This window comes from Kribbella sp. NPDC049584, from assembly GCF_040675555.1.
In the GTDB taxonomy this organism is placed as follows: Bacteria; Actinomycetota; Actinomycetes; order Propionibacteriales; family Kribbellaceae; genus Kribbella.
The window spans coordinates 54476-110703 of record NZ_JBFAPF010000009.1; the positions used below are offsets into that span (position 1 = coordinate 54476).

Annotated in this window: 56 protein-coding genes (2 of these 56 running past the window's edge); 27 read left to right on the forward strand and 29 right to left on the reverse strand. The window is 69.2% G+C overall.

Features of this window, described 5'->3' with window-relative positions; all coding sequences use genetic code 11:
- The 5 genes in view from AB0J62_RS27675 to AB0J62_RS27695 are tightly spaced (at most 15 nt apart) and all read right to left on the reverse strand, a layout consistent with a single transcriptional unit that may run on beyond the window.
- Positions 1-295 carry the 5' portion of an NAD(P)H-binding protein gene (locus tag AB0J62_RS27675; protein ID WP_363877160.1) on the reverse strand. 452 nt of this gene lie to the left of the window's left edge, so only the first 295 of its 747 coding nucleotides appear in the window; it begins with the start codon at positions 293-295; its stop codon lies off the left edge, out of view.
- Between the two features lie 15 nt (positions 296-310).
- Complete coding sequence (locus tag AB0J62_RS27680; protein ID WP_363877162.1) at positions 311-1210, reverse strand: RNA polymerase sigma-70 factor; 900 nt, start codon at positions 1208-1210, stop codon at positions 311-313.
- On the reverse strand, positions 1203-1760 hold the full coding sequence (locus AB0J62_RS27685) for a DinB family protein (protein WP_363877164.1): 558 nt from the start codon (positions 1758-1760) through the stop codon (positions 1203-1205). The genes AB0J62_RS27680 and AB0J62_RS27685 overlap by 8 nt, the downstream gene beginning before the upstream one ends.
- Complete coding sequence (locus tag AB0J62_RS27690; RefSeq protein ID WP_363877166.1) at positions 1757-3208, reverse strand: cobyric acid synthase; 1452 nt, start codon at positions 3206-3208, stop codon at positions 1757-1759. The genes AB0J62_RS27685 and AB0J62_RS27690 overlap by 4 nt, the downstream gene beginning before the upstream one ends.
- 9 nt (positions 3209-3217) lie before the next feature.
- Entirely contained in the window at positions 3218-4744 is a 1527-nt protein-coding gene (locus AB0J62_RS27695) for an MFS transporter (RefSeq protein ID WP_363877168.1), read from the reverse strand.
- 111 nt (positions 4745-4855) lie between these two features.
- Here AB0J62_RS27695 and AB0J62_RS27700 point away from each other — a divergent pair, with 111 nt between their 5' ends.
- The 5 genes from AB0J62_RS27700 (at position 4856) to AB0J62_RS27720 (ending at position 9359) form a co-directional block, all read left to right on the forward strand.
- Positions 4856-5158 (forward strand): GNAT family N-acetyltransferase, encoded by a 303-nt coding sequence (locus AB0J62_RS27700; protein ID WP_134099039.1) that lies wholly within the window; start codon positions 4856-4858, stop codon positions 5156-5158.
- Complete coding sequence (locus AB0J62_RS27705; protein WP_363877171.1) at positions 5155-5685, forward strand: YbaK/EbsC family protein; 531 nt, start codon at positions 5155-5157, stop codon at positions 5683-5685. Before AB0J62_RS27700 ends, AB0J62_RS27705 begins: the two co-directional genes overlap by 4 nt.
- A 9-nt stretch (positions 5686-5694) precedes the next feature.
- Positions 5695-7248 (forward strand): LuxR C-terminal-related transcriptional regulator, encoded by a 1554-nt coding sequence (locus AB0J62_RS27710; protein WP_363877173.1) that lies wholly within the window; start codon positions 5695-5697, stop codon positions 7246-7248.
- A 77-nt stretch (positions 7249-7325) separates the two neighbouring features.
- Positions 7326-8435 carry an NAD(P)/FAD-dependent oxidoreductase gene (locus AB0J62_RS27715; protein ID WP_363877175.1) on the forward strand — a complete coding sequence of 370 codons (1110 nt, stop codon included), beginning with the start codon at positions 7326-7328 and terminating at the stop codon, positions 8433-8435.
- 99 nt (positions 8436-8534) lie between these two features.
- On the forward strand, positions 8535-9359 hold the full coding sequence (locus AB0J62_RS27720) for a helix-turn-helix transcriptional regulator (RefSeq protein ID WP_134103981.1): 825 nt from the start codon (positions 8535-8537) through the stop codon (positions 9357-9359).
- 13 nt (positions 9360-9372) lie between these two features.
- On the opposite strand, the gene AB0J62_RS27725 is transcribed toward AB0J62_RS27720, so the two are convergent.
- Positions 9373-9804: an organic hydroperoxide resistance protein gene (locus tag AB0J62_RS27725; protein WP_363877177.1), complete on the reverse strand. Its 432-nt coding sequence runs from the start codon at positions 9802-9804 to the stop codon at positions 9373-9375.
- A 26-nt stretch (positions 9805-9830) separates the two neighbouring features.
- Positions 9831-10784, reverse strand: coding sequence for an NADPH:quinone oxidoreductase family protein (locus AB0J62_RS27730; protein WP_363877179.1), 954 nt, complete (start codon positions 10782-10784; stop codon positions 9831-9833).
- Positions 10785-10834: 50 nt separating this feature from the next.
- Here AB0J62_RS27730 and AB0J62_RS27735 point away from each other — a divergent pair, with 50 nt between their 5' ends.
- A complete protein-coding gene (locus tag AB0J62_RS27735) occupies positions 10835-11485 on the forward strand; it encodes a TetR/AcrR family transcriptional regulator (RefSeq protein WP_363877182.1) in 651 nt (216 codons plus the stop codon).
- Between the two features lie 34 nt (positions 11486-11519).
- On the opposite strand, the gene AB0J62_RS27740 is transcribed toward AB0J62_RS27735, so the two are convergent.
- From AB0J62_RS27740 to AB0J62_RS27755, 4 genes are all read right to left on the reverse strand, one after another.
- Positions 11520-12266, reverse strand: coding sequence for a sulfite exporter TauE/SafE family protein (locus AB0J62_RS27740; protein ID WP_363877183.1), 747 nt, complete (start codon positions 12264-12266; stop codon positions 11520-11522).
- A 157-nt stretch (positions 12267-12423) separates the two neighbouring features.
- Positions 12424-13575: an SPFH domain-containing protein gene (locus AB0J62_RS27745; protein ID WP_363877186.1), complete on the reverse strand. Its 1152-nt coding sequence runs from the start codon at positions 13573-13575 to the stop codon at positions 12424-12426.
- 158 nt (positions 13576-13733) lie between these two features.
- On the reverse strand, positions 13734-14261 hold the full coding sequence (locus AB0J62_RS27750) for an NfeD family protein (RefSeq protein ID WP_363877188.1): 528 nt from the start codon (positions 14259-14261) through the stop codon (positions 13734-13736).
- A 282-nt stretch (positions 14262-14543) separates the two neighbouring features.
- Complete coding sequence (locus AB0J62_RS27755) at positions 14544-15326, reverse strand: ABC transporter ATP-binding protein (protein WP_363877190.1); 783 nt, start codon at positions 15324-15326, stop codon at positions 14544-14546.
- A 61-nt stretch (positions 15327-15387) separates the two neighbouring features.
- Between AB0J62_RS27755 and AB0J62_RS27760 the strand changes: the two genes are divergently transcribed.
- From AB0J62_RS27760 to AB0J62_RS27795, 8 genes are read left to right on the forward strand one after another with little or no spacing between them, the layout of a single operon-like run.
- A complete protein-coding gene (locus tag AB0J62_RS27760) occupies positions 15388-16122 on the forward strand; it encodes a hypothetical protein (RefSeq protein ID WP_363877192.1) in 735 nt (244 codons plus the stop codon).
- 53 nt (positions 16123-16175) lie between these two features.
- On the forward strand, positions 16176-17399 hold the full coding sequence (gene serB / locus AB0J62_RS27765) for a phosphoserine phosphatase SerB (RefSeq protein ID WP_363877194.1): 1224 nt from the start codon (positions 16176-16178) through the stop codon (positions 17397-17399).
- Between the two features lie 57 nt (positions 17400-17456).
- Positions 17457-18329 carry a GNAT family N-acetyltransferase gene (locus AB0J62_RS27770; RefSeq protein ID WP_363877196.1) on the forward strand — a complete coding sequence of 291 codons (873 nt, stop codon included), beginning with the start codon at positions 17457-17459 and terminating at the stop codon, positions 18327-18329.
- Positions 18330-18371: 42 nt separating this feature from the next.
- Positions 18372-19733 carry a glycoside hydrolase family 16 protein gene (locus tag AB0J62_RS27775; protein WP_363877198.1) on the forward strand — a complete coding sequence of 454 codons (1362 nt, stop codon included), beginning with the start codon at positions 18372-18374 and terminating at the stop codon, positions 19731-19733.
- Positions 19734-19758: 25 nt separating this feature from the next.
- Positions 19759-20826 (forward strand): cyanophycinase, encoded by a 1068-nt coding sequence (locus tag AB0J62_RS27780; RefSeq protein WP_363877200.1) that lies wholly within the window; start codon positions 19759-19761, stop codon positions 20824-20826.
- A gap of 8 nt (positions 20827-20834) precedes the next feature.
- Positions 20835-23636: a cyanophycin synthetase gene (cphA, locus tag AB0J62_RS27785; RefSeq protein WP_363877202.1), complete on the forward strand. Its 2802-nt coding sequence runs from the start codon at positions 20835-20837 to the stop codon at positions 23634-23636.
- A 45-nt stretch (positions 23637-23681) separates the two neighbouring features.
- Entirely contained in the window at positions 23682-24200 is a 519-nt protein-coding gene (locus AB0J62_RS27790; RefSeq protein ID WP_363877204.1) for a SigE family RNA polymerase sigma factor, read from the forward strand.
- Positions 24200-24952, forward strand: coding sequence for a hypothetical protein (locus AB0J62_RS27795; RefSeq protein WP_363877206.1), 753 nt, complete (start codon positions 24200-24202; stop codon positions 24950-24952). Before AB0J62_RS27790 ends, AB0J62_RS27795 begins: the two co-directional genes overlap by 1 nt.
- Here the strand turns inward: AB0J62_RS27795 and AB0J62_RS27800 are convergent.
- From AB0J62_RS27800 to AB0J62_RS27820, 5 genes are all read right to left on the reverse strand, one after another.
- Positions 24949-25800, reverse strand: a complete 852-nt coding sequence (locus AB0J62_RS27800; RefSeq protein ID WP_363877208.1) for a hypothetical protein — start codon at positions 25798-25800, stop codon at positions 24949-24951. The two genes, AB0J62_RS27795 and AB0J62_RS27800, sit on opposite strands and share 4 nt — an antisense overlap.
- A 51-nt stretch (positions 25801-25851) precedes the next feature.
- On the reverse strand, positions 25852-27546 hold the full coding sequence (locus AB0J62_RS27805; RefSeq protein ID WP_363877210.1) for a Mur ligase family protein: 1695 nt from the start codon (positions 27544-27546) through the stop codon (positions 25852-25854).
- A 3-nt stretch (positions 27547-27549) separates the two neighbouring features.
- Positions 27550-28326, reverse strand: coding sequence for an enoyl-ACP reductase FabI (gene fabI / locus AB0J62_RS27810; protein ID WP_350863735.1), 777 nt, complete (start codon positions 28324-28326; stop codon positions 27550-27552).
- 41 nt (positions 28327-28367) lie between these two features.
- A complete protein-coding gene (gene fabG, locus AB0J62_RS27815; RefSeq protein WP_130450391.1) occupies positions 28368-29072 on the reverse strand; it encodes a 3-oxoacyl-[acyl-carrier-protein] reductase in 705 nt (234 codons plus the stop codon).
- A gap of 105 nt (positions 29073-29177) precedes the next feature.
- Positions 29178-29390, reverse strand: a complete 213-nt coding sequence (locus AB0J62_RS27820) for a dodecin (RefSeq protein WP_130450393.1) — start codon at positions 29388-29390, stop codon at positions 29178-29180.
- Positions 29391-29464: 74 nt separating this feature from the next.
- On the opposite strand from AB0J62_RS27820, the gene AB0J62_RS27825 reads away from it, so the two are divergent.
- Entirely contained in the window at positions 29465-29836 is a 372-nt protein-coding gene (locus AB0J62_RS27825) for a DUF3099 domain-containing protein (protein ID WP_363877213.1), read from the forward strand.
- A gap of 190 nt (positions 29837-30026) precedes the next feature.
- Positions 30027-30230, forward strand: coding sequence for a hypothetical protein (locus tag AB0J62_RS27830; RefSeq protein ID WP_363877215.1), 204 nt, complete (start codon positions 30027-30029; stop codon positions 30228-30230).
- Positions 30231-30278: 48 nt separating this feature from the next.
- Here AB0J62_RS27830 and moaA read toward each other — a convergent pair whose 3' ends face one another.
- On the reverse strand, positions 30279-31298 hold the full coding sequence (gene moaA / locus AB0J62_RS27835) for a GTP 3',8-cyclase MoaA (protein WP_363877217.1): 1020 nt from the start codon (positions 31296-31298) through the stop codon (positions 30279-30281).
- A 57-nt stretch (positions 31299-31355) separates the two neighbouring features.
- Between moaA and AB0J62_RS27840 the strand changes: the two genes are divergently transcribed.
- The 3 genes from AB0J62_RS27840 (at position 31356) to AB0J62_RS27850 (ending at position 34750) form a co-directional block, all read left to right on the forward strand.
- Positions 31356-32147, forward strand: a complete 792-nt coding sequence (locus AB0J62_RS27840; protein ID WP_363877220.1) for an SURF1 family protein — start codon at positions 31356-31358, stop codon at positions 32145-32147.
- Positions 32074-33918 (forward strand): glycoside hydrolase family 15 protein, encoded by a 1845-nt coding sequence (locus tag AB0J62_RS27845; RefSeq protein ID WP_363877222.1) that lies wholly within the window; start codon positions 32074-32076, stop codon positions 33916-33918. The genes AB0J62_RS27840 and AB0J62_RS27845 overlap by 74 nt, the downstream gene beginning before the upstream one ends.
- Positions 33919-33994: 76 nt before the next feature.
- Complete coding sequence (locus AB0J62_RS27850; RefSeq protein ID WP_363877224.1) at positions 33995-34750, forward strand: SDR family oxidoreductase; 756 nt, start codon at positions 33995-33997, stop codon at positions 34748-34750.
- Between the two features lie 3 nt (positions 34751-34753).
- On the opposite strand, the gene AB0J62_RS27855 is transcribed toward AB0J62_RS27850, so the two are convergent.
- Positions 34754-35227, reverse strand: coding sequence for a carboxymuconolactone decarboxylase family protein (locus tag AB0J62_RS27855; protein WP_363877226.1), 474 nt, complete (start codon positions 35225-35227; stop codon positions 34754-34756).
- Between the two features lie 65 nt (positions 35228-35292).
- Positions 35293-36384 carry a DNA primase small subunit domain-containing protein gene (locus tag AB0J62_RS27860; protein WP_363877228.1) on the reverse strand — a complete coding sequence of 364 codons (1092 nt, stop codon included), beginning with the start codon at positions 36382-36384 and terminating at the stop codon, positions 35293-35295.
- 191 nt (positions 36385-36575) lie between these two features.
- Between AB0J62_RS27860 and AB0J62_RS27865 the strand changes: the two genes are divergently transcribed.
- The 6 genes from AB0J62_RS27865 (at position 36576) to AB0J62_RS27890 (ending at position 46449) form a co-directional block, all read left to right on the forward strand.
- The gene (locus AB0J62_RS27865; RefSeq protein WP_363877230.1) at positions 36576-38171 is read left to right on the forward strand and encodes a M4 family metallopeptidase; all 1596 of its coding nucleotides are present in this window, start codon (positions 36576-36578) and stop codon (positions 38169-38171) included.
- Positions 38172-38272: 101 nt separating this feature from the next.
- Positions 38273-40012, forward strand: a complete 1740-nt coding sequence (locus AB0J62_RS27870; protein WP_363877233.1) for an FAD-dependent oxidoreductase — start codon at positions 38273-38275, stop codon at positions 40010-40012.
- Positions 40005-41363 (forward strand): adenylate/guanylate cyclase domain-containing protein, encoded by a 1359-nt coding sequence (locus tag AB0J62_RS27875; protein WP_363877235.1) that lies wholly within the window; start codon positions 40005-40007, stop codon positions 41361-41363. The genes AB0J62_RS27870 and AB0J62_RS27875 overlap by 8 nt, the downstream gene beginning before the upstream one ends.
- 82 nt (positions 41364-41445) lie before the next feature.
- On the forward strand, positions 41446-43833 hold the full coding sequence (locus AB0J62_RS27880) for a lamin tail domain-containing protein (RefSeq protein WP_363877237.1): 2388 nt from the start codon (positions 41446-41448) through the stop codon (positions 43831-43833).
- 86 nt (positions 43834-43919) lie between these two features.
- On the forward strand, positions 43920-44336 hold the full coding sequence (gene msrB, locus AB0J62_RS27885) for a peptide-methionine (R)-S-oxide reductase MsrB (RefSeq protein ID WP_134098972.1): 417 nt from the start codon (positions 43920-43922) through the stop codon (positions 44334-44336).
- A gap of 82 nt (positions 44337-44418) precedes the next feature.
- Positions 44419-46449, forward strand: a complete 2031-nt coding sequence (locus AB0J62_RS27890) for an AAA family ATPase (RefSeq protein ID WP_363877240.1) — start codon at positions 44419-44421, stop codon at positions 46447-46449.
- Here AB0J62_RS27890 and AB0J62_RS27895 read toward each other — a convergent pair.
- The 5 genes from AB0J62_RS27895 to hemE are packed head-to-tail and all read right to left on the reverse strand — an operon-like array spanning position 46446 to position 50464.
- On the reverse strand, positions 46446-46820 hold the full coding sequence (locus tag AB0J62_RS27895) for a VOC family protein (RefSeq protein ID WP_363877242.1): 375 nt from the start codon (positions 46818-46820) through the stop codon (positions 46446-46448). The two genes, AB0J62_RS27890 and AB0J62_RS27895, sit on opposite strands and share 4 nt — an antisense overlap.
- Positions 46820-47515, reverse strand: a complete 696-nt coding sequence (gene hemQ / locus AB0J62_RS27900) for a hydrogen peroxide-dependent heme synthase (protein ID WP_238159604.1) — start codon at positions 47513-47515, stop codon at positions 46820-46822. The genes AB0J62_RS27895 and hemQ overlap by 1 nt, the downstream gene beginning before the upstream one ends.
- On the reverse strand, positions 47515-48921 hold the full coding sequence (gene hemG / locus AB0J62_RS27905) for a protoporphyrinogen oxidase (RefSeq protein WP_363877244.1): 1407 nt from the start codon (positions 48919-48921) through the stop codon (positions 47515-47517). Before hemG ends, hemQ begins: the two co-directional genes overlap by 1 nt.
- A complete protein-coding gene (locus tag AB0J62_RS27910) occupies positions 48918-49427 on the reverse strand; it encodes a GNAT family N-acetyltransferase (RefSeq protein WP_363877246.1) in 510 nt (169 codons plus the stop codon). The genes hemG and AB0J62_RS27910 overlap by 4 nt, the downstream gene beginning before the upstream one ends.
- Positions 49424-50464 carry a uroporphyrinogen decarboxylase gene (gene hemE / locus AB0J62_RS27915; protein ID WP_363877248.1) on the reverse strand — a complete coding sequence of 347 codons (1041 nt, stop codon included), beginning with the start codon at positions 50462-50464 and terminating at the stop codon, positions 49424-49426. The genes AB0J62_RS27910 and hemE overlap by 4 nt, the downstream gene beginning before the upstream one ends.
- Positions 50465-50570: 106 nt before the next feature.
- Here hemE and AB0J62_RS27920 point away from each other — a divergent pair, with 106 nt between their 5' ends.
- Both AB0J62_RS27920 and AB0J62_RS27925 read left to right on the forward strand, forming a co-directional pair.
- Positions 50571-51173, forward strand: coding sequence for a DUF3000 domain-containing protein (locus tag AB0J62_RS27920; RefSeq protein WP_363877250.1), 603 nt, complete (start codon positions 50571-50573; stop codon positions 51171-51173).
- A complete protein-coding gene (locus tag AB0J62_RS27925; RefSeq protein ID WP_363877252.1) occupies positions 51170-52432 on the forward strand; it encodes an HRDC domain-containing protein in 1263 nt (420 codons plus the stop codon). Before AB0J62_RS27920 ends, AB0J62_RS27925 begins: the two co-directional genes overlap by 4 nt.
- Here AB0J62_RS27925 and AB0J62_RS27930 read toward each other — a convergent pair.
- The 5 genes from AB0J62_RS27930 to AB0J62_RS27950 form a co-directional block, all read right to left on the reverse strand.
- Positions 52429-53640, reverse strand: coding sequence for an MFS transporter (locus AB0J62_RS27930; RefSeq protein WP_363877254.1), 1212 nt, complete (start codon positions 53638-53640; stop codon positions 52429-52431). The genes AB0J62_RS27925 and AB0J62_RS27930 overlap by 4 nt on opposite strands.
- Positions 53637-54227 (reverse strand): helix-turn-helix domain-containing protein, encoded by a 591-nt coding sequence (locus AB0J62_RS27935; RefSeq protein WP_363877256.1) that lies wholly within the window; start codon positions 54225-54227, stop codon positions 53637-53639. The genes AB0J62_RS27930 and AB0J62_RS27935 overlap by 4 nt, the downstream gene beginning before the upstream one ends.
- A 205-nt stretch (positions 54228-54432) precedes the next feature.
- A complete protein-coding gene (locus tag AB0J62_RS27940; protein WP_363877258.1) occupies positions 54433-54924 on the reverse strand; it encodes a glutathione peroxidase in 492 nt (163 codons plus the stop codon).
- 2 nt (positions 54925-54926) lie between these two features.
- Positions 54927-55589 (reverse strand): dienelactone hydrolase family protein, encoded by a 663-nt coding sequence (locus tag AB0J62_RS27945; RefSeq protein WP_363877260.1) that lies wholly within the window; start codon positions 55587-55589, stop codon positions 54927-54929.
- A protein-coding gene (locus tag AB0J62_RS27950; RefSeq protein WP_363877262.1) for a hypothetical protein crosses the window boundary here: on the reverse strand, positions 55586-56228 show its 3' portion. It continues 26 nt past the right edge of the window; 643 of the gene's 669 nt are visible here — the last part of the coding sequence; its start codon lies off the right edge, out of view; its stop codon occupies positions 55586-55588. The genes AB0J62_RS27945 and AB0J62_RS27950 overlap by 4 nt, the downstream gene beginning before the upstream one ends.

Genomic DNA, 56228 nt, shown 5'->3' on the forward strand with positions numbered 1-56228 from the left:
ACATCACGATGACGTGCTTCACGTCGGCGGCCGCGGCGACCAGGTTCCGGGCCTGCTGGACGTCGCGACGGCCCTGGCTGGTGGCCAGATGGACGATCACGTCCGCGCCCTCGACCGCGGCCGCGACGCCTGCGCCGGACGTGAGGTCGGCGACGACACAATCAGGGACCGCCGGGCCGTGCTGGGATCCGGCAGTCCGGCTCAGCACCCGGACCTGATGATCGGTTGCCCGGAGTCGGGTCACGGTCGGCCGGCCGAGGGTGCCGGTGCCGCCGGTGACGAGGATCGAGCTCATGTGGTGTCCCTTCGGTCACCAGCTCAGATCCGTCAGCCCTCCGATCTGTGACAACTGCGTCGCCGCGAAAGCGAGCTTGTCCGGATTCATCACGAACCGCAGCTCGCTCACGCCCTGCGGACCGACCTCGACGAAGCACACAGCCGTCAGCCCGTCGGGGCTCTCGGCGACCAGCACCGGCTCCCCGTTCGCCTCCGCGAAGCGGACAACTACTCCGGCGCCGAATTTCTGCAGCGTCCCGATCAGATACCGCGCCACGAAGGTCCGTCCGACGACCGGGTTCCGGGCCGCGACCACCTTGCCGCCGCCGTCCGCGGTGGAGACCACGTCCTCGGCCAGCAGTCGCTCGAGCTGCTCGATCTCGCCCGACTGCGCCGCCGCAAGGAACCGGTCGACGAGCTCCCGCCAGGCCGTCCGGTCAACTGTCTGCTCGCGCCGGGAGTCGGCGACCACCCGTTTGCGCGCGCGGGACAGCAACTGCCTGGCGTTGGCGTCGGTCGTCCCGATCAGCTCCGCCACCTCACGATGGCTGTACCCGAACGCTTCGTGCAGGACGTACGCCGCACGCTCGGCCGGGGTGAGCCGCTCCAGCAACAGCAGCAGCGCGAACGACACCGAGTCCCGCTCGGCAACCACCTCGAGCGTGTCGAGCTCGGGCCGCCCGGTCAGCACCGGCTCCGGCAGCCACTCCCCGACGTACAGCTCGCGTCGGGCTCGCGCGGACGTGAGCTGCTTGATCGACAGGTTGGTGACGGTTTTCGCGAGGTACGCGTCCGGGTCGCGCACCGACGTACGGTCGGTGGCCTGCCAGCGCAGCCAGGCGTCCTGCAGGATCTCCTCGGCGTCGGTCGCGGTCCCGGTCATCCGGTAAGCGATCCCGAACAACCGCCCGCGCAGACGCTCGAAGTCATTCACCGAGGAACGTCTCCGCCGCTTGCTGGATCGTGGTGTAGAAGTCGGTCCGGGCAGTCTCGTCGAGGGCATCCTTGCCGCCCTGGCCGTCGATCAGTTCGCGGATGATGTCCGCGTGGCCGGCGTGGTGCGCGGTCTCGTCGACGACGCGCACGAGGAGCGCGCCGAACGTCGTAGTGCGGCTGCCCTCCGGCCAGTGCGGGACCTCGGCCGGGTGGTCCAGGTCGAGGTCGGCGATCGAACGGTCGCTGTGCGCGCAGGCCTGGCGGTAGAGGTCGGTGAGGTACTCCGTCGACTCGGTCGGACTGGCCCACATGTCGGCGCCGTCCCACACTGAGCCGTCCGCCTCCCAGGGCAGTTGCTCCGCCGGTGGTCGGCCCACGCTCGTCCCGAGGTAGACGTACTCGATACCGGCCAGGTGCTTGACCAGCCCGAGCAGGTTGGTGCCGGACGGGACCAGCGGACGGCGGCGGTCGTACTCGCTCAGCCCTTCGAGCTTCGCGAGCATCAACGCGCGAGTGCCCTGGAGGTAGGTCTGCAGCTCGGTCTTCACGGGGCTCCTGGTGGGACGAAGGGGACGGGCGGCGGGCCGTGCTCGATCAGCCGCATCAGGGCGGCCGTGTCGGCGTACTCCTCGATCATGTCGGCAAGACGGTCCAGCCGCTCGGCGCGCAGGCCGGCGAACGAGACGGAGCCGTCGGGCGCGGGCTTGCCGGTCAGGTTCGCGACTTCGGCGAGGAAGGCGTGCCGCGCGGCGTCGTCGTCGAGCAGGCCGTGCCAGATGGTTCCCCAGGTGTTGCCCAGGCGGCAACCACCCGGGAACGCGTCCGCCGATCCGGTCACCTCAACCACGCCGTGGTGGATCTCGTACGCCGTCATCGTGGGCCGTGCCAACGTCTTCTCGCGGGCAAAGGTGGTTGCGACGGGCAACAGGTTCAGCCCGGGGTGATCGCCGCCCGACTCGACTGCGTGCGGATCGGAGACGACTGATCCGAGCACCTGGTATCCGCCACAGATACCGAGAACCGGCAGACCGGAGGCGACCCGCGTGGTGATGGCGTCGGCCAGGCCGTTGGCACGCAGCCAGGCCAGGTCGGCGACGGTGGCGCGGGAGCCGGGGAGGACGACCAGATCGGCGTCGCGGATCTCCGCGGGGCTGGTGGTGAAGAACACGCTGTTCGTCGGCTCGACCGCGAGCGCGTCCAGGTCGGTGAAGTTGCTGATTCGCGGGAAGCGCACGGCCGCGATCGTCAGCAGGTCGCCCGGCGAGGTGCGTCGTACCGGGATGTCGAGTGCGTCCTCGGAGTCCAGCCACAGCTCGGGCAGCCACGGCAGCACCCCGTACGTCGGGCGGCCGGTGACGGAGGCGAGCATGTCGATCCCGGGCTGCAGGAGCGAGACGTCGCCGCGGAACTTGTTCACCAGGAATCCGCTGACCAGGGCCTGATCGGCCGCGTCGAGCAACGCGACCGTGCCGAACATCGACGCGAACACTCCCCCGCGGTCGATGTCACCGACCACGACGACCGGCGCCCTCGTGTGCTGCGCGAGCCCCAGGTTCACGTAGTCGGACTGCCGCAGGTTGATCTCGGTCGGACTGCCCGCGCCCTCGCTGATCACCACGTCGTACCTCGACGCGAGATCGTCGTACGCCGCGAACGCGGCCTTGGCCAGCTCGGCCCGCTCGGTCAGGAAGCCCCGCGCGCTCAGCTCGCCCCAGGGCTGTCCCATCAGCACGACGTGGCTGCGGCGATCGCTGCCCGGCTTGAGCAGCACCGGGTTCATCGCCGCCTCGGGTTCGGCGCCCGCGGCAACGGCCTGGATCCACTGCGCCCGGCCGATCTCGGTGCCGTCGGCGCAGACCATCGAGTTGTTCGACATGTTCTGCGCCTTGTACGGCGCGACCCGCACGCCCTGCCGCGCCAGCCAACGGCAGATGCCGGTGACCACGGTCGTCTTGCCGGCATCCGACGTCGTACCAGCGATCAGCAGCGAACCCACCCGGTCATCTTAGGGTTCCGGGTTGCGGCGCTCGATCCGCGGCACCCGCGGCGTCGCGCCCTGGAACCGGGTGGCTCCGCCGGTCGCCGAGAGCGGCTTGGCGACGTTCTCCAGCGACTGGCCCTCGGCGTCCACGCCGAACACCCAGGCGATGATCCCGCCGGCCAGCATCACGGCCGCGCCGACGATGTAACCGACCGTCAGCGGCCCGCGCGCCGGGTTGTCGCCCGAACCGATCAGCGACGCGAACAGGAACGGCGCGATCACACCACCGGTCAGCTGCGAGATCGCGAAGAAGAACGAGATCGCCTGGCCGCGGAGCTCGATCGGGAAGATCTCGCTCACCGTCAGGTACGCCGACGACGCGCCGGCCGACGCGAAGAAGAACACCACGCACCACAGTCCGGTCAGCGAGGCCGCGTTCAGCACGCCGGCGTTGAACAGCAGCGCGGTGACGAACAGCACGACCGCCGACAGCGTGTAGGTGCCGAGGATCATCTTCCGCCGGCCGATCGTATCGAACAGACGACCGAGCAGCAGCGGGCCGGCCAGGTTGCCGATCGCGAACGGGAAGAAGTACAGCGCGACACTCGAATCGCTCAGGCCGAAGTACGACTTCAGCACCAGCGCGTAGGTGAAGAAGATCGCGTTGTAGAGGAACGCCTGCGTGACCATCATCGAGAACCCGAGGAACGAGCGGCTGCGGTAGTCGCGCAGCATCACGCGGGCGATCTCGCGGTACGTCACCGGCGGATAGTCGACCAGCTCGATCGCCTCGTCGTCACGGACCTCGCGCAGTTCGCCGCCCTGCTGCCGGACCGTCTCCTCGATGTCGTCGACAGTGCGTTCGGCCTCCTCGACCCGGCCGTGCGTCATCAGCCAGCGCGGGCTCTCCGGGATGTGCCGCCGCAGGTAGATGATGACCAGGCCCATCACCGGGCCGATCAGGAAGCACAGCCGCCAGCCCCACTCGATCGGGATGATGTCCTTGTTCAGGAACACCAGGCCGACCGCGGAGCCGATCAGCGCGCCGGCCCAGTAGGTGCCGTTCACGCCGATGTCGACGCGACCCCGGTAGCGCGACGGGATCAGCTCGTCGATCGCGGAGTTGATCGCGGCGTACTCACCGCCGATTCCCATACCGGCGATGAACCGGAAGATCAGCAGCGAGGTGATGTCCCAGGACAGCCCGGCGAGACCGGATGCGAGCAGGTAGACGAGCAGCGTGACGATGAACAGGCTGCGCCGGCCGAGCCGGTCGGTCAACCGGCCGAAGACCAGCGCTCCGACCACCTCACCGCCCAGATAGACCGATGCCATCAGGCCGACCTGCGACGTGCTCAGGTGCAGGGTCTCCGGCTCCTTCAGCACGTTCCCGACCAGTGACACCAGCTGGATCTCGAGGCCGTCGAGGATCCAGGAGACACCCAGACCGACGACGATCATCCAGTGGAACCGAGTCCACGGCAGCCGGTCCATCCTGGCCGGCACGAGACTCGGTATCGCTTTTCCCTGCTCCAGCGCGTGCTCGCTCATCCCTGCTCCTCCCAGGCCCAAGTGGTTCGAACACCACCTGCGCCGGTACCCCAGGAGTGACGTGATCCAAACCGTCGGTCACTGCGCGATCGAGGTGGCTAGAGTTGCCGCATGGAGAGAAACATCGATGTCGTGGACGCCAAGGACAAGAGTCGGTACGAGGCGCACGACGCCGACGGCACCCTGATGGGCTTCGTCGACTACAAGCTGCACCCGGGCGTGATCGCCTTCCTGCACGCCGAGACGCTGCCCGAGTTCCGCGGCCGCGGCGTGGCCGGGCGGATCGCGACGAAGTCCCTCGACGACGCGCGGGCCCTCGGGCTCCGGGTCAAGCCGGCCTGCCCGTTCTACCAGGAATTCCTGCAGGAACACGCGGAGTACGCCGACCTCGTCAAGCTGCCGGAGGCCAAGTGACCGCGCCGGTGATGGGCAAGCTCGACTGGCAGCCCGCGGCCGAGGTGCCGGAGTTGCTCGCCGCGCCGGTTCGCGCCGGGCTCGACGGCGTCACGGCGTACGCGGCGGCGATCGACGCGGAACTGGCCGACACCGCGGCGTTCTGCGCGGAGTACGACGTACCGATGGCGGCGTCGGCGAACTGCGTGATCGTGCTCGGCAAGCGGGGCGGCGAGGAGTCGTACGCCGCGGTGCTGGTGCTGGCGACCGACCGGGCCGACGTGAACGGCGTGATCCGCAAGCACCTCGGCGTACGGAAGATCTCGTTCGCGGCCCAGCACGACGCGGTCAGCACGACGAGCATGGAGTACGGCGGGATCACGCCGATCGGACTGCCGGCGGACTGGCCGGTGCTCGTCGACGAGGCGGTGGTGAACGCCGGGCAGGTGGTGATCGGCAGCGGGATCCGTGGGTCGAAGCTGCTGGTCGACGGCGCCGAGCTCGCGAAGTTGCCGACAGCAACAGTCCTGGACCTGGCGCAGCACTAGGGTCCGACGATGGAGCAGCACGACTGGCCCGCGGAGTACGCCGAACTGACGGCGGCGGACCAGCGTGCTCCACTCCCACCGGCCGAGCTCGAACGGCTCGCGGTTGCTGCTTTCGTTCTCGGTCACGACGACGAGGTGGCGGCGTACCGCGAGCGAGCGGTCGAGGGACATCTCGCCCGTGGCGACGCCGATGCGGCGGTCCGGAGTGGGTTCTGGCTCGGCTTCCACCTGCAACAGCGTGGTGAGCTCTCCCGCGCGGCCGGCTGGCTGGCACGGATCGCACGCCTCGTGCCGGAGGGGAATGTCGAGCTTGCCGGGCGGGTCGCGATGGCCGAGGCCGCGTTGAAGATGAACTCCGGTGATCCGGCCGCTGCGCTGCCATTGTTCGAACAGAACCTGCAGTGGGCGACCGAACCGGACACGATCGTGCTGGCGGCGCTCGGCCGCGGGAACTGTCTCGCCATGCTGGGTCGCGGAGCCGAGGCGCTGCTCGCCCTCGACGAGGCGATGGTCCACGTCACCGGCGGCCAGGTCGGCCCCGAGGTCACCGGGATGGCGTACTGCTCGGTGATCGCCCTCTGTCTCAACATGTACGACATCCGCCGCGCGCAGGAGTGGACGCGCGCTCTCACCGGCTGGTGTGACTCGCAGCCCGGCCTGGTCCCCTACCGTGGCGCCTGCCTGGTGCACCGCGCCCAGATCCTCCAGTTCCGCGGCGCCTGGGCCGAGGCCGCCGACGCAGCCGAGGACGCGTGCCGCCGGCTGTCGGCGGGAACGGTCGGCTCGGCGTGGTACCGCCTGGCCGAGGTGGAGCGCCAACGCGGCAACTTCGAGGCTGCCGAGCACGCGTACCAACTGGCTGCCGGTGACGGAATGGACGTCCAGCCTGGTCTGGCGCGTCTGCGAGCCGCACAGGGCAGGTTCGACGTGGCGATCGCCGGGCTGGAGCGGGCGCTCGCCGAGGACCTGTTCTCGCCGAATCGCCCGATGCTGCTCGCGGCGCGGGTCGAACTGGCGATCGAGTGCTCCGACCGCGAGACCGCACGTAAGGCTTCCGCCGAGCTCAACGAGCTCGCTCCGGCGGAATCGCCGTACCTGCAGGCGTTGGCGGCGTACTCCGAGGGTGCGGTGCGGCTCGCATGCGGTGATCCGCGGGGCGCGATCGCGCCGTTGCGGCGGGCGTGCACGCTGTGGCAGCGACTGGAGATTCCGTACGAAGGCGCTCGAGCACGGCTGCTGGTCGCAGACGCCTGCCGGCAGCTCGGAGACACCGACGCGGAGCAGATGGAGCTCGACGGCGCCCGAGCCGTCTTCGCACGCCTCGGCGCCGACGGCGACCTGACGATGACCGAACAGCCGAACAACAGCAGCAGACTCAGCGCGCGGGAACTGGAAGTCCTGCGGTTGCTCGCGACAGGCGCCACGAACCGGGCGGTTGCCGATCAGTTGTTCCTCAGTGAACGAACAGTCGCCCGACATGTCAGCAACATCTTCGGGAAGCTCGATGTCTCCAGCAGAGCCGCGGCGACAGCCTATGCATACGAGCACGGCCTAACTGGGTAGAAATGACCACCTGCCTGCTGGCTGACTTGGCGTGATAGGTGGATGTGCGTGGTGCTGGGCCGCCCTACCTTGAACTTATGGACAGGGTCGGGGTTGTGGTGGTCGGGGCGGGGCAGGCTGGACTTGCGATGGCGTACTACCTGCGCCAGCGGGGTGAGGACTTCGTCGTGCTGGACGGGAACGACCGCGTGGGTGACTGCTGGCGGGGACGGTACGACTCGTTGCGGCTCTTCAGCCTGCCGCGGTACGCGAGTCTGCCGGGTTTGCGCATCAGCACCAAGGACTGTCCGAGCCGGGACGAGATGGCCGACTACCTCGAGCAGTACGCCACCCATCACGAACTGCCCGTACGGACCGGCGTACGCGTGACGCGGTTGTCGCGCGACGGCGACGGGTTCGTGGTGGAGACGAACGCCGGCGACTGGCGGGCCGACCAGGTCGTGGTGGCGGCCGGGATGCACAGCAGGCGGCGGTGGCCGTCCTTCGCCGGTGAACTCGATCCGTCGATCCGGCAGCTGCATTCGCTGGACTACCGCAATCCCGCACAGCTGCGGGACGGTACCGTCCTGATCGTTGGCGCGGCCAACTCTGGCACCGACGTCGCCCTCGAGGCGGTCAAGACCCATCGCACTCTGCTGGCCGGACGGCACCCCGGACAGGTGCCGGTCGACATCGACTCGACCGTCGGCCACGTGTTCACGCCGGTCGTCATGTTCCTCTTCAAGTACGTCCTCACCCGACGTACGCCGATGGGCCGCAAGGCGATCGAGAACGCGCTGAAGAACGGTCTGCCGCTGACCCGCAACAAGCTCGACCATCTCGATGCGGCCGGCATCGAACGGCTGAGCCGGATCGTCGGCGTCCGCGACGGCAAGCCGGTCACGGCGGACGGCGACGTAGTCGACGACGTGACGAATGTGGTCTGGTGCACCGGTTCCGATCCGGACCACAGCTGGATCGACCTGCCGGTGTTCGGCGACGACGGCCGGCCGCGGCACGAGCGGGGCGTGGCTTCCGACATCCCCGGGCTGTATTTCCTCGGGCTCGATTTCCAGTACGCGATCGCATCCGCCAGCATCCAGGGCGTGGACCGCGACGCTCGCTTCCTCGTCAAGCATTTGACCCGACACGCCGCTCGTCTCACCCGGCGGAGCGCCGATCGGACGATACCCGTGGACAGGCGGTAGCATCACCGGCTGAAATGGGTGCGTGGCTGGGCGTGGGTCAGGGTGAGTGATCAGGTGTCGGTGAGCGGTGGCGACGGTGGCCCGACCGCTCTGCGGATCATGCTGGGTGGGCAGCTGCGGCGGATGCGTGAAGCCGCCGGGATCAGTCGCGCCGACGCGGGCTGGCAGATCCGGGCCTCGGAGTCCAAGGTCAGCCGGATGGAGCTCGGCCGGGTCGGGTTCAAGGAACGCGATGTGAGCGACCTGCTCGAGCTGTACGGGATGGCCGACGAGGATGAGCGGTTCCGGCTGATGGAGCTGGCCCGGGCCGCGAACAACCCCGGCTGGTGGTCGCGGTACGGCGATGTCATGCCGAGCTGGTTCACCAACTACGTCGGCCTCGAGGTCGCCGCGGCGCTGATCCGGACGTACGAAGTGATGTTCGTCCCCGGGCTGCTGCAGACCGAGGAGTACGCGCGGGCCATGGTCCAGCTCGGCAAGTCGACGTTCCTGCCGCACCAGGAGGTCGACCAGCGGGTCGAGCTCCGCGTGACCCGGCAGCAGATCCTCACTCGCGCGAACCCGGCCCGCCTCTGGGTTGTCATCGACGAATCGGTGCTGCACCGGCCGGTCGGCGGCGAGAAGGTGCTGCGAGCGCAGATCGAGCATCTGATCATGTGGTCGCAGCAGCCGAACATCACCCTGCAGGTAATGCCGTTCAGCAGCGTCGGGTACGCCGGTGCGGGCGGCGCGTTCAGCCTGTTGCGGTTCCCGGAGGGCGACCTGCCGGACATCGTCTACATCGAGCACGCGGCGAGCGCGCTGTACCTCGACAAGCTCGAGGAGGTGGACGAGTACGTCGCGATCATGGAGGGCCTGACCATCTCGGCAGCCCCGGTGTCCGCGACCGAGGGCCTCCTGAAAGAGGCCCTCGCCCGTATCTGAGTCAGATCTAGCCTCAGGCGACCTTGAGGTCGACCTCGATGTTGCCGCGGGTGGCGTTGGAGTACGGGCAGACCTCGTGCGCCTTGGCGACGAGCTCCTCGGCGACCGCGCGCTCGACACCCGGCAGGCTCACCACGAGCTCGACCTGCAGGCCGTAGCCGGCGCCGCCGTTGATCGGGCCGATGCCGACCTCGGCGGTGACGGTCGAGCCGTCCGAGTCCTGGCGAGCCTTGCGCGCGACCAGCTTCAGCGCGCTGTGGAAGCAGGCCGCGTACCCGGCCGCGAACAGCTGCTCCGGGTTCGTGCCGTTGCCATTGCCACCCATCTCGACCGGCGGCGCGACCGTGACGGCGAGCTTGCCGTCGTCAGTCGATACCTTGCCGTCGCGGCCGCCGTCTGCGGTGGCGCGGGCGGTGTACAGAACTTTCTCAACAGCGATCGTCATATCTGGTTTCTCCTGGTTGATGAGGTCTAGCGAGTGGGGTCGAGCAGGAGCTTGCCCACGGTCTTGCGGGCACGCATGTCTTCATGGGCAGTGGCGGCGTCGGACAGCGCGTACTCCCCGCCGACGATCGGGCGCAGCCGGCCGCTCGCGGTCAACTCGAACAGCTCGGTCAGCGCCGCGCCGAAGCGCTGCGGGTCGCGGAGGCAGTCGACCAGCCAGAAGCCGGCGACCGTCTTCGAACCCTTCATCAGCCGGGCGGGCTCGATCGGCTTGGCGGCCTCGCGGCCTGCCGCCCCGAACGTCACCAGGCGGCCGAACGGCGCCAGCGCGGCGAACGACTCGTCGAACGTCGGCCCGCCGACCATCTCCAGCACGATGTCCACCGGCTTGCCGCCATTCGCCTCGAGGATGCGGTCCTTCAGGCCTTCCGGCGTGCCGTCGATGGCCACGTCGGCGCCGAGCTCGAGGGTCTGCTGCCGCTTTTCCTCGGACGACGCGGTCGCGATCACCCGGCCGGCGCCCCACAGCTTCGCGAGCTGGATGGACAGGTGGCCGACGCCACCGGCGCCTGCGTGAACCAGGACGGACTCACCGGCCTGCAGGTGCGACGAGTACTTCAGCATGTACCACGCGGTCGCGCCCTGCACGATCAGCGCGAGCGCCTGGCCGTCGGTGACACCTTCCGGCACGTCCCAGGCCCGCATCGGGTGGATCAGCGCCTTCTCGGCGTATCCGCCGGAGCCGGTGAGGGCCACGACGCGACGACCGTCCGCAGTACGGCCGACCACCTCGCCGCCCGGGATCATCGGGAGCTCGGCCTTGGACAAGTAGCTGTTCTCGACCTGGTGCGTGTCGGCGTAGTTGATACCCGCGCGGTCGACCGTGATCAGGACCTGTCCGTCGCCGGCGACCGGCTCCGGGACATCGCTGATCTTCAGGACCTCGGGTCCACCGAACTCGGTGATCTGAATGGCTCGCATACACCGTACTATACACTGTACGTTATGAACGTCGAAGGGAGGTGCGTCACATGGCCAGGACACCGCGGAACACGCTCAGCCCGGAACTGATCGTGCGGACCGCACTGGAGTTGATGGAGTCGCGCGGCACGGACGCTTTCAGTCTGCGCGGCGTGGCCGCCGAGCTCGGTGTCGGCCCGATGGCGCTCTACACCTATTTCCGTAACAAGGACGAGCTGTACGACGCCGTCCGCGACCACCTGATGGGATTGCTGCCCGCCGTGCCCGGTGACGCGGCGTGGCCGGACCAGGTGCGCGCGGTCTGCCGGTCGTTACGGCTACTGATGCTTCAGCATCCTTGCCTTGCGCAACTACTCGCCGGACGGCCGTTGAGCGGCCACGAAACGGCGCGCGTCGCCGAGGGGCTCCTCGGCGTACTGCGAGCGGCCGGGTTCGACGCGGAGACGGCGGCCCGCACGCATACGACGTTGTTCACCTACGTGCTCGGCTCGACGTCGTGGGAGATCCAGATGGCGGCCGAGCGACGCGATCCCGAGGCGTGGCGGAGGCTGCGGGCGTCGATGGAGTCGCTGTCGGCGCGCGACTTCCCGTCGGTTGTCGAGCTCGCGCCGGAGCTGGCCCGTACGACGGGCGGCGACGAGCAGTTCGACTACGGGCTGGATCTACTGCTGGCCGGTCTGCAGCTCAGAACACCAGCATGACGACCTCGCTCTCCCCCTTTTCTTTCTCGTTCCTTCAGAACACCAGGGTCACGATGGCCAGGACGCCTATGCAGACGATGAGGGTGCGGAGTGCGATCGGCGGCAGCTTGCGGCCGTAGCGCGCGCCGACGAAACCGCCGATCGTCGAGCCGACCGCGATCAGGCCGGCCGCGAGCCAGTCGATGTCGTGGACGATGATGAACAGGATCGCCGCGACGCTGTTCACGACCGTGGCCAGAACGTTCTTCAAGCCGTTCATCCGCTGCAGGTTCGAGTCCAGGCCGAGGCCCAGGATCGCCATCAGCAGCACGCCTTGCGCGGCGCCGAAGTACCCGCCGTACACACCGGTGGCGAAGACGGCCGGGATCACCCACCAGGCGCCGCGATGCAGGTGTGACGGAGTGCTGATCCATTTCGACAGCCACGGCTGGAACGCGACCAGCAGACAGCCGAGCAGGATCAGCACCGGTACGACGGCGTGGAACGCGGAGTCCGGCAGCGTCAGTAGCAGCACTCCCCCGACGATGCCGCCGGCCAGCGACGCCGGGATCAACCGCAACATGCGGCCGCGCTGGCCTTCGAGCTCGCGCCGGTAGCCGATCGCGCCGGCCGCGGTACCGGGTGCCAGACCGACGGTATTGCTGACGTTCGCGAGCACCGGTGGGATGCCGACGGCAAGCAACGCGGGGAAGGTGAGCAATGTGCCCGACCCCACGACGGCGTTGATCGTTCCCGCGCCCATCCCCGCCAGCAGGACGAACACCGCTTCGTACCATGTCATCGTGGCCTGACTTTACGCACCCGATCCCGCCTCGCGCTCACCAGTCCGCACGTTGAGCAGACAGTATGCGATCGACTGGTCGTCAATCGACAGCACGAAGGCCTCCCCGCACGACCGGGGAGGCCTTCGTGGAACGACGTGCAGCTGTCAGCTCACCTCAGCGCTGCGGCGGCTCCGCGGCCGGCGGCTCCTGGGAAGGAGCAGGCGGCGGGATCGACGGGGTGCTGGGCGCGGCCTGGCTGCGGGTGCTGACGGCCGCGGACTCGGCAGCCGCGATCGCCTCGCGCACGGCGTTGTCGGCCTCGGCCACCGCAGCCGGCGCGGCCGCGGACGACTCGAGCTCCGTCACCTCGCCGTTGGACAGCTCCGGCGCATGCCACTCGCCCTCGGCCTTCTGGGTGATGCCGGCCACCTGGCCGACCGCACTGCCGAGACCCTTGAGCGCGTCGCCGATCTCGCTCGGCACGATCCACAGCTTGTTCGCGTCGCCCTGGGCGATCGACGGCAGCATCTGCAGGTACTGGTACGCGAGCAGACCCTGGTCCGGCTTGCCGGCGTGGATCGCGTTGAAGACCGTGGTGATGGCCTGCGCCTCACCCTGCGCCTTCAGGATCCGTGCCTGCCGCTCGGCCTCGGCGCGGAGGATGCGGGACTGCTTGTCACCTTCGGCGGTGAGGATCGCGGACTGCTTCTGACCCTCGGCGGACAGGACGGCGGACTGCCGCATACCTTCCGCGGTGAGGATCGCGGCGCGCTTGTCCCGGTCCGCGCGCATCTGCTTCTCCATCGAGTCCTGGATCGAGGGCGGCGGGTCGATCGAGCGGAGCTCGACCCGGTTGACCCGGATGCCCCACTTGCCGGTCGCCTCGTCCAGCACGTACCGGAGCTTCTCGTTGATCTCTTCGCGCGACGTCAGCGTCTGCTCCAGGTCCATGCCACCGATGATGTTTCGCAGCGTGGTCATGGTCAGCTGCTCGATGGCCTGGATGTAGTTCGAGATCTCGTACGTCGCCCGGACCGGGTCATTGACCTGGAAGTAGATGACGGAGTCGATCGACACCATCAGGTTGTCCTCGGTGATGACGCCCTGCGGCGGGAACGCGACCACCTGCTCGCGCATGTCGATGGTGTAGCGGACCTTGTCGACGAACGGCGTCAGCAGGTTCAGGCCCGGCTGCAGACCGGTCTTGAACTTGCCGAACCGCTCGACGATCCCGACGGTCTGCTGCTGCACCACCCGGACGGACTTCACCAAGGTCACGATCACCACTAAGGCGACCAGTGCCAGGACTATGAGGAACGCGGTCACTTTGACCCTCCACTCGAACGGACCCTCAGGACGGACAGTCTTCCGTATCGACGGGGCAGGCGCCGTACCGGTTCCCGGCGCGTCGGATGCCTGATCGAGCAGCTACTTCCACGTCCTGCACCTTCGACACTACTGCGCGAAGGGGCCCACTCAACCGCTCAGCTCTGGGGCGGATCCGACGGCTTCGGGTCCTGGGTCGGTTCGGGCAGGTCCAACTGGTGGTGCAACGGTTCGCCGACCGGGTACACGACCGCGGTCGCGCCGTCGATGTGCATCACCTCGACCCGCGTTCCCGGGGCGATCGTCGAGATCTCGTCGTACGGCCGGGCGGTCCAGAGCTCGCCGCCGAGCCGGATCGAGCCGCCGCCGTCGGGGTGGATCTCCTTCACCACCGTCCCGGACCGGCCGATGATGTGCGCCGAGCCGGTCTTCAGCTCCGTCCCGTGATGGATCTTGCGGACGATCATCGGGCGGATCGCCCCCAGCATCGCGGCCGCGGTGATCAGGCCGACGACGATCTGCAGCCAGAGCAGTCCCGGGAAGAACGCCGCGACCCCCGCGGCGGTAAGCGCGCCGGCGGCCAGCATCAGCAGCGTGAAGTCGAGCGAGGCGAGCTCAGCCAGGCCGAGGACGGCGGCGATCGTCAGCCATGCCGCCCACACGTTGTCCCGCAGCCAATCCATCATTTCCCAAGCCTATCCACGTCTCGGCCCGCAAGCAGATCTTTGGACGCGTCACCCCTCCGCCCAGTTCCCCGAACGTCTGAGGGGTCAACCCCTGAGTTGCACGGTTTGGCCGCCAGAATCCGCCTGCCTATCCGACCGATTCCGGGGTTGACCCCTCAGACGTTCGCGGGAAGGCGAGGGGCGGTGGCCGGGACGGCGTGGGTGAGTGCGTGGGTGGGTCAGTGCGTGGGTGGGTCAGTGCGTGGGTGGGTCAGTGCGTGGGTGGGTCAGTGCTTGGGTCGGTTAGAGGGCGCGGGCGGTGTAGCGGCCGTCTTCCTGCTTGAGGGTGAGGGCGAGGTCGAAGGTGTCGCTGAGGGTTTCGGCGGTGAGGGCCTCGTCCATCGGACCGGCTGCCACGACCCGGCCCTGCTTGAGGAGAAGGGCGTGGGTGAAGCCGGGCGGGATCTCCTCGACGTGGTGGGTGACGAGGACCATCGCAGGAGCGCCGACGGCGGTCGCGATCGAGCTGAGCGAGCGGACAAGCTGTTCGCGACCCGTAAGGTCGAGGCCGGCCGCCGGCTCGTCCATCAGCATCAGTTCGGGGTCGGTCATCAGCGCGCGGGCGATCTGCACCCGCTTCCGCTCCCCCTCGGACAGCGTGCCGAAGGTCCGGTCGGCGAGGTGCCCGATGCCGAGTTCGGCCAGCAGCGCGTCGGCGCGCTGGTGATCCAGGTCGTCGTACTGCTCGATCCATCGGCCGAGGACGGCGTACGACGCGGAGACGACGACGTCGGAGACCCGCTCGCTCTTGGGCAGCCGGTCGGCCAATGCGGCACTGGTGAGTCCGATCCGCGGCCGCAGCTCGAACACGTCGACGGCGCCGAGCACTTCACCGAGCAGCCCTGCGACACCTGTCGTCGGGTGAAGCTGTGCGGCCAGGATCTGCAGCAGAGTGGTCTTGCCGGCGCCGTTCGGCCCGATCACCACCCAGCGGTCGGCCTCGTCGATCGTCCAGTCGATCCCGTCCAGCAGCCGCGCGCCACCACGGACGATCGTCACCCCGGCCAGCTCCACCACTGCAGTCATGCTCAAAACCTAAGGGGTCGCCGTCGATGGCGTGTGGTCGGGTGGTGAGAGACTTGCGGGCGTGCTGACGACCTCCGCCTCGGTACGGTTCACCGTGTGGACGAACGCGATGCTGACCGGCGCCTGCGACCCCGATACCGCCGCGTCGAAGATCCTCGGTGACGACGTCGGTCACCACGTCTCCGGACTGGCCGGGCATCCCGAGCCTGCCACCTTGCCGGTCGCGCTCAACCTGCTGCGTGCCGCGGGTACGACGCAGGCGCACCTCGCGCTGCCCGTCCCGGGTGACCCGATCGGTCTGGCCGGACCGCCGTCGTTCAACGAGGCCGCCCTGGAGACCGGCGAGGCCGTCGTCCTCACGGGGCCCGACCTCGGGCTGGTTCCGTCGTACGTCGGACCGGCCGTGCAATGGTCCGTGCTGCCGGCGGCGAGCCCGGCGCCGGCTGACTTCGGTGAGGCGGACCGTGGTCTGCGGCTGGCCTTGATCGACGCGGCCGAGTCGCTGGCGGCGCTCGATGTCGCGCGCTGGAAGCCGGAGGTCGCGGACGCGCTGATCGACATCCGGAAGATCGGTCGCGGTCGCGGCGACGATCTTGCTCCCGGCTACGAACCGCGCGCGGTGAAGACCGCCGCGACCGCGCGCCGCTGTCTGGCGATCGCGGACGCTGCCCTCGAGGACGACGGTTCGGCCGTCACCGGGGCCGAGGCCGACGCCCGTCGGCGGGCGCTTCTCGACCTCGCCGCCGCGGCCCGGCGGGCTTTGGTCGCGGCGTGCGCACCGCCGGTTCATGCTTGAGATCCGGACCGGCCATTGGACGGTCATCTCATTTATGTAGCGTTCGGGGTGCGATGACTGATCCCACTGAGCTTGAACTCGAGACCGCGGCGGCCGAGCGGCCGACCCTGCTGGTGACGTTGACGGGGACCGACCGGCCCGGCCTGACGTCGGCCGTTCTCTCCACGCTCGCGTCGCGCGGGCTGGAGGTCATCGACGCCGAGCAGGTCGTCCTGCGAGGGCGCCTCGTGCTCGGCGTACTGCTGTCCGCGCCGCGTGACCACAAGGACCTGAAGGAAGAACTGAAGGCCCTGGCCACCGCGCTCGACGTCGACATCTCGGTGAAGAAGGGTGTCGGCGACAACGAGCCGCGGCGCAAGGGCCGCAGCCAGGTCACCGTGATCGGGCGGCCGCTGTCGGCCGCCGGGCTGGCCGCGATCGCGGGCCGGATCGCCGACACCGGCGCGAACATCGACCGGATCAGCCGGATGGCGCGGTATCCGGTCACCGCGATGGAGATCGCGGTCTCGGGCGCCGATCCGGAGAGGCTGCGGACGGTCCTCGCGCTCGAGGGCGTTCGGCAGGGACTCGATGTCGCCGTCCAGGACGGCGGGCTGTACCGGCGGGCCAAGCGGCTGATCGTGATGGATGTCGATTCGACGCTGATCCAGGGCGAGGTCATCGAGATGCTCGCCGGGCACGCCGGCCGGCTGGAGGAGGTCGCCGCCGTCACCGAGAAGGCGATGCGCGGCGAGCTGGACTTCGAAGAATCGCTCCGGCATCGCGTCGCGGCGCTCGAAGGCCTGCCGGCGACCGCGCTCGACGAGGTGTACGCCGCGATCGAGCTGGCGCCCGGTGCCCGTACCTTGGTCCGCACGTTGAAGCGACTCGGCTACCAGTTCGCGATCGTCAGCGGCGGGTTCAGCCAGATCACCGACCAGCTCGCGGCCGAGCTGGGCATCGACTACGCGAAGGCGAACGAGCTCGAGATCGTCGACGGCGTCCTCACCGGCCGCGTCGTGGGCGAGATCGTGGACCGGGCCGGCAAGGCGGCCGCGCTGCGCGAGTTCGCCGTACGCTCCGGGACTCCGCTCACCCAGACCGTTGCCATCGGCGACGGTGCGAACGACCTCGACATGCTCGCCGCGGCCGGCCTCGGGGTCGCGTTCAACGCCAAGCCGGTGGTGCGTGCGGCCGCCGACACCCACCTCAGCGTCCCCTACCTCGACACGATCCTTTACCTGCTCGGCATCACCCGCGAAGAGGTGGAAGTAGCCGACGCCGAGAGCCCGGCCTGATCGCAACAAGCTGCAAAACGTCGCGGCCCGCCCGCCGGGATGCGGCAGGATCGGGCCATGGACTTCACCGACCGGCCGGCCACACTCGATGACGCGGACGCCATCTACCGCCTGATCGCCGCGAACGAGCGCGAGTGGCACGGGCAGGCCGAGGTGATTCCGGATCAGGTCGCCGCCAATCTGAGCCGGCCGCTGATCCGGCTGGAGCGCGACACCCTGGTCGTCGTGGCCCCGAACGGCGACCTGGCGGCGTGGGCCTGGTTGCACGACGGCAAGCACGCGCAGATCGACGTCCACCCGTCGTACCGCGGGCTCGGCATCGGGACCCGGCTGCTCGACTGGGCGGAGGCGGGTTCGCGGGCGCGCGGCAGCGAGTGGTTCGCGCAGATCGTCGACGATGCCGATCGCGCCGGCACAGAGCTTCTGCGGTCCCGCGGCTGCGATGTCCTGGCGACGAACTGGTTGTTGGAGCGACCTATCAGTCCGCAACCTTTGGCTGTCCCCGAAGGCATCCGGCTGTCCGGGTACGACGCGTCTCGCGCGCAGGAGGTGTACGAGCTGATCGAGGCGGCGTTCGCGGCGTTCCAGCCGCGGCGGAAGGGCTTCGAGGAGTGGAGCGAGCTCACGGTCGGCCGGTCGACGTTTCTCCCGGACGTGTCGACGCTCGCGTACGCCGGAGACGAGGTGGTCGGTGCGGTGATCGCGCTCGACGCCGACGAGGGGTACGTCGAGCAGCTCGCCGTACGCGACGACCAGCGGAAGAAGGGCGTCGCCCGCGCGATGCTCGACCGTACCTGTGCCGAGTTCCTCGCCCGCGGTCGCAGCACCTGCATCCTCTGGACGCATTCCGGCACCGGCGCCCTGGCGATGTACGAACGCCTCGGCATGCGGGTCCGCCGCAGCACGACGGTCTATCGAATCCAGCTGTGACGAGCTGTTGACAGTGCGCGATGAGAGCGCTCCCATAGGTTCATGCGTACCCGCCCCTTTGTTGTACTTGCGCTGCTGGCGCCTCTGCTGGCCGTCGTCCCGCTCGCCCAGGCGAGTGTCCCGCCACCTACCAACGGCTGGACGACGGTGTGGAGTGACGACTTCAACGGGTCGAGCGGCTCTCTGCCGTCCGGCTCCAACTGGATCATCGACACCGGGCACGGTTACCCGGGCGGCCCCGGGAACTGGGGTACCGGCGAGATCCAGAACTACACGAACAGTCCGGACAACGTCTCGCTCGACGGCACCGGGAACCTGCGGATCACGCCGCGCCGGGACGCAGCCGGCAACTGGACGTCGGCGCGGATCGAGAGTCAGCGAAGCGACTTCAAGCCGCCGTCGGGCGGCGTCCTCGCGATCGAGAGCCGGATCCAGATGCCGAATGTGACCGGTGACGCCGCGCTCGGGTACTGGCCCGCCTTCTGGGCGCTCGGTGCGCCGTACCGCGGGAACTACTGGAACTGGCCGGGCATCGGCGAGTTCGACATCATGGAGAACGTCAACGGGATCAACTCGGTCTGGGGCGTGCTGCACTGCGGCGTGAGCCCGGGCGGCCCGTGCAACGAGACCACCGGCATCGGCGCGAACCGTGCGTGCCCCGGGTCGAGCTGCCAGTCCGCGTTCCACACCTACCGGTTCGAGTGGGACACGTCGGTGTCGCCGAACCAGTTGCGCTGGTACGTCGACGGGCAGCAGTTCCACTCGGTCAGCCAGGGCCAGTTGCCGGCTGACACGTGGTCGAACATGACGTCGCACGCCGGGTACTTCGTCCTGCTAAACCTCGCGATCGGTGGCGCGTTCCCGGATGCCCTCAACGGCCCGACACCGCGCGCGTCGACCGTGCCGGATCGTCCGATGATGGTCGACTACGTGGCGGTGTCGACGAAGGGCGGCGGCACCACTCCGCCACCGACGACTCCCCCGCCGGGCGGCTCGTCGGCGTACAGCACGTTGCAGGCGGAGTCGTACGCGGCGCAGTCCGGGATGGGCCTGGAGACCACCACGGACACCGGCGGCGGCCAGAACCTGATGCAGATCGGCAACGGCGACTGGGCGCAGTACAACGGCATCGACTTCGGCAGCACGGCCGCCACGCAGTTCGTGGCACGTGTGGCGTCAGGCGCCGGAGGAGGCGTCAGCGGACTCGTCGAAGTACGCCTCGACAGCCGGTCCAACGCTCCCGTCGGAAGCTTCGCGGTCGGCAACACCGGCGGCTGGCAGTCCTGGCGCACGATCCCCGCCAACATGCCGTCGGTCACCGGCGTCCATACCGTCTACATCACCTTCACGAGCGGCCAACCCGCCGACTACGTCAACCTCAACTGGTTCACGTTCGGTCACTGAGGGGGTCAGCACCTATTCTTCGCGTATGTCTGAACTGCCGGGTGGGCCTGGAGCCCTGTTTGCGATCGGTGGCGCCGAGGACAAGCTGAAGAAGCGGACGGTGTTGCAGGAGTTCGTGGAGGCGGCAGGTGGGCCCAAGGCGCGGATCGTGGTGGTGCCCACCGCGTCCGCGCTCGGGCCTGATGTCATCGACGTCTACCGGGCCCTGTTCGCGGCGCTCGGGGCCGAGAGTGTGGTCGGCGTCCGCCCGGAGAACCGGGAGGACGCCGACGACCCGGCCTTCATCGCCCCGCTGAACGACGCGACCGGTGTGTTCATGACCGGCGGCAACCAGCTCAAGCTCGCCGGTGTCGTCACCGGTACGGCGTTCGGCCGCGCCGTCACCGCCGCCCACGCGCGCGGAGCCGCCGTCGGCGGTACGTCGGCCGGCGCGAGCATCCTGGCCGAGCACATGATCGCGTTCGGGCGCTCCGGCGCCACCCCGCGGCAGCGGATGAGCCAGCTCTCCAACGGTCTGGGCCTGGTCCAGGGCGCGATCGTCGACCAGCACTTCGCCCAGCGGAACCGGTACGGCCGCTTGCTGTCGCTCGTTGCCCAGTCCCCCGGCCTGCTCGGGATCGGCGTCGACGAGGACACCGCGGCCGTTTTCCGCGGGTCACACCTGGAGGTCGTCGGCCGCGGCGCGGTGACGATCTTCGACGGCAGCCGGATCACCTCCAACGGGCACTACGCCGGCCGGTCCGAGCCGCTCCTCGCGTCCGGCGTCGTACTGCACGTCTTGCCGGCCACCGCGACGTTCGACCTGCAGAACCGTGTGCTGCTGTCGTTCGGCAAGCAGCCGCCGGCCACCGAGCTCGCCGAGATGCAGGCGGCCGAGGCGGATCTGCGTAAGCTCGCGAAGGAGATCGCGGCCGAAGGGGTGTCACCGAAGTACTACGCGGACCGCAAGAAGCGGGCCGGACGCCGTACGTCGAAGAAGTCAGCCACGGCGATAGGGGCCGGGGAGTCCAGACCGGAGGCGACCGAGCCGATCACGGCCGGCGCCGACGCCGAGAACCCCCTCCTCCCCGACCGTACGCAACCAGAAGTGTGATGGCCCGCATGACCGAGACCACCGGCACCCCCGCCCCCGATCTGAAGATCATCGAGACCCGCGTCTACCGCGGCCCGAACATCTGGAGCTACGAACCGGCGATCCATCTGGTCGTCGACCTCGGATCGCTCGAGAACTTCCCGTCGAACACCATCCCCGGTTTCACCGAGCGGCTGCTGGCCGACCTCCCCCGGCTCGACCAGCACCACTGCTCGCGCGGCCGCCGCGGCGGGTTCATCGAGCGCCTGCACGAAGGCACCTGGCTCGGCCACATCGCCGAGCACGTCGCACTCCAGCTCCAGCAGGAGGCCGGCCACGACATGCGTCGCGGCAAGACCCGGCAGGTGAAGGGCTCCCCCGGCATCTACAACATCACCTACGCGTACGCCGACGAGGCGGTCGGCCTCGCCGCGGGCGAGCTCGCCGTACGGTTCGTGAACAATCTGGTTCAACCGGATCCAGCGTTCGACTTCACCACCGAGCTGGAGAAGTTCATCAAGCAGGCGGAGCGGACCGCGTTCGGCCCGTCGACGCAGGCGATCGTGGACGAGGCCGTCTCCCGGGACATCCCGTGGATCCGGCTGAACAAGGCCAGCCTGGTGCAGCTCGGCCAGGGCGTGCACGCGAAGCGGATCCGGGCCACGATGACGTCCGAGACCGGTTCGATCGCGGTCGACGTTGCCAGCGACAAGGACCTGACCACCCGGCTGCTCGCGTCCGCCGGTCTGCCGGTGCCGCGGTCGGAGTCGGTCCGCACGGTCGAGGAAGCGGTCAGCGTCGCGAACAAGATCGGTTACCCGGTCGTGTGCAAGCCGCTGGACGGCAACCACGGGCGCGGCGTCTGCCTGAACCTGCAGGACGCCGACGCGGTCCGTGAGGCGTTCCCGATCGCGGCCGAGCAGTCCCGGCGCGGTTCGGTGATCGTCGAGAACTTCGTCACCGGCAAGGACTACCGCTGCCTGATCATCAACGGCCGGATGGAGGCGATCGCCGAACGCGTGCCCGCGCACGTCGTCGGCGACGGCATCCACACCGTGGCCGAGCTGGTCGACATCACCAACGCCGACCCGCGCCGCGGCGTCGGCCACGAGAAGATCCTCACCCGGATCACGGTCAACGCGTCGGCCCGGCAACTGGTCCGCGACCAGGGCTTCGAGCTGGACGACGTACCGCCCGAGGACGTGATGGTGAAGCTGACGCTCACCGGCAACATGTCCACCGGCGGGATCTCGATCGACCGGACCTGGGAGGCGCACCCGGAGAACGTCGAGATCGCCGAGGAGGCGGCCCGGATGATCGGGCTCGACATCGCCGGTATCGACTTCATCTGCCCGGACATCACCCAGCCGGTGCGTGAGACCGGCGGCGCGATCTGCGAGGTGAACGCGGCGCCCGGGTTCCGGATGCACACGAACCCGACGATCGGCGAGCCGCAGTACATCGCGAAGCCTGTCGTGGACATGCTGTTCCCGCCGGGCGCGACCAGCCGGATCCCGATCGTCGCGGTCACCGGTACGAACGGCAAGACCACGACCTCGCGGATGATCAGTCACGTCTTCAAGGGCCTGGGCCGCAAGGTCGGCATGACGTCGACCGACGGCATCGTGATCGACGAGCGGCTGGTGATCCGCCAGGACGCGTCCGGGCCGAAATCCGCGCGGATGGTGCTGCAGAACCCGCGGGTCGACTTCGCGGTCTTCGAGGTGGCGCGCGGCGGGATCCTGCGCGAGGGCCTCGGGTACGAGCGCAACGACGTGGCCGTGGTGCTGAACATCCAGCCCGATCACCTGGGTCTGCGCGGCATCGACACGCTCGAGCAGCTCGCGGACGTCAAGGCGGTCCTGGTCGAGGCGGTGCCGCGGACCGGGTACGCCGTACTGAACGCCGACGATCCGCTGGTGCGGAAGATGCGCCGGAAGTGCTCGGGACAGGTCGTGTGGTTCAGCATGGCCGAGCCGGGCAGCGAGGTCCGCGACTACATCGAGGGGCACTGCCGTCGCGGTGGCCGCGCGGTCGTGCTGGAGCGGTCCGACCTGGGCGACATGATCGTGGTGAAGCACGGCCGGCGGTCGATGCAGCTCGCGTGGACTCACTTGCTGCCGGCAACGTTCGGCGGGCGGGCGATGATGAACGTGCAGAACGCGATGGCGGCCGCGGCGGCTGCGTTCGCCGCGGGCGCTTCGCTGCACGACATCAGGCAGGGTCTGCGGACGTTCAGTACGTCGTACTACCTGTCGCCCGGGCGCTTGAACGAGATCGACGTGGACGGGCGGACCGTGATCGTCGACTACTGCCACAACGCGCCGGCGATGCGGATGCTCGGCGACTTCGTCGATCGTCTCGGCGAGAGCCTGACCGCGTCGTCCGAGCTCGGGCGGCCGTCCCGGATCGGCGTGATCGCGACCGCGGGCGACCGGCGCGACGACGACATCCGCGAACTGGGCGAGGTCGCGGCGCAGCACTTCGACGTGGTCGTCGTCCGCGAGGACGCCCGGCTGCGCGGACGCAAACGCGGCGAGTCGGCGGCCCTGATCGAGGCCGGCGTCCGCGCCGCGATGGAGCGCGGCGCCCGCTGCCGTCAGGTCGACACCGTGCTCGAGGAGCTGGATGCGGTCAAGCATGCGCTCGGCCGCTCGAACCCTGGCGACCTCGTCGTGCTCTGCGTCGACCAGCACCAGTCGGTCCTGGCCGAGCTCGAATCGGTCTCCCACCTCGCCCAAGCCGGAGCCCGCTCGGGCGACGAGGGCGGCGACCCCGACTTCGTACCCCCGGACGAGGAGCCCGCGGAAGCCGAACGGGAAACCGCCTGACCTGTCACCCTGCGAGGCTGTTCACCGCGTTATAGGAGTGTGGGGATGACAGCCGAGGACGACTTCGACGAGTTCGTGCGGGCGCGGTGGACCGCGACCGCACGACTCGCCTATGCACTCACCCTGGACCACCAGAAGGCCGAAGACCTGGCGCAGGACGCGTTCACCAAGCTGTGGTTCCACTGGCGGAAGGTGCGCGACGGGAATCCTGAGGCGTACCTGCGCAAGATCATCGCCAGCACCTTCCTGTCCGGTCGCCGACGCCGCTGGCGCGGTGAACATCCCACCGAGACGCCGCCGGAGACCGTCGTCCATCCGGCGACCGTCGCGGTGGACGAACGCCTCGCGATCCACCAGGCGATGGCACGCCTCAGCCCGCGGCAGCGCGCTGCCGTCTACCTGCGGTACGCCGAGGACCTGTCCGAGCGCAGCGTCGCCGACCTGCTCGGGTGTTCGGTCGGCGCAGTGAAACAACACACCCGCCGCGGTCTGGAAGCGCTCCGCACCGACATCACGTTCGCCGCGCCGGACGAACTGGCCGACCTCACCGAAAGGGGGATCTGATGACCGACGACCTGGGAGCCAAGCTCGCGCTGCTGACCGACGACCGGCCCGAGCCCGCCGACCCCGCCGCGCCGATCCGGGCGCGGATCGAGAGTCGCCAACGGCGCCGCCGGACGACGGCCGCGGTCTGCGCGGCGGCGGTCGTGATCGCCGTCGTGGTGGCGAGCACGGTCGTCGGCACGATCAAGTCGGCAGAACCGCAGGTCGCAACGACCGCGCCGGGACCCCAGCAGCGAACCCAGAACCTCGACTTCAGGTACACACCGCTCCCCGAACCTTGGTCCGACGAGCAGGCGTTCAGGGAACAGCCGGATGCACTCAAGTACGGTCCCGGTTTCTACGTCGCACGCGGCAGCATCCCGAACGAGAGCTGGGCGGTCGCGTCGTCTTACAGCGACGGCTGTCTCGTCGTCACCGACGAAGGTCCGGCCAGGGCCTTCGGCGGCACCGAAGCCTGCTTCTACGAGAACTGGAAGCCCGGCCAGCGCGCTCAGTACAAGACGATCCCCGCAGTGATCCCGAACCTGGGCTCCGCCAAACACCTCACGATGGTCATGGGCGCGGTTTCGGCGGAGGCACGCAAGGTCCGCATCACTGCCGGCGGCGTCACCTACGTCGAGCCCGCGACCGGTACACCGAACAGCAGTCGCCTCAGGTTCTTCGCAACCGTGATCGATGCCGCGGAGTCCGATATCACCTCGGTGACGCCGATCGATGCGGCAGGGAACGTCGCGCCCAGCCCGGGCAGCTAGTTCACCGGCTGTCGGCGGGGCAGGAGGCGGCGTGGGGCCTCCTGCTGGTCGATCCAGTCGAGATCGTCGGAGAGTACGGCGTCGTTCGAGCGGTCGGCGTACGGGTCGGGAGGCGGCGGTGGTGGCGGGAGGGCGCGCAGCTTGAGCGCCACCATCGGGATCGCGAGCAGTACGGCGACCACCATCCACGGCCAGTATTCGCGCAGCAATGGCTGGAAGGACTGGAAGAACGCCTCGGTCGACGCGTCGCCGACGGCGTCCATCGGCTTCCCGTGGGAGCGGGCGACCACCTGCACGGCCTCGACGAGGCCGTTGCACACCAGGTAGAACCCGGCCAGCGGGATCCACGAGCCGACAGAGCGCCACCCGCGCTTCCAGCAGGCGAGGTACAGCAGCAGCGCGAGCCCGGCGCCGACCAGCAGGCCGTTCAACTGCCACAGCCATCGCCAGTCGGCCAACTGCTCAGCCGGGCGCTGCGCGTACCAGGCCACCGGCAGCGCGAGCGCGAACGCCGCGACGACCGAGCTTCTGGTGCCCAGGGCACCGAACAGCGCGCCGACAGCACTTGCCACCAGCAACGTGATCAGCATGTCCCGGTCGGAGAACGAGTTCCCGGTCTGCCACCACATGCCTGCGGCAACGACCAGCACCACCGGCACGGCGACCCGGACGCGACCGATCAGCAGTCCGGCCAGCACACCGCCCGCGAATCCACCGAGCAGCACCAGATCGATCCGCGGCGGCACGAAGTACGTCGCACCGTCCGGCAGCCCTTTCAGGTACGTCGCGGAGAAGCCGCCCACGAACCAGGCGACCACCGCGGCCGGAATCGACCACAGGTAGCGCATACAAACCCCGTTCCCACCCCTCATCCATCCCGTCGAGGGGGCGGATGGGGCTTAGTGCTGGGCTCTCTCGACCTTGCTCTTCAAGGTCTCCGGTGTGTCGACAGTAGCTCCCTCGGACCGCAACCAGGCGTCAAGACTCGCCCGATCCTGCAGAGACATCACTGCCACCACATCCCCCGGCCGCGCCTCAGCGACCAGCGCCTGCGCCGCCTCGAGCTCGGTCGGGTACGCCGGTACGTCGTCCACGCCGACCGATGCGGCGCCCTCGCGGAACACCGCCTCGAGCTCCGCCGGCGGCCGTCCGCGGAGGTAATCGCTCTTGTGACCGATCGCCACCCGGTCGGTCGCCCGCGCACCCATCGCACCGAGCGCCGCGACCATGTCGTCGGCCCGGTCCCCCGGCGAACCGAGGGCCAGCATCAGCCGCCCGCCTTCCGGCCGGACGCCGTTCATGATCTCGATCAACGCTTCGAGCCCGGCCTCGTTGTGGGCGAGGTCGATGACGACGGTGAAGTCGCGCAGCGAGTACATGTTCATCCGGCCGGGGTTGTTCTCGTTCGGCGCGAACGTGCTGAGCCCTTCGATCACCGCCGCCCGCGGCAACCCGAGCCCCAGTGCCGCCGACGCCGCGGCCAGCGTGTTCTCGACGTTGTAGTGCGACAGCCCCGACAGCGTCATCGGTACGTCGACGACCTTCAGCAACGGCTCCGGATCACGCGACTGGTCCAGCACCGTCACGAACCCGTCGAGCACCGTCGTCGCCCGGCCGCCCTCGTCGAGGACTGTCCGGATCGACGGCGAATCGGCTTCACGCGAGAACACCCAGCACTTGGCCGGCGAGCCGAGCCGCATCGCGAACGTCCGCGGGTCGTCGCCGTTCACCACACACCAGCCGCGCGGCCGGGTGATCTGGGTGATGACCGCCTTCACCTCGGCCAACTGGTCGATGGTGTCGATTCCGCCTAGACCGAGGTGGTCCGCGGTGACGTTGGTGACGACGGAGACGTCGTTGTAGGCGATCCCGACCCCGCGCCGCAGGATCCCGCCGCGCGCGGTCTCGACCACCGCGAGCTGGATCCCGGGCTGGGACAGCACCTGCGCCGCGCCGCTCGGGCCGGAGAAGTCGCCGTACTTGATCAGTTCGCCGTCGAAGTACACGCCGTCGGTGCTCGACCAGCCGACATGCAGGCCGGCCGCACGACCGATGTGCGCGATCATCCGCGAAGTCGTGGTCTTGCCGTTCGTCCCGGTCACCGCGACCACCGGGACCTTGGGCCGCAGAGTCGGCGGAGGGTTGCCCGGCGGCTCGTCCCGCACCCGCTCGCCCACGGCCGCGATCAGCTCGCTCAGGTCGCCTGAGTGATCCGCTCCGAACGCGTCCAGTACCTCGACGATCGCGGCTCCGAGCGCCCGTGCCCGGGCCTCGTGCGCCCACGGGAACGCGACGACCAACCGGCGTACGTCGTTCTCCGGGCGGACCCGGACGCCGATCCGCCCGATCCCCGCTTCGCGCGCGATCCGTCGTACGACGTGACCGGCGACGCGGATCGCGAACCGCTGCCGGAAGCCCGACCCGATCCGGCCGGGCCGGGTGGCGCCGAGGCCGATCGCCTGCGCGTACGCCTTGGCCGCCGGGGCCGGCGCATCCACGAGCGACGAGACGTCGAGCGTCAGCTTGACCGCGGCACGACTGAAGTAGAGGTTGGCGCCGTCCAGGACGCGGAGCTCAACCAGCGAGGTGGCCACCTATCACGCACCCATCGCGTGGTAACCGCCGTCGACGTGGACGATCTCGCCCGTGGTCGCCGGGAAGAAGTCGCTGAGCAGGCCGACGATCGTGCGGCCGGTCGGCTCGAGGTCGGACGGGTCCCACCCGAGCGGGGCGCGGTCCAGCCACGGCTCCTCGAACTTCTCGAAGCCCGGGATGGCCTTCGCGGCCAGCGTCTTCAGCGGTCCGGCCGAGACCAGGTTGCAGCGGATGCCCTGGGCACCGAGATCGCGGGCCAGGTACCGGCTGGTCGACTCAAGGGCGGCCTTCGCCACCCCCATCCAGTCGTACCCGGGCCAGGCCACCGTGGCGTCGAAGGTCAGCCCGACGACACTGCCGCCGCGGCTCATCAACGGCGCGCAGGTCACCGCGAGCGCCTTCAGGCTGTACGCCGAGACGTGCACCGCCTGGGATACGTCGTCCCACGGACCGTCCAGGAACTTCCCACCGAGGATCGTCTCCGGGTTCCCGTACGCGATCGAGTGCACGACCCCGTCCAGGCCGTCGACATGCTCGCGGACCGCATCCGGCAGCGCGGCCAGGTGCTCGGGGTTCGTGACGTCGAGCTCCAGTACCGGCGGCTCGGTCGGCAGGCGTTTCGCGATCCGCTTGGTGATGCTGAGCGCGCGGCCGAAGTTCGAGATCAGCACGGTGGCGCCCTGTTCCTGCGCCACCTTGGCCGTGGCGAAGCCGATCGACGAGTCGAGGGTGACTCCGGCGACCAGGATCCGTTTGCCGTCGAGGATGCCCACCGGCATTCCCTTTCCAGTAGTGATGAAGAGCCAGTAGTGATGAAGAGTTAGTTGCCCATGCCGATGCCGCCGTCGACCGGGATCACCGCGCCGGTGATGTAGCCGGCCTCCTCGGACGCCAGCCAGCGGACCGCGTTCGCGATCTCCTCGGTCAGGCCGAACCGGCCGAGCGGGATCTGGCTCAGGTACTGCTTCTGGGTCTCCTCCGGCAGGACCGCGGTCATGTCGGTCTCGACGAAGCCCGGAGCGACCACGTTCGCGGTGATACCGCGGCTGCCGAGCTCGCGGGCGATCGACCGGGCCATCCCGATCAGGCCGGACTTGCTGGCCGCGTAGTTCACCTGGCCCGGCGAGCCGAGCAGACCGACCACCGAGGAGATGAAGACGATGCGGCCCTTGCGCAGCCGCAGCATGCCCTTCGCTGCCCGGCGTGCGACCCGGAAGGAACCAGTGAGGTTGGTCTCGATCACGGAGTCCCAGTCGTCGTCGGACATCCGCAGCAGCAGCGTGTCGCGGGTGATGCCGGCGTTCGCTACCAGCACCTCGACCGGACCGTGCTGCTCCGCGATCGTGTCGAAGGCGGCATCGACCTGCTCCTGGTCGGTGATGTCGCACTTCACGCCGAGGAAGCCCTCCGGCGGCGGGCTGGTGTTGTACGTGACCGCGACCTGGTCGCCGGCCTCCTTGAACGCGGCGGCGATCGCCAGCCCGATCCCCCGGCTACCGCCGGTCACCAACACAGACCTACCCACAAGCCCTCCTCACCCGTCAGCACACAAGTCAGCGGCACGAACGCTACAACGCCGCGGCCCGTACCCGCTCGACCGGGGACGGGCCGCAGCAAGGTCAAGCGGAGATCAGGAGTCTTCGAGGCGGAAGCCGACCTTCATACCGACCTGGTAGTGGTCGATCTGGTTGTCGACGACGTGGCCGCGGATCTCGGTCACCTCGAACCAGTCGAGGTGACGCAGGGTCTCGCCCGCCCGGGCGATGCCGTTGGTGATCGCCTGGTTGATGCCCTCCTTGGAGGTACCAACGATCTCAGTGACGCGGTAGGTGCGATCGGTCATGCGACATTCCTCTCCATCCTGGCTGCGCGGGGGCGGGCGGCGCGGCGTACCGTTGTTCTTGCTGAGGAGGATAGATGTCGCGACACCGTGAGCGGACCGGCGAAACCGTCATTTCGGTGACGAGTGCACAGCCGGGCCGGTCCGAGGATCTGGACAGCCGGATCGTGCGCTACGCCTGGATGATGTCGATCCGGATCGTCTGCTTCGTGCTGGCCGTCCTGACCCCGTCGCCGTGGCGCTGGTTGTTCGTCGTCGGAGCGATCGCCCTGCCGTACTTCGCGGTGGTGCTGGCGAACGCCCATCGGTCCGTGACACAGCCCGCCGCCGTCCCCTACATCGCACCGTCGAGGCTCGCGATCGGCGAGCCCCCGACGGTCGTCGTACCGCAGGACGAGGACCCGCATCCGGGCCCTCGTCAGGACCCCCGGACCGACACCGAAAAGTGATCTTGGCCGGGACTGGAAAACTTGCAGTGATCCGTGTCAGAATCTCCCGCGTGCTCTGAAGTTCATCAGTGAAATTCAGGGACTTGATGCGGCGTCGGACGGCTCCCCCCGTGGCTGTCCGACGTCGCTTCATTTTGCCCAGGCTATTGATTATTGAGACATCAGGAATGCAGAGGAATGGCGCCAGCGCATGAGTGAAGAAGCCGCACCGTCGGTCTGCTCCGCCAAGGGCTGCGGCAGGCCTGCGACCTGGGCGCTGCGGTGGAACAACCCGAAGATCCACACACCCGACCGGCGCAAGACCTGGCTCGCCTGCGACGAACACAAGGAGAGCCTGTCCGACTTCCTGGCCCGGCGGTCATTCCTGCGCGAGGTCGAACCATTCACCGAGTGAATGTCATCTAGCGAAAAAGTACATTTCCGGATTGGGCCGGTATGACCGTCATCCGCCGATCGCGGACATCGGCCTGGACGGTTGCAGGAAGCTCGGATCGTTGATGCCGTGGCCCGGGAGTTTCTGCCGCATCGCGCGCCGCCAGCGGTCGGCCAGTTCGGCATCGTCCGCGCCGTTGCGCAACGCGGTCCGGAGGTCGGATTCGGTGCGAGCGAAAAGGCAGTCCCGGACCTGGCCGTCGGCGGTCAGCCGGACCCGGTCGCAGTCCCCGCAGAACGGCCGGGTGACCGAGGCGATGATGCCGACGGTCTGCGGCCCGCCCTCGACCAGGAACGACTCGGCCGGCGCACTCCCCCGCTTCGACGCGTCGTCAGGTGTCAGCGCGAACCGGCGGGACAGCGTTTCCAGAATCTCGTCGGCCGTGATCATCGTCGAGCGGTCCCAGCCGTGCTGCGCGTCGAGCGGCATCTGCTCGATGAACCGCAGTTCGTAGCCGCGGTCGAGGCAGAACTCCAGCAATTCCGGCGCTTCGGCGTCATTCACGCCGCGCATGAGGACGGCGTTCACCTTCACCGGGGTGAGACCGGCGGCCTGGGCCGCCTCGAGGCCGGCGACGACGTCGCTCGCGCGGTCCCGGCGGGTGAGCAGCTTGAAGGTGTCAGGGCGAATAGTGTCGAGGCTCACATTCACCCGATCCAGGCCGGCGTCCTTCAATGCCTGGGCCTGCCGGGCGAGGCCGATCCCGTTCGTGGTCAGCGAAACCTCGGGGCGGGGCGAGAGTTGCGTCGTACTGGCGACGATGCCGACCAGGCCGCGGCGGAGCAGAGGTTCGCCGCCGGTAAAGCGGATCTCGTTGACGCCGAGGTGCGTCACGGCGATCGAAACCAGCCGGATCACCTCGTCGTCGGTGAGCAGTTCAGGCTTGGCCAGCCAGTCCAGTCCCTCTTCGGGCATGCAGTAGGTGCAGCGCAGATTGCAGCGGTCCGTGAGGGAAACCCGGAGGTCTGTGGCGACCCGGCCGTACCGGTCGGCCAGGCCGGTCTGAGTCGTCTCCTCGATCGCTGTCATCACACCAGCGTACGTGCCGCGCGTCGGCGATTTCAGGGCATGGCTTAAGTTCGAGACGTGGGTCGCTTGATGAACGTCCGCTGGATCGCCGCCGCGCTGGGTGTCCTGGTGCTCGCCTTCGTGTGCGTGCAGCTCGGTCGCTGGCAGTTCCACCGCCTCGACGAGCGCAAGGCGCGGAACGAGGTGACCCGGACGAACCTGGCCGCGGCGCCCGCTCCGATCGACCAGATCCTCGGCCCGCCGGGGGTCGTCGGCGACCAGCACGCCTGGCGCACTGCCGTCGTCACCGGGCGGTACGACGCGGCCAAGCAGATCGTCCTCAAGTACCGCAACATCGACGACCGGCCGGGCTTCGAGATCGTCACCCCGCTGGTCCTCGCCGACGGGAAGGCGGTGCTGGTCGACCGCGGGTTCCTGCCGAGGCAGAGTTCGGAGCTGATGCCGCTGAAGATTCCCGCGGTGCCGACCGGCGAGGTGACGGTCACCGGACGTCTGCAGCGCAGCGAACGCGGCGGCCACACGAACGGCGGCGTCCCGGACGGTGGTACGGCACGGCTCATCAACGGACCGGATTTCGCGAAGGTCCTCGGGCTGAACCTGTACGACGGCTACATGATGGTGACCAAGCAGGACCCGCCGAACGATCCGGCCTTCAACGGCTTCCCGGGTCCGGAGATCGACGACGGGCCACACTTCTTCTACGGCCTGCAGTGGTGGTTCTTCGCGCTGCTGGCCGTCGGCGGACTCGTCTACTTCTCCCGACAGGAGGTCCGCGGTGCCAAGAAGCCCGCGCCAGAGCAGCCAGAAGTCGTCGAGCGGCCCGAGGCCCGCGCCGGAGCGAAGGATTGAGGACTACGCGCTGATCGGTGACCTGCAGACCGCCGCTCTGGTGTCGAAGCAGGGATCGATCGACTGGCTGTGCTTCCCCCGCTTCGACTCGCCGGCCTGCTTCGCGGCGCTGCTCGGCACCGAGGACAACGGTCACTGGCGGATCGCGCCGCGGGACGCCGACGCCGTCAGCAGCCGGCACTACCGCGGGGACACGCTGGTGCTGGAGACCGAGTGGTCGACCTCGACCGGCACCGTGCGCGTGATCGACTTCATGCCGCCGCGGGATTCCGCACCGGACGTCGTACGCATCGTCGAAGGCGTCAGCGGGTCGGTCGAGCTGCGGTCGGAGTTGAAGCTGCGGTTCGACTACGGCCACGTCGTTCCATGGGTCCGGCGGTCCGACGGCCAGATCGATGCGATCGCCGGACCGGACGCGGTGTCGTTGCGGTCCGACGTCCATCAGTACGGGCGCGACCTGACGACGTACGCCGATTTCCGGGTCGCGGAGAACGACCGGGCCTGGTTCGTGCTGACCTGGCATCCGTCGCACCATCCGGTCCCCCGGCCGACGGACGCGCTGCAGTCGTTGGAGCCGACCGAGACGTTCTGGCAGGACTGGATCGGCCGGAGCCAGAGCTCGACCGACTTCGGCGAAGAGGTCACGCGGTCGGTGCTGACGCTGAAGGCGCTCACCTACGCGCCGTCCGGCGGGATCGTGGCGGCGCCGACCACGTCGCTGCCCGAGACGCTCGGCGGACAGCGGAACTGGGACTACCGGTACTGCTGGTTGCGCGATGCAACGATGACGCTGTCCGCGATGCTGCGCGCCGGCTACACCGACGAGGCCGAGGCCTGGCGGAACTGGCTGCTGCGCGCGATCGCCGGATCGCCGTCGGACCTGCAGATCATGTACGGCGTGACCGGCGAGCGCCGGCTTACCGAGTTCGAGGCCGGTTGGCTGCCCGGGTTCGCGGAGTCGGGGCCGGTCCGGATCGGGAACGCGGCCGCCGAGCAGCTGCAGATCGACGTGTTCGGCGAGGTGATGGACGTACTGGCGCTGGCCCGTGAGCATCAGATCGGCGCGACCGACGAGGCATGGCAGGTGCAGCGCGGCCTGATGGCGCATCTCGACGACGTGTGGGACCAACCGGACGAAGGCATCTGGGAGGTCCGCGGCGGACGGCAGCATTTCACGTACTCGAAGGTGATGGCCTGGGTCGCATTCGACCGGGCCGCGCGGGCGGTGCAGCGGTTCGGGCTGAACGGGCCGGCGAAGGAGTGGCGGGCGCGGGCCGACGAGATCCATCGGGCGGTCTGCGAGCAGGCGTACGACGCGGACCGGAACACGTTCACCCAGGCGTACGGGAGCAAGGCGCTGGATGCCGCCGTCCTGCTGATCCCGCAGGTCGGGTTCCTGCCGGCGGATGATCCGCGGGTGGTCGGGACCGTCGACGCGGTGCAGCGGGAGCTGGCCTCGGACGGGTTCGTCCGGCGCTACCTGACCGAGCACACCGACGACGGCATCAACGACAGCGAAGGCACGTTCCTGATCTGCTCGTTCTGGCTCGCGGACGCGCTGGCGATGATCGGCCGGGTCGGCGAGGCCCGCGATCTCTACGAACGACTCGTTGCCCTACGCAACGACGTCGGACTGCTGGCCGAGGAGTACGACGTGACGTCGGGCCGCATGCTCGGGAACTTCCCGCAGGCGTTCTCCCATCTCGGCCTGGTCAACACCGCCTGGCATCTGACCACGGCCGAGTCGCCGTTGCGCAAGTCGGCGTACTGAGGCACGCCGTAAGTTCTTGCCACGGGCTACGAACTGTCGAGGTGCGCCGCGGGGTGCGGTGGGGCAGGATGGTGACGTGGACCTCGGACTGCGCGATCGCACCTACATCGTCACCGGCGCCAGCGCCGGACTCGGCTTCGCCACCGCGAAAGCCCTTGCTGCCGAAGGCGCACGGCTGGTGATCTCCAGCCGCAACGAGGAGTCGATCTCCCGCGCCGCGGCCGAGCTCGGCGAGAACGTCGTCGGCATCCCGGTCGACAACGCCGACCCGGAGAGCGCGGAGCGGCTGGCGGCGACCGCGGTCGCCAAGTGGGGTGCGCTGCACGGCGCGCTGATCAGCGTCGGCGGGCCACGGCCCGGCACGGCACTCGACAGCGAGGAGGACGACTGGCGGTCGGCGTTCGAGAGCGTCTTCCTCGGCGGGCTGCGGATCGCTCGCGCCGTCGCCCGGGCCGGATCGGAGGGTACGTCGATCGCCTTCGTGCTGTCGTCGTCGGTGAAGTCCCCGATCAACGGACTCGCGATCTCGAACGGTCTCCGCCCCGGCCTGGCGATGGTGGCCAAGACGCTGGCCGACGAGCTCGGCCCGAACGGCACCCGGGTCAACGGCCTGATGCCCGGCCGCATCTCCACCGACCGCCTGAAGGAGCTCGACGGCAAGAGCGGCGACCCCGAGGCGGCCCGCCGCGCGTCGGAGAAGACCATTCCCCTGCGTCGCTACGGCACCCCCGAGGAGTTCGGCCGGGTCGCCGCCTTCGTCCTCTCCCCCGCCGCCTCCTACCTGACCGGCACGATCATCCCGATCGACGGCGGGGCCCTTCGCACGATCTGACGATCAGCCCCACTGGCCCGGCACGTAGTCGCCGGCCGGTTGCTGGGTCATGACGTTGAGGCGGTTCCAGGTGTTGATGCCGGCGATGGCCCCGACCAGCGCGGCCAGCTGGTTCTCGTCGTAGTGCTTGGTCGCGTTCAGCCAGACGTCGTCGGGGACTCCGCCGGCGGCGTCGGCGATCCGGGTGCCGGCCTCGGTCAACGCCAGGGCTGCACGCTCGGCATCGGTGTAGACGGTCGCCTCGCGCCATGTCGCCACGAGATTGATCCGGACCGGGGTCTCGCCGTGGTGTGCGGCATCCTTCGAGTGCATGTCGACGCAGACCGCGCAGCCGTTGATCTGGCTGGCCCGCAATTCGACCAGTTCGAGGGTCGAGAGCGGTACGCCGGCGTCCAGCGCGACCCGGGCGGCCGCGTTGAGGTGCTTGATGAACTTGCCCAGCACCGGGTTGGTGAACATATCCAAACGGGCGTCCATAGTGGCGTTTCTCCTTAGGGGATGAACTCTTTGACACCACTACGACGAGACAGCTTCCCGAACTGTCAGTCCGGTGCGATCCGGTTGCCCTGCTCGTCCCAGTGCTCGGCGACCTTCTTGCTCGGCTGGACGCGCGGCGGCTCCCCGGGCATCTTCGGGTAGTCGGGCGGGAAGTTCAGCTCGCCGCCGGGCAGCTCCTCCCACAGCCGCAGCAGCGCATCGAGCGAGTACGCCGTGTCGTCCATGTCCGCCCACGGATCACCGTCGGCGAGGTACTCCGGGACCGTGTGCAGGTTGAACGCCCGCGGGTCATCCACCTCGGCCAATCGGTCCCACGTCATCGGCGTGCTGACCGGGGCGCCCGGCCGCGGCCGCAACGACCACGCACCTGCGACCGTGCGATCCCGCAGGTTCTGGTTGAAGTCCAGGAAGATCGCATCCTCGCGGCGCTGCTCCTTCCACCAGGCAGTGGTCACACCATCATCGCGGCGCTCGAGCTCGCGACCGAGGCCGATCGCAGCGTGCCGGACCTCGTCGAAGGACCACTCCGGCCGGATCCGCACGTAGATGTGGATGCCGCGGTTGCCGCTGGTCTTCGGGTACCCCTTGAGGCCAAGCTCCTCGAGCAGCTCGCGGGCGACGCCGGCTACCCGCCGGGCGTCGGCGAAGGTCGCGCCCGGCTGCGGATCGAGGTCGATCCGTAGCTCGTCGGGATGGTCGAGATCGGTCTTCCGGACAGCCCACGGATGGAAGACCAGCGTGCCCATCTGGGCCGCCCACACCGCCGCGGCCGGCTCGGTCAGACAGAGCTCGTCGATCGGACGATCGTTCGGCGTCAGCACCCGGCAGGTCTCGAGCCAATCGGGAGCGCCCTTCGGCAGGCGCTTGGAGTAGAACCCGTCGCCGGTCTGCCGACCGACCGCGTCCACCGACAGCGTCATCCCTTCGCGCCACCCACCCGGCCAGCGCTCCAAGGCGACCGGACGGTCCCCGGAGGCCCGCATGAACGCCGGAGCCACCTCGATGAAGTACTCGCAGACCTGAAGCTTGGTGACCTCCGGAGCCCAGTCGGTGGCCTCGTAGACAACGCGTTCAGGGCTGGACACCCGGACCTCGCGGTCTCCCACCGTGAGCATCACCGCTGTGCTCTTCGCCATGCGGTGACGCTATCGCCCCGCGCCGACCAAAACCCGGAATTCCCCACCGTCCCGCACCGGATCTGTCCGCACGCGGGGCGGAAGGGCAACTTTTCCCGACCTCTGGCCACGGTAGGTGACCGAGCGGTAACGTTCCTGCACCTCGTTCCTGGGGCGTGAGGCCCCCGGGACACCTGACAAGGAGCGCGAGGATGAACAGATCCGCCCTGTTCGCCGCTGCTACTGCAGTGGCGACCGCCACCGCCCTCGGACTGACCAGCGCTACAACAGCGACCGGCGCCCCGACGGCTTCGCCTGTCCCCACCCCAGCCGCGGCAGTGGCCAAGGCCAAGGCAGCGATCACCAGCAACCTGACCGCGCTGCGGGCCACCACGGCCGATGCGTTCGTCGTCAAGGACGTCATCGTCGACCCCGACGGTGCCAGCCACGTCCGGATGGACCGCACGATCGGCGGCCTCCCGGTGCTCGGCGGCGATGTCGTCGTACACCAGGCCAAGGACGGCGCGTTCAAGGGCGCCAGCCTGACGCTGAGCAGGAGCGCGAACGTCGCCCGTACGCCGAAGATCAGCGTCGCGACCGCGACGGCGAAGGCACTCACCAAGGGCCTGACGGCCGAGGGCAAGCCCAGCCTGGTGATCGAGGCCCGCAAGGGCGCGCCACGGCTGGCCTACCTCGTCACGACCGGCGGCACCCAGGCCGACGGTACGCCGAGCCGGATCACCACCACGATCGACGCACTGACCGGCGCGAAGCTGGTCAGCGAGCAGCACATCGAGACCGCGACCGGTGACGGCAAGAGCCTGTACTCCGGGACCGTACCGCTGCAGACGTCGACGACCACCGGCGGCTTCACGCTGACGGACGCGACGCGCGGCAACGGCTTCACCGCGGACGCGAACAACAAGACCGACTCGATCCTGTGCCAGCTGTTCCAGCTCGGATGCCCGACGCCGACGAAGTTCGTCGACGCGGACAACCACTGGGGCACCGGCACCAACGCCGACCGCGCGACGGCGGCCGTGGACGCGCACTACGGCGCCGCGACCACGTTCGACTACTACAAGAACGTGCACGGCCGGAACGGGATCTTCGGCGACGGCAAGGGCGTCCCGAGCCGCGTGCACTACGGAACCAACTACGTGAACGCGTTCTGGGACGGCAAGCAGATGACGTACGGCGACGGCGACAACGTCGCGGCGGGACCGCTGGTCTCGATCGACGTGGCCGGCCACGAGATGTCCCACGGCGTCACCGAGCACACTGCCAACCTCACGTACTCCGGTGAGTCCGGCGGCCTGAACGAGGCGACCAGCGACATCTTCGGCACGCTCGTCGAGTTCTACTCCAACAACGCCTCCGATCCCGGTGACTACTACATCGGCGAGGAGATCATGAAGGACCGCCCGGCCCTGCGGTACATGGACAAGCCGAGCAAGGACGGCCAGTCCCCCGACTGCTACAGCTCCGGCGTCGGCAACCTCGACGTGCACTACTCGTCGGCGATCGCGAATCACTTCGCGTACCTGCTCGCGGAGGGCACCGGCGCGAAGACGATCGGCGGTCTGCCGCACAACTCGCCGACCTGCAACGGTTCGTCGATCACCGGCATCGGCCACGACAAGCTCGGCAAGATCTGGTACCGGGCGCTGACGACGTACATGACCAGCGGAACGACGTACGCGCAGGCCCGGACCGCGACGCTGAACGCGGCCACCGACCTGTACGGCGCGAGCAGCGGCGAGCGCGCGGCCGTTGCGGCTGCCTGGTCCGCGGTCGCGGTGAACTAAAGGGGTTTTGCCGGATCCCTGTCCCACTGGGGCGGACAGGGATCCGGCGAACAAACGCTTTACGCATTGCCACGCGGTTTGTGCCGACCTACCGTCACACCATGGGTGGGGAACCCCGGGGGCATCGTGAACCGAACCGGCCGCGCTTGCACGCGGCCAGACCGCTGCTGCTCGTCGTCGACGCTGACCCGGAGCGTCTGGAGCGTTGCGAAACGGAGTTGGACCGCGGCTTCGGCGCCGACTTCCGGGTCCGGGGCGAGTCGACGACCGCGGCTGCGTCGGACCTTCTACGCCGGGCACACGAGTGGGAACAGCGGGTCGCCGTCGTCATGGTCGACAACGCGCTGCCCGACGACGAGCGCGCCCAGATCTTCGCGGCCGCACGGACCCTGCATCCGGACGCGCGCCGCGCGCTGCTGATCGAGTGGGGCGCGTGGGCCGACCGGACGACCGCATCCGCGATCCTGACCGCGATGTCGGTCGGCGACATCAACTACTACGTGCTCAAACCGTGGATCGCGCACGACGAGCTGTTCCACCGGACCGTGGCCGAGTTCGTCCAGGAGTGGTCGCGGTTCGAGGTCGCGAACCTGCGCGAGGTCGTCGTGATCGCAGCCGAGCTCTCGGTCCGGGGGCAGGAGATCCGCAGTCTGCTGGCCCGCAACGGCATCCCGAGTGCGTTCCGGGCCAGCGGTACACAGCTCGCGAACGACGCACTGGAGTTCATCGGTGAGCCGGATCCCGGGGGCGGTGTGCTGGTGTGGATGCCGGCCGTCGGCGGCACCATCCTGCATGATCCGACCGATGTGGAGATCGCCGAAGCGTGGGGCGTGCCGACGACGTTGGCGTCGGACGACACATCGTTCGACGTACTGGTGATCGGGGCCGGTCCTGGCGGATTGGCCGCCGCGGTGTATGCGTCGTCCGAGGGTTTGCGGACGCTCGTCGTAGAGAGGGAATCGATCGGCGGACAGGCCGGGACGAGTTCGCTGATCCGGAACTATCTAGGGTTCTCGCGCGGTATTCGAGGGTCGGAGCTGGCCCAGCGCGGGTATCAGCAGGCGTGGGTGTTCGGGGCGCATTTCGTGCTGATGCGGACGGTCGAGCAGCTGGAGAAACGCGACGGCGAGTTCCGCGCGGTGATCGGTGATGTGGGCGAGGTGACGGCGAGAGCGGTCGTCCTCGCGACCGGCGTCACGTACCGGCGGCTCAACGTTCCCTCGCTGGAGAAGCTGATGGGGAACGGCGTGTACTACGGCGCGAGCGTGTCGGAGGCGCACGGGCTGATGAATCGCGACGCATGCGTCGTCGGCGGCGGGAACTCGGCCGGGCAAGCGGTTCTGCACCTCGCGCGCTACTGCCGGCAGGTGCTGCTGGTGATCCGCGGCGAGGACCTGACGGCGAGTATGTCGAAGTACCTGATCGACGCGATCGATGCCGCGGACAACATTACGGTGCGGGCGTCGAGCGAGGTGGTCGACGGCGGCGGTGACGGGCGGCTGCAACGGATGACGCTGCGGGATCGCAAGACCGGCGCCGAGGAGACCATTCCGATCGACGGGCTGTTCGTGATGATCGGCGCGGTGCCGGGGACCGAATGGCTGCCGGACGGCGTGGCCCGGGATCCGCGCGGGTTCGTGCTGACCGGCTCGGACGCGGCCGCTGATCCGTTGTGGCCCGAGAACCGGCCGCCGCAGCCTTACGAGACGACGGTCCCCGGGCTGTTCGCGGTCGGGGACGTGCGGTCCGAGTCGGTGAAACGGGTGGCCTCGGCGGTGGGCGAAGGATCCGTGGTGGTCTCGCAGATCCACACCCATCTCAGGGTCTCCTCGGATGCTTGAGCGGCGGTTCGTCTACACACCGGCGATGGTGGCGCTCACCACGGTGGTGCTGCTCGTACCGCTCGCAGGGCTGGTGTTGCTCCTGCGCGCGCCAGAGCTGGATCTGCATTGGGAGCACCATCCGACGCACTTCTGGCTGGTGCTGCTGACGGCCGCGCTCAGCGCCGTACTGGCGTATCTGACCGGTGCGGCAGCCCTGCGGCGGGGTGACGCGCGGGTCCTGTTCGTGTCGCTGGCGTTCCTGTCGGCGGCGGGGTTTCTCGGACTGCACGCGCTCGCAACACCGAAGGTCATGCTGGACACACCGAACGCCGGCTTCACGCTCGCAACGCCGGTTGGTGTCGCGCTGGCATCCGTGTTCGCGTTCGTCTCGAGTCTGAACATCTCCGGCATCACCTGGGGCCGTCGTCTCCGCGTCGCTCTGCTGCTCCTGATGGCGTTGTGGGCGGTGGCCTCGCTGCTGCGGTTGCCGCCGCTGCACGAGAAGGCTGTGCCGGAAGTTGCCGACGGCATTCTGACCGCCCTCGCCATCCCGGCGATCATCCTCTACGCCATCGCCGCGGGGCGGTATCTGCAGACGTGGTGGGCCCGGCCGTCGTTGATGCTGCTGTCGATGGTCGCCGCGTTCGTGCTGCTCGCGGAGGCGATGGTCGCGCTGGTGTTCGCGCGGAACTGGCACCTGTCCTGGTGGGAGTGGCACGTGCTGATGCTGTCGGCGTTCGTGCTGGTCGTGGCCGGGGTGCGGATCCAGTGGTACGAGGAGCGGTTCGCCGACCTGTACCAGGCCGACACCATCGCCGGGGAGCGCGAGCTGAGCGTGCTGTTCGCGGACCTGCAGGGCTTCACGACGTTCTCCGAGAAGCACGGGCCGGCCGAGGTCACGGCGATGCTCAACACGTACTTCGAGGTCGTCGTACCGCAGGTCGCTCGGCGGCATGGCGGCGATGTCGACCGGATCATCGGGGACGCGCTGATGGTCACCTTCAACAAGCGGGGTGACCAGCCGGATCACGCGTACCTGGCCGCCGCCGCGGGACTCGCGCTGCAGGCGGCCGCGGCCGCCGTCCAGGCCTCGCACCCGAACTGGCCGAAATTCCGGGTCGGGATCAACAGCGGGATCGCGTCGGTGAGCCTGCTGGGGACCGAGGGCGGGCGGACGCACACCGTGATCGGGGACACGGTGAACGTCGCGTCGCGGATCGAAGGTAAGGCGCCGGCCGGGGCGGTCGCGATCGGGCCGGCGACGAAGGCGCTCCTGCCGCAGGCACGCACCGAGTCACTCGGAATGCTGAGCTTGAAGGGCAAGGCGGAGCCGGTGGAGGTGTACCAACTGCTTGCGCTGAGCGAATGATCACCCGTGCGTTCGAGCCGCGCACCGGCTGTTCACGTGTTGGACCTTGGAGCGCTCACGCGTCGGTGTGAGAATCCGGGCCATGTCTGCCCTGAACCGACCACGGCGCCGCCTGGGCGCCCTCGTGGTCACGACCAGTCTTCTCGCCTCCGGGTTGGCGGTGGCCATCATCGCCGCGCCCGCACAGGCCGCTTCGACCGATGTGGTCGTCACCGAGGCGTACGGCGGTGGCGGCAACAGCGGCGCGCCGTACACGAACGACTTCGTCGAGCTGACCAACAACGGCTCGGCCGCGATCGATGTGAGCGGCTGGTCGGTCCAGTACGCGTCAGCCGCCGGCAGCACGTGGCAGGTCACCAAGCTGACCGGCAGCATCGACCCGGGAGCGACCTACCTGGTCCAGGAGGGCGGCGGCGCGAACGGGCAGCCGATGCCCACCCCGAACGTCGTCGGCACCATCCCGATGTCCGCGACCGCCGGCAAGGTCGCCCTGGTCACCACGCAGACGGCACTCACCTGCGGGGCGACCTGCCACGCGGACCCGAGCGTGAAGGACTACGTCGGCTACGGCACCGCGGGCGACTCCGAGACCGCGCCCGCACCGGGCCTGTCGAACACCACCTCGGCCGCACGCAACGACCCGAAGCAGGACACCGACAACAACAGCGCCGACTTCTCCGCAGGCAACCCGTCGCCGGGCACGCTGACGGGCGGACCGGCCGAGCCGCCCGTGGACGCCAAGATCCACGACATCCAGGGCGCCGCGCACCGCTCGCCGCTCGAAGGCAAGCGGGTCGCCAACGTCACCGGTGTGGTGACCGCGGTGAGCAGCAACGGATTCTGGTTCCAGGACCCGCAGCCCGACGACAACCCGGCCACCAGCGAGGGCGTATTCGTCTTCACCAGCTCCGCCCCGACGGTCTCCGTCGGTGACGCCCTGAACGTCGAGGGCTCCGTCGCCGAGTTCCGCCCGGGCGGCTCCGGCGGTACGACGAACCTGACCACGACCGAGCTGACCAACGCGAAGATCACCGTCACCGGCACAGCCGCCGTACCGGCTCCGACGATCGTCGGCCCGGGCGGACGCGTTCCGCCGTCGACCGTGATCGAGGACGACTCGGCCGGTGACGTCGAGACCACGAGCACGGCGTTCGACCCGGCCACCGACGGACTGGACTTCTGGGAGTCGCTGGAGGGCATGTGGCTGGGCATCGACCAGCCGCAGGTCACCGGTCCGACCAGCTCGTTCCGTGACCTGTCCGTCGTACCGGCCGGCGCCGGAGTGCGGACGGTCCGCGGCGGGATCCTGCTGCAGCCGACCGACAGCAATCCGGAGCGGGTGCTGCTGGACGACGTCCTGGTGCCGATCCCGGACGCGAAGGCCGGTGACAAGCTGGCCGGGGTCGTGACGGGTGTTCTGGACTATTCGTTCGGCAACTTCAAGTTCCTGCCGACCGTCACGCCGACGGTGGTCGACGGTGGCGTCAAGCGTGAGGTCACCACGAAGTCCTCGCCGCTGCAGGTCTCCGTGGCGACGTTCAACGTGGAGAACCTGGACCCGGCCGACGGCCCGGCCAAGTTCGACGGGCTGGCGCAGGCGGTCGTGCACAACCTCGCCTCGCCGGACATCCTCGGCCTCGAGGAGGTTCAGGACAACGACGGCGCGGTCAACTCCGGGACGGTGGCTGCCGACGTCACGCTGAACACGCTGGCCGCCGCGATCGTGAAGGCGGGCGGACCGAAGTACGCCTGGCGCGAGATCGACCCGGTCGACGGCAAGGAAGGCGGCGAGCCGGGCGGCAACATCCGGGCCGCGTTCATGTACCGGACCGACAAGCCGGTCAAGTTCGTCGACCGTGCGGGCGGCGGCTCGACAGTTGCGACGACGATCACCACCGACCGGTTCGGCCGGCCGCACCTGAGCTCGTCGCCGGGCCGCGTCGACCCGGCCAACCCGGCCTGGGCCGACACCCGGGTGCCGCTGGCCGGCGAGTTCACCTGGCACGGGCAGTCGCTGTTCGTGGTCGTCAACCATTTCAGCTCCAAGGGCGGCGACGACCCGCTCTGGGGCCGGTTCCAGCCGCCGGTGCAGTCCAGCGCGCCGAAGCGTCACCAGCAGGCCGAGGCGGTGCGCGGGTTCGTGGACCAGATCCTCGCCAAGGACAAGGGCGGCAACGTGGTCGTGCTCGGTGACCTGAACGACTTCGACTGGTCTCAGACCGCGGACATCCTGGTCGGGTCGGGCAAGACCGCGCTGATCGACCTGCCGCGGACGCTGCCGCTGAACCAGCGGTACAGCTACGTGTTCGAGGGCAACAGCCAGATCCTGGACCAGATCCTGATCTCGCAGAACCTGCGCCCGGCCTCGTCGTACGACGTGGTGCACATGAACGCGGAGTTCCCGGACCAGATCTCCGACCACGACCCGCAGGTGGTGAAGCTGATCCCGTTGCCCTCCTGGGTGCGGTGACCCAGCAGGATTGCGGGAGTCTTACGTCGCCGGTCCGGGCGGGCCGAAACCGTGAATCGCTTGCCCGGACCCGCGATAATTAAGACGTGACTGATTCAACCAAGCAGTACGCCGTACAGAAGTCCGACGCGGAGTGGAAGGCGCAGCTGTCCCCCGCCGAGTTCCACGTGCTGCGCAAGGCCGGCACCGAGCGGCCGTTCGTCGGTGAGTACACCGACACCAAGACCGTGGGCGTGTACAAGTGCCGCGCCTGCGACGCGGAACTGTTCCGCAGCGAGACCAAGTTCGACTCGCACTGCGGCTGGCCGTCGTTCTACGCGCCGCTGGCCGAGGACCGGGTCGAGTACATCGAGGACAGCACCCTCGGCATGAAGCGCGTCGAGGTCCGCTGCGCCAACTGCGGCTCGCACCTGGGCCACGTCTTCGAGGGCGAGGGCTACGGCACCCCGACCGACCAGCGGTACTGCATCAACAGCATCAGCCTCACGCTCGCCCCTGCCTGATCCTTTGATCCTGAGCCTGCGATCCAGTCGCCCGGTCTAGCCCTAGACTGGGTCGGCTGGTGGCTCCTGGGGAAGGATTTTGGTGGCAGACGACGTCCGCGGACCGCGAGTTCTGGATGTGCTGGCGGCGGAGGAGCCGTGGGAGGTACCGGCCGAATGGACGGCTCGGGTTCGCGCTCAGCTGCGGGCCTGGGCCGACGACCCGCAGTCGCTGCGGCCATTGCGGGCGGAGGCGTTCCCGGACTTCATCAAGGGCACCCCGGCGTCGGTCTGGTTCACTCACCAGGTCGCGCCCCTGCTGACCGGGTGGATCCCGGTCCTGCACGGTGAGTACGCCGATCTCGGCACCGAGCTCACCCACGACTTCTACCGCCCGTCCTCCCGGCTCGGCGGCGCCGGACATGTCGTGTACGTCGCGCCGACCGACTGGCACCTCCAGGCGATCGCCGGTGCCCGCGGCTTCCGCGAGCACGGCCGCCGGCAGGCGCTGCGACTGTCCCGCGACGTCGTCAGCCTGTTCCTCGACGCTCCCCCGATGGCGGCCCGCGCCCAGGCGCTGACGGCCGCGTTCGACCGCGTGCTCGCCGACCGCGAAGCAACCCACCTGCACATCACGGGCGAGTACGACGACATCGCGCAGTACTGGCGCAACGACGCGCTCAAGGACAGCGAGCGCGCCGTACTGCCCGAGCTCGGCGGTCCGACCGCGGCCCTGCGCTATTCGCTCAACTCGATCCGCGACACCCACGCCCGGCTGCTGATGACGAGCCCCGACGAGTACGCCGGTGACTACGCGCAACTGATGGCCGAGCTGATCCTCGCCACCGGCCTCCGCGGCATCCCGCAGGCAGTCGCGAAGAGCCTCGGGAACACCAACCAGGACCTGGAGAAGGCGCTCAGCGCGATTCACCAGACGTTCGACCGGCAGGTCTGGCTGGCGCACGTCAACCAGTGGCTGGCCCGCGCGATCCGCAGCGGTCAGGCGCCCGTCGCCCGGGCCTGGGCCGCGGCGGCCACGCGAGCCGCGATTCACCTGTCCGGCGTACTGTCCAAGGCGCCGTGGCCGGAGCCAGAGATCCCGGACCTCACGTCGCTGTTCCGCATCCTCGATCGGGAGCGCTGGAGCGCCCAAGAGGCCACCGCAGCGGCGAAGAACGAGTCGAACTCGCTCTCCTCCGTCTGGAACACCGTGCGCGAGGACACCGACCGGCCGGCCGACGACGGCACCCTCGGCGAACCTCTGCCGAAGCCGCTGGACTTCACCGACGACCCGCTGGCGGAGCTCGACTCGCTGATCGGCCTGGAGTCGGTCAAGGACGCGGTCCGCAAGATGGTCGCCGAGGTGAAGACCAACCTGCGCCGGACCGAGCTCGGCCTGCCCAGCCACGAGCGGGCCCGGCACATGGTGTTCGTCGGAAAGCCCGGTACGGCGAAGACCACGATCGCCCGGCTGCTCAGCCGGATCTACCACCAGCTCGGCGTGCTCGAGAAGGGCCACGTGGTCGAGGTGGACCGCTCCGACCTGGTCGGCCCCAGCGTCGGTCAGACCGCGCCGATGACCGCGGCCAAGTTCCGCGAGGCGCTCGGCGGCGTGCTGTTCGTCGACGAGGCGTACACGCTGGTGCCGGAGAACACCCCGGGCGACTACGGCCTGGAGGCAGTCGCGACGATCCTGAAGCTGATGGAGGACCACCGCAACGACTGCATCGTGATCGTCGCCGGGTACCACCGCGAGATGCAGCGGTTCATGGAGTCGAACACGGGTCTGCAGTCCCGGTTCCCGAAGCTGCTGTCGTTCAGCGAGTACGACACCGACCAGCTGGTCGCGATCTTCGAGCTGCAGGCGCGGCAGAAGGGCATGATCTACGCCGAGGACGTGCTGGACAAGGTCCGCAGCGTGATCCCGCCGGCGCCGCGCGGCCACAACTTCGGAAACGGCCGGTTCATCCGGAACGTGCTCGAGGAGGCCATCTCCAACCAGGCGACCCGGCTGTCCACCCGCGACCCCGACAGCCTGACCGAGCGCGACCTGCGCGAACTCATCCCGGTCGACGTGAAGCCGCCGACCTCCATGCGCGCCGAGGACTACCTGCTGCAGAAGCCCGGCACCTAGACCGGGGTCGCCAGCGCTACCGGATTGCCCTCGGGGTCGGCGAGGTAGGCCTGCCGTTCGCCCCAGGGCATGGTCGCGGGCTCCTGCAGGACGCGGTGGCCCGCGGCCCGGAAGCGTTCCACCTCGGCCTCGACGTCGTCGACGTACACGAACAGCTCGAAGCGCGGCGCCGTACCGACCGTGATGCCGAGCTGTGCCTCCGGCCAGTTCGCGTGGGACAGGCCGAGGGAGGAGTCGCCGCGCTCGAGGCCGACGTAGTGCGGGTCGCCTTCGAGCGGGAACTGGTACGTCGACTCGTAGCCGAGCAGCGTGTAGAACTCGACGGACCGGCGTACGTCGGTGACGTACAGCACCGGGAAGGCCTTGCCCATCACACCAGGTTAGCGATCAGCTCACCGAGCTCGGTGCGCTTGCCGGTGTAGAACGGGACCTCTTCGCGCACGTGCCGCCGGGCCGTCGACGCGCGCAGGTCGCGCATCAGGTCGACCATCCGGTGCAGCTCGTCGGCCTCGAAGGCGAGGATCCACTCGTAGTCGCCGAGCGCGAACGACGCCACCGTGTTCGCCCGGACGTCGGGGTAGGTGCGCGCCATCTTGCCGTGCTCGGCGAGCATGAACCGGCGCTCCTCGTCCGGCAGCAGGTACCACTCGTAGGACCGGACGAACGGGTACACGCAGACGTACGGACGTGCCTCCTCGTCGGCCAGGAACGCGGGGATGTGGCTCTTGTTGAACTCGGCCGGCCGGTGCAGCGCGAACTGCGACCAGACCGGGACCAGGTGCCGGCCGAGCCGCGACCGGCGCAGCGCGTGGTACGCCTGCTGCAGCGCGTCCGACGTCGGCGCGTGCCACCAGATCATGAAGTCGGCGTCCGCCCGGAACCCCTCGACGTCGTAGATCCCGCGGATCACCACGTCGTCGGCGGCGAGCTTCCCGACCAGGTCGTTGAGCTCGGCGGTCAGCTCGTCCCGGTCCGCGTCACCGAGCGGCGTCTCGACCTTGAAGACCGACCACAGGGTGTAGCGGATGACGTCGTTGAGCTCACGGGCTTTCGGCTTACCTGTCACTACGCCATTGTCTCCAATGCCTCGAGATGCTCCTGCACCCGGGTGGCCGCCTTGCGACCGGACGCGACACAAGCCGCGATCCCGACCCCCCGGTACGCCGCTCCGCAGACAGCCAGCCCCGGTACGTCCGCCACCGCCGCCTCGACCCGATCGACCCGATCCAGGTGCCCGACGGCGTACTGCGGAAGGCCGCCGCCCCAGCGCGTGACCAGCGACCCGACGACTTCCGCCTGCAGGCCGATCGCCTTGCGGAGATCGGCGACCGCGAGCGCCACGAGTTCCTCGTCGGACCGTTGCAGCACGTACTCCTCACCGAGCCGGCCGACCGAGGCACGCAGTACGGCCAGCTCTCCCCCGGCCTCCGCGGACCAGGCCCACTTGGCGTGCGAGTACGTCGACGCTTTGATCGTGCGCTGCTCGACGGACGGCACGAGGAACCCGGATCCGGTGGCCTCGGACGGCCAGTCGCGCTTGCGGACCGCGAGCGTGACGATCGCCATGCTCGCGTACTGGATCGTCGCTAGCTCGGTCGATGCCGTCGGCACCAGCTCGGTCAGCATCCGCGCGGCCGGGGCTGCGGGTACGGCGACCACCACCGCGTCCGCGGTCAGGTACGTCGGCGCGGGCACGGGTCCGGCCTCGAGGGCGAACCCGTCCGCCGTTCGCGAGATCCGTCGTACGGTCAGTTTGCGGCGGATCTCCACGCCACGAGCCGTCAGGTCCTGCTCGAGTGCGGTGATGATGCGGTTGATACCGCCGACGACGCCCGCGAACACCGGCTGGCCGGCGCGCTTCTGGCCCAGCTCGCGCAGCTCGGCCGTCGCGGCGAGCAGGCTCGGCGCGGTCCGGAGCTTGGCGTACAGATCGGGTACGGCGGCCGCGAGCGAGATCTCCTCGGCCTTCCCGGCGTACACCCCGCCGAGCAGCGGGTCGATCAGCTTGTCGGTGACCGCCGGCCCCATGCGCTCGGCAACGAACCGGCCGATCGCCACGTCCTCGGTGAGCGCGGGCGCGGGCAGATCGGCCTCGTGCGCGACCTGCTCGGCGGCCTCCGGCCCGAGTACGTCGGCCGTCGCGGACGGATCGACCGGGACGCCCATCACGGTCGGCGGGATCGCGCGGATCCGGTCTCCGACCCACAACCCGGCCGAGGTCGTCGCCGGGTGGACGATGTCGTCACCGAGCCCGACCGCCCGGATCAGCTCGACTGCCTCCGGCCGGCGAGCCAGCACCGACTCGGCACCCAGATCGACGGGCACGCCCTCGACCTCCGCACCGGCCAGCTTCCCGCCGAGCCGCGGCGAGCCTTCGAGCACGGTGATGTGCGGCGGATTCGGTCCGGTCGCGAGCGCGTGCGCCGCCGCCAGCCCGCTGATCCCGCCACCGACGACAACGACCCGGCTCACACGCCCTCCAGGATCAGTTCGTACCGCTTTCCGGGCCCGAGATCTGTGCTCGAGGTCCCGATCTGCCGGAAGCCGGTCCGGGTCAGCACGGTCTGCGACGCCGGGTTCCGGTCCGAGGCCCCGGCACGCAGCGTCGTCAGCGCGTACTCCGTGGCCGCGAGACCGATGATCGCCCGGACGGCCGCCGTAGCCAGGCCCTGTCCGGCCCACTTCTCGGCGATCCGGTAGCCCAGCTCGGCCGACCCGTTCTCGAGGTCGACCAGGTTCACCCGCCCTGCGACCGCACCGGACTCGTCCACCAGCACGTGGAAGCGGCAGATCCCGGCGGACTGCTCGGCGAGCAGCGCCGCGTGCTTGGCGGCGAAGTTCGCGAAGTACTCGTGCCCGCGGTCCCAGATCCACTGTGCGAAGTACTCGCGGTTCTCCACCTCGAAGGCCAGGACGGCGTCGGCGTGGTCGGAGGTCAGCGGCTCCAGAGTCACCGGGTGGTCCGGCAGACGAATCACTGAGCGCTCCGGGTCTGCACATACTTCGTGATCCGGTGCAGTACGTCGGGATCGGCGTCCGGCGGGACACCGTGGCCGAGGTTGAAGATGTGGCCCGGAGCCTTCTTGCCTTCCTCGAGAATGCGGTCGATCTCGGGCTCGATCGCCTCCCAGCCCGCGAACAGCAGCGCGGGGTCGAGGTTGCCCTGGACCGGCTTCGGGGTGTCGAGCCGCCGTACGGCCTCGTCGAGAGGGACACGCCAGTCGACTCCGACCACGTCCGCGCCGGCCGCGCTCATCAGCCCGAGGAGCTCGCCGGTGTTCACGCCGAAGTGGACCCGCGGTACGCCGTACGACTTGAGGGCCTCGAAGACCCTGGCCGAGTGCGGCAACACGAACCGCTCGTAGTCGCGCGGCGACAGACCGCCGGCCCAGGAGTCGAAGAGCTGGACCGCGGACGCGCCCGCCTCGATCTGGACCGCGAGGTACGCGATCGCCACGTCGGCGAGCCGGTCCGCGAGCGCGTGCCAGAGGTCCGGGTTGCCGTGCATCATCGCCTTGGTCTTGGCGAAGTCCTTGCTCGGCCCACCCTCGATCAGGTACGACGCGACCGTGAACGGCGCGCCCGCGAAGCCGATGAGCGGGATCCCGCCGAGCTCGGAGACCAGTTGCTGCACCGCGTCCGTGGTGTACGGCACGTCGGCCGGGGTGACCGGGCGGACCGCCTCCACGCCGGCGGCGTCGCGGACCGGTTCGGCGACCACCGGGCCGACGCCGGGCTTGATCTCGATGCCGAAGCCGACCGCTTGGAGCGGGAAGACGATGTCGGAGAAGAAGATCGCCGCGTCGACGCCGTAACGGCGGACGGGCTGCAGCGTTATCTCGACGACGAGGTCGGGACGCATACAGGACTCCAGCATCGAGATTCCCTCACGCACCTTGCGGTACTCGGGCAGCGCCCGCCCCGCCTGTCGCATGAACCACACGGGCGTATGCGGGACCGGCTCCCCCCGGGCGGCCAGCAGGTACGGGGAACGGTCGAGTGACGTCGAAGGCACACAGCGATGATCCCACGCGGTTCGAGGCGCCCGATCGCCCGGTCGCGGGGTGTTACCGGCGCGTCTTGACAAGCGTCGGTGAGTAATCGGTCGTAGGCTGCGAAGCATGGGTGCCCGCAAGCAGGTCGACGCGCCACCCGCGGAGTTCGCCGAGGCAGTCTCGCAGTTACGAGGTGCCCGGTTCCGGCCCGAGGTTTTCGTCGAGGAGATGCCCGCACCGCAGCGGATCGCACCGCATGCGGCGGCGGTCAGCGCGGACGTGACGGTCGACGGCGACGACATCGCCACCGGCCGCCTGGTCATCCTCTACGACCCGGACGGGAACGACGCCTGGCAGTCGACCTTCCGCTGTGTCGCGTATGTGCGTGCCGCCGTCGAACCGGAGATGGTGACCGACGCGCTGCTCGGTGGCGTGGGCTGGACCTGGCTGATGGAGGCGCTGGCCGACCGGGGTGCGGACTTCCTGGCCCCGAGCGGTACCGTCACCAGAGTGGTATCGGAGAGCTTCGGCGGTATGGCCGACGACGAGGCGACGGCGGAGATCGAGATCCGTGCGTCCTGGAGCCCCGTGCCCGGACCCGGTGGAATCGTGGACGTGACCCCGCACGCCGAGGCGTGGGGCGAGGTTCTGTGTACGGCGGCCGGACTGCCGCCGGTTCCGCCTGGGGTGGTCGCGATGCCGACCCGGCGCGGACAGCGGGGCCGATGACGTCAGCCAACCCTCCACAGCCATCCACCTCGGATGACCCGACCGCCAACCTGCCCCTGCTGGAACTGCGGGACGGGCTGTCCGACGTGATCGACGTCGAGTCCGCGCTGACCGAAACGATCGAGGCGTTCCGGGCCGGCACCGGACCGGTGGCCGTCGACGCGGAGCGCGCCTCCGGCTACCGCTACTCGCACCGTGCGTACCTGGTCCAGCTGCGTCGTGAAGGCTCCGGCTCCGCGCTCGTCGACCCGATCCCGTTCGGCGACCTGTCCGCGCTCGGCGACGCGATCGTCGACGCCGAGTGGGTCATCCACGCCGCCAACCAGGACCTGGCCTGCCTGGCCGAGGTCGGGATGGTGCCGCGACAGGTGTTCGACACCGAGCTGGCCGGCCGCCTGCTCGGCTACCCCAAGGTCGGGCTCGCCTCGCTGGTGAGCGAAGTACTCGGCTATCGGATGCGCAAGGAGCACTCGGCCGCCGACTGGTCCACCCGGCCGCTCCCCGCCCCCTGGCTCGTGTACGCCGCTCTGGACGTCGAGATGCTGATCGAACTGCGGAACGCGATCGAGCAGGAGTTGCGCAGCGAGGGCAAGTGGGAGTGGGCGGAGCAGGAGTTCGCCGCGATCCTCGACGCTCCCCCGCGTGAGCCGAAGCCGGACCCGTGGCGTCGTACGTCGGGCATGCATCGGGTCCGCAACCGTCGCAGCCTGGCCGTCGTCCGCGCGCTCTGGGAGGCGCGGGACCAGATCGCCGCGTCCGCGGACATCTCCCCCGGCCGGATCCTGCCCGATGCCGCGATCGTCGAGGCCGCCTCGGCGATGCCGGCCGACCGAGAGACCCTCCAGAAGCTCACGGCCTTCAAGGGCCGCGGCGCGCACCGGCACATGCGGACCTGGTGGGAAGCGGTCGACCACGCCCGTCGACTCCCCGACTCCGAGCTCCCCAAGCAAGGACCGCGGTACGACGGCCCCCCGCCGGCCCGGGCCTGGGCCGACCGCGACCCGGACGCCGCCGCACGCCTGTCGGCCGCCCGCGCCGCCGTCGCCGAGATCGCCGAGGCCCACCGCCTGCCGACGGAGAACCTGTTGGCCCCGGACACCATCCGCCGCCTGGCCTGGTCCCCGCCGAACGACGTGAATCTCGACGTCGTCACGACGTTCCTCCGCGAGCATCACGCCCGGCCCTGGCAGATCGGCCTCACCGCCGAGGTGCTCACCGACGCCATGAACTCGGAAGCCCCGGCCAAACCGCTCGACTAGAGCAGATCCGGCTCCGGTGTGATCACCGTCGGGCGGAGTTGGTCGCGCAAGGTCAGGGCGATCTGTAGCGCGCCGAGCAGGATCACGGTCGCGATGATCGCGAAGATCTGGCGATAGCTCAGGAGGCTGACGAGCAGGCTCCCGAGCGCGAGCGAGATCGCCTGCGGAGTCGACAGCAGCACCTCGACGGCGGTCGACACGCGGCCGATCAGATGACCCGGCGACCGCCGCTGCATCAGTGTCGTGAAGGAGACGAACGTCCACGGCAGCCCGAGGCCGCAGATCGCGGCGCCGACCAGGACGACGGCGACCGTCGGCGCGACGATGCAGACGATCGTGGACACGGCGAGCCCGACCAGGCCGAGCGCGCAGACCGCGACCTCTCCCAGCCTGCGTACGGCGGCCGCAGCGGTCAGCCCGCCGATGATCGCGCCGACGCCCTGGCAGGTGACGAACACACCGGCGTACGTCGCCGGCTTGCCGAAGGCGTCCAGCAGCGCGTAGATCGACGACTCGAAGAAGCCGATGACGAGGATCGAGATCCCGAGCCCCGCCAGCACGTGCCGCAGGACGCGGTCGCCGACCAGGAAGTGGATACCGCCGAGCACGTCCTCCTTGAAGCTGTGCTTGGCCGGCGCCGGTGTCTCAGTCACCGTGATCGTCGCGATCAGCAGGCCGGCGAGGACGAAACTGGCCGCGTCGACCACCGCGACCAGCCAGCCGCCGACCGTCGCGAACATCGCCGCACCGACCAGCGGGCCGAAGAGCCGGAAGCCTTCCTTGATCGTGGCCAGGCTCGAGTTGGCGTCGACGAGCAGCTCGTCCGGGAGCAGTTCCTTGAGCAGGCCGTTGAGCGCGGCCGGCAGTACGACGAACGAGACGCCGTACAGGAAGGCGACCACCCAGATCAGCCAGACGTCGTCGGCGCTGCGCACGAGGACGAGCGGGAGTACGGCGGCCGCGCTGGCGAAGTTGCCCCAGACAAGGATCGCCTTGCGCGGCAGACGATCCACCCACACGCCGAGCAGCGGCGCGCCGAGCGCCGGCAGCACCATGAAGAAGAACGTCAGGCCGGCCATCGCATTCGAGCCGGTCAGCGTCTTCACCCACATGCTCAGCACTAGCAGCATCACCGAGTCGCCGAGCATCGACGTACTGAGGCCGCCGAACAGACGCGGGAACCCGGGCTGGGCGAACAGCTTCCTCATGCCGGCTCAACTCCCGGGAAGTACGTCGGCACGCCCCACGCCACGAACTCGCACAGTCGTGAGCCCGCCGGCCGTTTGCCGGGATCAGTGAGCCGCTCGACATGACGGTCGAGCACAGCGCTGATCGCGTCGTTCATCTCCTTGAGCTCGTCCGCGGTCAGCCAGGCGACCATCTCGATGCCCGACTGCGCCGTACGCCACTCCTCGGGCTCGTCCGGCATGCGCTGCTCGGACTCCCGCAGCCGATCCATCGCCCGGCCCATCGTCACCTCGGACAAAGCCTGCGCGGCCCGCCGCTCCTCGACCGACGCCGACGCGTGCTCGTCGTCCCAGTGGAACCCGAGCCCGGGCACCTTCCAGGGCCGCTGCCGGCCCTTCCCGCCCTCGGCCTCCTCGACGAACCCGTGCTGGGCCAGCTTGCGCAGATGCCAGGAGCAGTTGGCCGGCGTCTCGTCGAGGCGGTCGGCCAGCTCGGTCGCGGTCAGCGGGCCGCTGACCGACAGCAGTTCGATGATCGCCATCCGCACGGGATGGGCGAGCGCGTTGAGCTCGCGGGGGTCACTCAGGCGACGATGCGGGTCGGGCATGCGTCGAAAGTACTCTTTCGAAAGAGTCGTTGCAATGGGGTGCAAGAAAAACCCCAGCCCTCGCTTCGCTCGGGCTGGGGGTGGTTATCTAGCCCCGATCTCATCTCGCTCGGGCTGGGGGTGGTGACCTTGGCCCAATCTCACTTCGCTCGGGCTGGGGTGGTGGCGTCCCCGCCGCGTTCTTATGCGGAGGGGACGGGTGGCGTCAGTTCTTCGGGAGTTGGGTTTCGATTGCGGTGATGACCTCGTCGGACTCCGGCTCGGTGCGGGGGCGGAAGCGGGCTGCGACGGTGCCCTCGGGGCTGATCAGGAACTTCTCGAAGTTCCACTGGATGTCGCCGGCCTCGCCGTCGGCGTCCGGGGTCAGGGTCAGCTCGGCGTACAGCGGGTGCCGCCCCTCGCCGTTGACCTCGAGCTTGTCGAGCATCGGGAACGTGACGCCGTACGTCGTCGAGCAGAACGTCTCGATCTCCTCGGCCGACCCCGGCTCCTGGCCGCCGAACTGGTTGCAGGGCGCGCCGAGCACCGTGAACCCACGGGACTCGTACTTCTTCTGCAAGTTCTCCAGGCCTTCGTACTGCGGCGTCAGGCCGCACTTCGACGCCACGTTGACGACCAGGACAGCCTTGCCCTTGTAGTCGCCGAGCGACGTCGGTGCGCCGGACAGGGTGGTCAGCGGAATGTCGTACAGGCTCATGCTCATCCTTGGGAGGTTGGGAGGTGACGGGCAAGAAAGTCTTCGGTACGCCGCCAAGCGAGCGCGGACGCGTCGGCGTTGTGGAACATCGGCAGCGGGTTGTCGAACGCGTGCCCGGCGTCGTCGTACCGGTGGATCTCGGCATCGCCCAGTGCGGCGACGATCGCGTCGACGTCCAGGAACGTGTCGGTGTTGCCGAAGTGGTGCAAGCTCGGCGCAGTCACCTGTGGGGTCAGCTCCAGGAGGTTCTTCAGCGCGGAGCCGTAGTAGCTCACCAGCACATCGGGGCGCGACAGCGCGGCGATGTTGAAGGCCAGTCCGCCGCCGAAGCAGAAGCCGACCACGCCGGCGCCCTTGCCGCGCGCCTGCAGGTAGCGCAGCGCCGTCAGGGCGTCCTTGACCGCGAGATCCCAGTCCAGGCGCCCGACGATTCCCATCGCGCGTTGCAGCAGCTCCGGCGAGGACTCGTCCAGCTCGGTGTCGTCAAGGCGCCAGTAGATCTCCGGCGCGATGACGTAGTACCCCAGGGCGTGCAGATCCGCCGCACGCTGCTTGATGTAGTCGGAGACCCCGAAGATCTCCTGGAGGAGCAGGATTCCCGGCGCGTCGGCGTCGGCCGATCCCCACTCGTGGACTGGTAATCCGTCGTCGAGCTCCAAGGTCACACTGTGAAGCGTACGACCTCGGTGGGTGCCGGCCTCGGCGCAGGTGCGGGCATCCACGCCTTCGTCTCGGCGATCGCGTCGACGAGCAGCCGGTACAGCCGGTCGTCCGGGTCCGGCACGCACGCCTGCGAGATGCCCTCGACCGCGCAGGACACCGCGCGGGGCGCCGTCCGGCGAGCGAAGTCCGGCGCACCGCGGCGGGAGCGTGCGGTGAACGCCCGCGCCCACTTGGTCGCCGACGGGACCGCCTGCAGGACAGCGAGCGAGTCCGGCTCGATGTCGTCGAGCGGACGGCCGTCGAGCTCGGCCAGCTGCTTCTCCCCCACCAGCAACGCGACGGCCAGGATGTACTGCCGCTCCTGCGAGACGACCGGCAGCGCGTGCTGGATGCAGCGCGCCGTCACTCGCGGTACGACGTGCGGGTCCTCCGGGGTCAGCCCGATCACCGACGGGATCATCGGCGCCAGGCGGGACCGCCCGGAGTCCGTCGTGCAGTCGTTGACGTCCCGCGCCACGCCGGCCAGCAGCGGATGCGTGCAGGCGGGGTGGTCGGACCACGGTTCGCCGGCCAAGTAGGAGGCGAACTCCATGAAACAGGCGCCCTTGCGTGGATTGCGGTGCTTGCCGCGGCTCAGGACC

Coding starts and splice junctions, on each gene's coding strand:
- AB0J62_RS27935 (WP_363877256.1), bottom strand. CDS start 54,227: ATGCCCGACCCGCATCGTCGCCTGAGTGACCCCCGCGAGCTCAACGCG.
- AB0J62_RS27925 (WP_363877252.1), top strand. CDS start 51,170: ATGACGTCAGCCAACCCTCCACAGCCATCCACCTCGGATGACCCGACC.
- AB0J62_RS27875 (WP_363877235.1), top strand. CDS start 40,005: ATGCTTGAGCGGCGGTTCGTCTACACACCGGCGATGGTGGCGCTCACC.
- AB0J62_RS27775 (WP_363877198.1), top strand. CDS start 18,372: ATGCGTACCCGCCCCTTTGTTGTACTTGCGCTGCTGGCGCCTCTGCTG.
- AB0J62_RS27740 (WP_363877183.1), bottom strand. CDS start 12,266: ATGACATGGTACGAAGCGGTGTTCGTCCTGCTGGCGGGGATGGGCGCG.
- AB0J62_RS27930 (WP_363877254.1), bottom strand. CDS start 53,640: ATGAGGAAGCTGTTCGCCCAGCCCGGGTTCCCGCGTCTGTTCGGCGGC.
- AB0J62_RS27860 (WP_363877228.1), bottom strand. CDS start 36,384: ATGGCGAAGAGCACAGCGGTGATGCTCACGGTGGGAGACCGCGAGGTC.
- AB0J62_RS27795 (WP_363877206.1), top strand. CDS start 24,200: ATGACCGACGACCTGGGAGCCAAGCTCGCGCTGCTGACCGACGACCGG.
- AB0J62_RS27800 (WP_363877208.1), bottom strand. CDS start 25,800: ATGCGCTACCTGTGGTCGATTCCGGCCGCGGTGGTCGCCTGGTTCGTG.
- AB0J62_RS27920 (WP_363877250.1), top strand. CDS start 50,571: ATGGGTGCCCGCAAGCAGGTCGACGCGCCACCCGCGGAGTTCGCCGAG.
- AB0J62_RS27725 (WP_363877177.1), bottom strand. CDS start 9,804: ATGACGATCGCTGTTGAGAAAGTTCTGTACACCGCCCGCGCCACCGCA.
- AB0J62_RS27720 (WP_134103981.1), top strand. CDS start 8,535: ATGCTGGGTGGGCAGCTGCGGCGGATGCGTGAAGCCGCCGGGATCAGT.
- AB0J62_RS27855 (WP_363877226.1), bottom strand. CDS start 35,227: ATGGACGCCCGTTTGGATATGTTCACCAACCCGGTGCTGGGCAAGTTC.
- AB0J62_RS27700 (WP_134099039.1), top strand. CDS start 4,856: ATGGAGAGAAACATCGATGTCGTGGACGCCAAGGACAAGAGTCGGTAC.
- cphA (WP_363877202.1), top strand. CDS start 20,835: ATGACCGAGACCACCGGCACCCCCGCCCCCGATCTGAAGATCATCGAG.
- serB (WP_363877194.1), top strand. CDS start 16,176: ATGACTGATCCCACTGAGCTTGAACTCGAGACCGCGGCGGCCGAGCGG.
- AB0J62_RS27790 (WP_363877204.1), top strand. CDS start 23,682: ATGACAGCCGAGGACGACTTCGACGAGTTCGTGCGGGCGCGGTGGACC.
- AB0J62_RS27770 (WP_363877196.1), top strand. CDS start 17,457: ATGGACTTCACCGACCGGCCGGCCACACTCGATGACGCGGACGCCATC.
- AB0J62_RS27715 (WP_363877175.1), top strand. CDS start 7,326: ATGGACAGGGTCGGGGTTGTGGTGGTCGGGGCGGGGCAGGCTGGACTT.
- AB0J62_RS27870 (WP_363877233.1), top strand. CDS start 38,273: ATGGGTGGGGAACCCCGGGGGCATCGTGAACCGAACCGGCCGCGCTTG.
- AB0J62_RS27755 (WP_363877190.1), bottom strand. CDS start 15,326: ATGACTGCAGTGGTGGAGCTGGCCGGGGTGACGATCGTCCGTGGTGGC.
- AB0J62_RS27895 (WP_363877242.1), bottom strand. CDS start 46,820: ATGGGCAAGGCCTTCCCGGTGCTGTACGTCACCGACGTACGCCGGTCC.
- fabI (WP_350863735.1), bottom strand. CDS start 28,326: ATGCCGGTGGGCATCCTCGACGGCAAACGGATCCTGGTCGCCGGAGTC.
- AB0J62_RS27695 (WP_363877168.1), bottom strand. CDS start 4,744: ATGAGCGAGCACGCGCTGGAGCAGGGAAAAGCGATACCGAGTCTCGTG.
- AB0J62_RS27940 (WP_363877258.1), bottom strand. CDS start 54,924: ATGAGCCTGTACGACATTCCGCTGACCACCCTGTCCGGCGCACCGACG.
- AB0J62_RS27710 (WP_363877173.1), top strand. CDS start 5,695: ATGGAGCAGCACGACTGGCCCGCGGAGTACGCCGAACTGACGGCGGCG.
- AB0J62_RS27865 (WP_363877230.1), top strand. CDS start 36,576: ATGAACAGATCCGCCCTGTTCGCCGCTGCTACTGCAGTGGCGACCGCC.
- AB0J62_RS27780 (WP_363877200.1), top strand. CDS start 19,759: ATGTCTGAACTGCCGGGTGGGCCTGGAGCCCTGTTTGCGATCGGTGGC.
- AB0J62_RS27830 (WP_363877215.1), top strand. CDS start 30,027: ATGAGTGAAGAAGCCGCACCGTCGGTCTGCTCCGCCAAGGGCTGCGGC.
- AB0J62_RS27820 (WP_130450393.1), bottom strand. CDS start 29,390: ATGACCGATCGCACCTACCGCGTCACTGAGATCGTTGGTACCTCCAAG.
- AB0J62_RS27825 (WP_363877213.1), top strand. CDS start 29,465: ATGTCGCGACACCGTGAGCGGACCGGCGAAACCGTCATTTCGGTGACG.
- moaA (WP_363877217.1), bottom strand. CDS start 31,298: ATGACAGCGATCGAGGAGACGACTCAGACCGGCCTGGCCGACCGGTAC.
- AB0J62_RS27880 (WP_363877237.1), top strand. CDS start 41,446: ATGTCTGCCCTGAACCGACCACGGCGCCGCCTGGGCGCCCTCGTGGTC.
- AB0J62_RS27730 (WP_363877179.1), bottom strand. CDS start 10,784: ATGCGAGCCATTCAGATCACCGAGTTCGGTGGACCCGAGGTCCTGAAG.
- AB0J62_RS27735 (WP_363877182.1), top strand. CDS start 10,835: ATGGCCAGGACACCGCGGAACACGCTCAGCCCGGAACTGATCGTGCGG.
- AB0J62_RS27750 (WP_363877188.1), bottom strand. CDS start 14,261: ATGATGGATTGGCTGCGGGACAACGTGTGGGCGGCATGGCTGACGATC.